45 protein-coding genes and 1 tRNA gene (1 of these 46 running past the window's edge) are annotated in these 57,671 nt (G+C 44.8%); 26 read left to right on the top strand and 20 right to left on the bottom strand.

Features of this window, described 5'->3' with window-relative positions:
• The 7 genes from ACTXGJ_RS08655 to ACTXGJ_RS08625 all read left to right on the top strand — a co-directional run.
• Positions 1–498: the 3' portion of a hypothetical protein gene (locus tag ACTXGJ_RS08655; protein ID WP_439243901.1), read on the top strand. It extends 246 nt beyond the left edge of the window; 498 of the gene's 744 nt are visible here — the last part of the coding sequence; the start codon falls outside the window, past its left edge; the stop codon is at positions 496–498.
• Between the two features lie 71 nt (positions 499–569).
• Entirely contained in the window at positions 570–3,824 is a 3,255-nt protein-coding gene (gene carB, locus ACTXGJ_RS08650; RefSeq protein WP_439243899.1) for a carbamoyl-phosphate synthase large subunit, read from the top strand.
• A 293-nt stretch (positions 3,825–4,117) separates the two neighbouring features.
• Positions 4,118–4,594 (top strand): transcription elongation factor GreA, encoded by a 477-nt coding sequence (greA, locus tag ACTXGJ_RS08645; RefSeq protein ID WP_439243898.1) that lies wholly within the window; start codon positions 4,118–4,120, stop codon positions 4,592–4,594.
• Positions 4,595–4,819: 225 nt separating this feature from the next.
• Entirely contained in the window at positions 4,820–5,677 is an 858-nt protein-coding gene (locus ACTXGJ_RS08640) for a hypothetical protein (RefSeq protein ID WP_439243896.1), read from the top strand.
• A gap of 178 nt (positions 5,678–5,855) precedes the next feature.
• Positions 5,856–7,124: a putative DNA modification/repair radical SAM protein gene (locus ACTXGJ_RS08635; RefSeq protein ID WP_439243894.1), complete on the top strand. Its 1,269-nt coding sequence runs from the start codon at positions 5,856–5,858 to the stop codon at positions 7,122–7,124.
• Between the two features lie 46 nt (positions 7,125–7,170).
• Positions 7,171–8,043 (top strand): TIGR03915 family putative DNA repair protein, encoded by an 873-nt coding sequence (locus ACTXGJ_RS08630; protein ID WP_439243892.1) that lies wholly within the window; start codon positions 7,171–7,173, stop codon positions 8,041–8,043.
• A 162-nt stretch (positions 8,044–8,205) separates the two neighbouring features.
• Positions 8,206–9,495 (top strand): glycosyltransferase, encoded by a 1,290-nt coding sequence (locus tag ACTXGJ_RS08625; RefSeq protein WP_439243890.1) that lies wholly within the window; start codon positions 8,206–8,208, stop codon positions 9,493–9,495.
• Positions 9,496–9,650: 155 nt separating this feature from the next.
• On the opposite strand, the gene ACTXGJ_RS08620 is transcribed toward ACTXGJ_RS08625, so the two are convergent.
• The 3 genes from ACTXGJ_RS08620 to ACTXGJ_RS08610 form a co-directional block, all read right to left on the bottom strand.
• Positions 9,651–11,114: an NAD-dependent succinate-semialdehyde dehydrogenase gene (locus tag ACTXGJ_RS08620; RefSeq protein ID WP_439243889.1), complete on the bottom strand. Its 1,464-nt coding sequence runs from the start codon at positions 11,112–11,114 to the stop codon at positions 9,651–9,653.
• A 236-nt stretch (positions 11,115–11,350) separates the two neighbouring features.
• Complete coding sequence (locus tag ACTXGJ_RS08615) at positions 11,351–12,568, bottom strand: CaiB/BaiF CoA transferase family protein (protein ID WP_439243888.1); 1,218 nt, start codon at positions 12,566–12,568, stop codon at positions 11,351–11,353.
• 155 nt (positions 12,569–12,723) lie between these two features.
• On the bottom strand, positions 12,724–13,926 hold the full coding sequence (locus tag ACTXGJ_RS08610) for an acyl-CoA dehydrogenase (RefSeq protein WP_439243887.1): 1,203 nt from the start codon (positions 13,924–13,926) through the stop codon (positions 12,724–12,726).
• Positions 13,927–14,243: 317 nt separating this feature from the next.
• Here ACTXGJ_RS08610 and ACTXGJ_RS08605 point away from each other — a divergent pair, with 317 nt between their 5' ends.
• Together ACTXGJ_RS08605 and ACTXGJ_RS08600 are read left to right on the top strand one after the other, a co-directional pair.
• The gene (locus ACTXGJ_RS08605) at positions 14,244–16,001 is read left to right on the top strand and encodes an FMN-binding glutamate synthase family protein (protein ID WP_439243885.1); all 1,758 of its coding nucleotides are present in this window, start codon (positions 14,244–14,246) and stop codon (positions 15,999–16,001) included.
• Between the two features lie 2 nt (positions 16,002–16,003).
• Entirely contained in the window at positions 16,004–16,831 is an 828-nt protein-coding gene (locus tag ACTXGJ_RS08600) for a phosphodiester glycosidase family protein (RefSeq protein ID WP_439243883.1), read from the top strand.
• 56 nt (positions 16,832–16,887) lie between these two features.
• On the opposite strand, the gene ACTXGJ_RS08595 is transcribed toward ACTXGJ_RS08600, so the two are convergent.
• The gene (locus tag ACTXGJ_RS08595; RefSeq protein WP_439243882.1) at positions 16,888–17,253 is read right to left on the bottom strand and encodes a DUF7079 family protein; all 366 of its coding nucleotides are present in this window, start codon (positions 17,251–17,253) and stop codon (positions 16,888–16,890) included.
• A gap of 161 nt (positions 17,254–17,414) precedes the next feature.
• On the opposite strand from ACTXGJ_RS08595, the gene ychF reads away from it, so the two are divergent.
• The 3 genes from ychF to ACTXGJ_RS08580 all read left to right on the top strand — a co-directional run bounded on the left by ychF (position 17,415) and on the right by ACTXGJ_RS08580 (position 20,997).
• Positions 17,415–18,506, top strand: a complete 1,092-nt coding sequence (gene ychF / locus ACTXGJ_RS08590; protein WP_439243880.1) for a redox-regulated ATPase YchF — start codon at positions 17,415–17,417, stop codon at positions 18,504–18,506.
• A 286-nt stretch (positions 18,507–18,792) separates the two neighbouring features.
• Positions 18,793–20,208 (top strand): deoxyguanosinetriphosphate triphosphohydrolase, encoded by a 1,416-nt coding sequence (locus tag ACTXGJ_RS08585; RefSeq protein WP_443565669.1) that lies wholly within the window; start codon positions 18,793–18,795, stop codon positions 20,206–20,208.
• A 108-nt stretch (positions 20,209–20,316) separates the two neighbouring features.
• Positions 20,317–20,997, top strand: coding sequence for a TetR family transcriptional regulator (locus tag ACTXGJ_RS08580; RefSeq protein ID WP_439243876.1), 681 nt, complete (start codon positions 20,317–20,319; stop codon positions 20,995–20,997).
• Between the two features lie 33 nt (positions 20,998–21,030).
• Here ACTXGJ_RS08580 and gspK read toward each other — a convergent pair whose 3' ends face one another.
• From gspK to ACTXGJ_RS08550, 6 genes are all read right to left on the bottom strand, one after another.
• Positions 21,031–22,053: a type II secretion system minor pseudopilin GspK gene (gene gspK, locus ACTXGJ_RS08575; RefSeq protein WP_439243874.1), complete on the bottom strand. Its 1,023-nt coding sequence runs from the start codon at positions 22,051–22,053 to the stop codon at positions 21,031–21,033.
• A gap of 15 nt (positions 22,054–22,068) precedes the next feature.
• A complete protein-coding gene (gene gspJ, locus ACTXGJ_RS08570) occupies positions 22,069–22,851 on the bottom strand; it encodes a type II secretion system minor pseudopilin GspJ (RefSeq protein WP_439243873.1) in 783 nt (260 codons plus the stop codon).
• Complete coding sequence (gene gspI, locus ACTXGJ_RS08565; protein WP_439243872.1) at positions 22,848–23,399, bottom strand: type II secretion system minor pseudopilin GspI; 552 nt, start codon at positions 23,397–23,399, stop codon at positions 22,848–22,850. Before gspI ends, gspJ begins: the two co-directional genes overlap by 4 nt.
• 3 nt (positions 23,400–23,402) lie before the next feature.
• Entirely contained in the window at positions 23,403–24,062 is a 660-nt protein-coding gene (locus ACTXGJ_RS08560; RefSeq protein ID WP_439243870.1) for a prepilin-type N-terminal cleavage/methylation domain-containing protein, read from the bottom strand.
• 66 nt (positions 24,063–24,128) lie between these two features.
• Positions 24,129–24,818, bottom strand: coding sequence for a TetR/AcrR family transcriptional regulator (locus tag ACTXGJ_RS08555; protein WP_439243869.1), 690 nt, complete (start codon positions 24,816–24,818; stop codon positions 24,129–24,131).
• Between the two features lie 313 nt (positions 24,819–25,131).
• On the bottom strand, positions 25,132–25,920 hold the full coding sequence (locus tag ACTXGJ_RS08550) for a TatD family hydrolase (protein WP_439243868.1): 789 nt from the start codon (positions 25,918–25,920) through the stop codon (positions 25,132–25,134).
• 255 nt (positions 25,921–26,175) lie between these two features.
• Here ACTXGJ_RS08550 and ACTXGJ_RS08545 point away from each other — a divergent pair, with 255 nt between their 5' ends.
• Entirely contained in the window at positions 26,176–26,856 is a 681-nt protein-coding gene (locus ACTXGJ_RS08545) for an acyltransferase (RefSeq protein WP_439243867.1), read from the top strand.
• 131 nt (positions 26,857–26,987) lie between these two features.
• Here the strand turns inward: ACTXGJ_RS08545 and ACTXGJ_RS08540 are convergent, their stop codons facing one another.
• Positions 26,988–28,766 carry a GspE/PulE family protein gene (locus ACTXGJ_RS08540; RefSeq protein ID WP_439243865.1) on the bottom strand — a complete coding sequence of 593 codons (1,779 nt, stop codon included), beginning with the start codon at positions 28,764–28,766 and terminating at the stop codon, positions 26,988–26,990.
• A 35-nt stretch (positions 28,767–28,801) separates the two neighbouring features.
• Entirely contained in the window at positions 28,802–29,626 is an 825-nt protein-coding gene (gene tsaA / locus ACTXGJ_RS08535) for a tRNA (N6-threonylcarbamoyladenosine(37)-N6)-methyltransferase TrmO (RefSeq protein WP_443565667.1), read from the bottom strand.
• A gap of 219 nt (positions 29,627–29,845) precedes the next feature.
• Here tsaA and ACTXGJ_RS08530 point away from each other — a divergent pair, with 219 nt between their 5' ends.
• A complete protein-coding gene (locus ACTXGJ_RS08530) occupies positions 29,846–30,619 on the top strand; it encodes a ferredoxin--NADP reductase (protein WP_443565666.1) in 774 nt (257 codons plus the stop codon).
• Positions 30,620–30,753: 134 nt separating this feature from the next.
• Positions 30,754–30,840: transfer RNA gene (locus tag ACTXGJ_RS08525), tRNA-Leu, on the top strand.
• Positions 30,841–30,935: 95 nt separating this feature from the next.
• On the opposite strand, the gene ACTXGJ_RS08520 is transcribed toward ACTXGJ_RS08525, so the two are convergent.
• On the bottom strand, positions 30,936–31,634 hold the full coding sequence (locus ACTXGJ_RS08520; protein WP_443565665.1) for a hypothetical protein: 699 nt from the start codon (positions 31,632–31,634) through the stop codon (positions 30,936–30,938).
• A gap of 375 nt (positions 31,635–32,009) precedes the next feature.
• Here ACTXGJ_RS08520 and ACTXGJ_RS08515 point away from each other — a divergent pair, with 375 nt between their 5' ends.
• Complete coding sequence (locus ACTXGJ_RS08515) at positions 32,010–33,929, top strand: MrcB family domain-containing protein (RefSeq protein ID WP_443565663.1); 1,920 nt, start codon at positions 32,010–32,012, stop codon at positions 33,927–33,929.
• 71 nt (positions 33,930–34,000) lie between these two features.
• Positions 34,001–36,601: a DUF2357 domain-containing protein gene (locus tag ACTXGJ_RS08510; RefSeq protein WP_443565661.1), complete on the top strand. Its 2,601-nt coding sequence runs from the start codon at positions 34,001–34,003 to the stop codon at positions 36,599–36,601.
• Positions 36,602–36,622: 21 nt separating this feature from the next.
• Here ACTXGJ_RS08510 and ACTXGJ_RS08505 read toward each other — a convergent pair whose 3' ends face one another.
• Positions 36,623–36,901: a hypothetical protein gene (locus tag ACTXGJ_RS08505; RefSeq protein ID WP_443565660.1), complete on the bottom strand. Its 279-nt coding sequence runs from the start codon at positions 36,899–36,901 to the stop codon at positions 36,623–36,625.
• Positions 36,902–37,212: 311 nt separating this feature from the next.
• On the opposite strand from ACTXGJ_RS08505, the gene dinB reads away from it, so the two are divergent.
• The 7 genes from dinB (at position 37,213) to infA (ending at position 46,313) form a co-directional block, all read left to right on the top strand.
• Positions 37,213–38,301, top strand: a complete 1,089-nt coding sequence (gene dinB, locus ACTXGJ_RS08500; protein WP_443565659.1) for a DNA polymerase IV — start codon at positions 37,213–37,215, stop codon at positions 38,299–38,301.
• Between the two features lie 195 nt (positions 38,302–38,496).
• A complete protein-coding gene (gene queA / locus ACTXGJ_RS08495) occupies positions 38,497–39,630 on the top strand; it encodes a tRNA preQ1(34) S-adenosylmethionine ribosyltransferase-isomerase QueA (protein WP_439244023.1) in 1,134 nt (377 codons plus the stop codon).
• Positions 39,631–39,862: 232 nt separating this feature from the next.
• On the top strand, positions 39,863–41,905 hold the full coding sequence (locus ACTXGJ_RS08490) for a FimV/HubP-related protein (RefSeq protein ID WP_443565658.1): 2,043 nt from the start codon (positions 39,863–39,865) through the stop codon (positions 41,903–41,905).
• Between the two features lie 69 nt (positions 41,906–41,974).
• The gene (locus ACTXGJ_RS08485) at positions 41,975–43,732 is read left to right on the top strand and encodes a FimV/HubP family polar landmark protein (RefSeq protein WP_443565657.1); all 1,758 of its coding nucleotides are present in this window, start codon (positions 41,975–41,977) and stop codon (positions 43,730–43,732) included.
• 163 nt (positions 43,733–43,895) lie between these two features.
• Positions 43,896–45,002: an asparaginase gene (locus ACTXGJ_RS08480; protein ID WP_443565655.1), complete on the top strand. Its 1,107-nt coding sequence runs from the start codon at positions 43,896–43,898 to the stop codon at positions 45,000–45,002.
• Positions 45,003–45,061: 59 nt separating this feature from the next.
• Positions 45,062–45,946 (top strand): tRNA pseudouridine(38-40) synthase TruA, encoded by an 885-nt coding sequence (gene truA, locus ACTXGJ_RS08475; protein ID WP_443565654.1) that lies wholly within the window; start codon positions 45,062–45,064, stop codon positions 45,944–45,946.
• A gap of 142 nt (positions 45,947–46,088) precedes the next feature.
• Positions 46,089–46,313, top strand: coding sequence for a translation initiation factor IF-1 (gene infA, locus ACTXGJ_RS08470; RefSeq protein WP_019671605.1), 225 nt, complete (start codon positions 46,089–46,091; stop codon positions 46,311–46,313).
• Positions 46,314–46,506: 193 nt separating this feature from the next.
• Here infA and ACTXGJ_RS08465 read toward each other — a convergent pair whose 3' ends face one another.
• From ACTXGJ_RS08465 to leuC, 5 genes are all read right to left on the bottom strand, one after another.
• Complete coding sequence (locus ACTXGJ_RS08465) at positions 46,507–47,601, bottom strand: L,D-transpeptidase family protein (protein WP_443565653.1); 1,095 nt, start codon at positions 47,599–47,601, stop codon at positions 46,507–46,509.
• Positions 47,602–47,888: 287 nt separating this feature from the next.
• On the bottom strand, positions 47,889–48,992 hold the full coding sequence (leuB, locus tag ACTXGJ_RS08460; protein ID WP_443565651.1) for a 3-isopropylmalate dehydrogenase: 1,104 nt from the start codon (positions 48,990–48,992) through the stop codon (positions 47,889–47,891).
• Between the two features lie 107 nt (positions 48,993–49,099).
• Positions 49,100–49,762, bottom strand: coding sequence for a hypothetical protein (locus ACTXGJ_RS08455; protein ID WP_439243843.1), 663 nt, complete (start codon positions 49,760–49,762; stop codon positions 49,100–49,102).
• Positions 49,763–49,959: 197 nt separating this feature from the next.
• Positions 49,960–50,610 (bottom strand): 3-isopropylmalate dehydratase small subunit, encoded by a 651-nt coding sequence (gene leuD, locus ACTXGJ_RS08450; RefSeq protein WP_439243842.1) that lies wholly within the window; start codon positions 50,608–50,610, stop codon positions 49,960–49,962.
• Between the two features lie 375 nt (positions 50,611–50,985).
• Complete coding sequence (gene leuC / locus ACTXGJ_RS08445; protein ID WP_439243840.1) at positions 50,986–52,404, bottom strand: 3-isopropylmalate dehydratase large subunit; 1,419 nt, start codon at positions 52,402–52,404, stop codon at positions 50,986–50,988.
• A 321-nt stretch (positions 52,405–52,725) separates the two neighbouring features.
• Here leuC and ACTXGJ_RS08440 point away from each other — a divergent pair, with 321 nt between their 5' ends.
• Both ACTXGJ_RS08440 and putP read left to right on the top strand, forming a co-directional pair.
• The gene (locus ACTXGJ_RS08440; RefSeq protein ID WP_439243838.1) at positions 52,726–53,598 is read left to right on the top strand and encodes a LysR family transcriptional regulator; all 873 of its coding nucleotides are present in this window, start codon (positions 52,726–52,728) and stop codon (positions 53,596–53,598) included.
• Between the two features lie 782 nt (positions 53,599–54,380).
• A complete protein-coding gene (gene putP / locus ACTXGJ_RS08435; protein WP_439243837.1) occupies positions 54,381–55,880 on the top strand; it encodes a sodium/proline symporter PutP in 1,500 nt (499 codons plus the stop codon).
• A 94-nt stretch (positions 55,881–55,974) separates the two neighbouring features.
• Here the strand turns inward: putP and ACTXGJ_RS08430 are convergent, their stop codons facing one another.
• A complete protein-coding gene (locus tag ACTXGJ_RS08430; RefSeq protein ID WP_443565650.1) occupies positions 55,975–57,519 on the bottom strand; it encodes a surface lipoprotein assembly modifier in 1,545 nt (514 codons plus the stop codon).
• Between the last annotated feature and the right edge of the window lie 152 nt (positions 57,520–57,671).

Below are 57,671 nucleotides of genomic sequence, written 5' to 3'. Positions count from 1 at the left end.
CAAATTGAAGAATTAGCAAAGACGCTAGTCTATATTTATAACGTTAAAGAATTTTTCGTTGATGTTTGGCAGAACCCAAAATCTCCGTATATTCGTATATTAGATTTTGATAAGAAAATTTGTATGAAGAATGAGTTTAATGAGCCTCAAACAATTCAATTATTTGAAGCTATTGCTAGAGATTATATTGAAAGTCAGCCTGCTGAGAAAAATCATAAAGATTTAAAATTACTAATTGATTCGGAGTTGAGCTATGAGCTACATAGCTTATCTCATGCTAGTTTAATAGGTGATGATGATTATCATTATATAATTCAGCTCCATAGTCTACAGAAACCTAAACTCGCAGTTGCTATAAGAGAAATTGTAAATAATCCTAACTATTCTGAGTTAGCAAAGCTCATCGCAGTAAATGTAAATTCGCAAAATACGGTCTTAGGACAAGTTTTAAACACTGCTGCTAACAAATGTGACTTTAAATTAAATAAGGTTGATTAAGTTAAATCTAGTAAATATACAAATATCTAAGAATATTAAAATCCCCACCCGCCAAAATAGGACAAATCTAAATGCCAAAACGTACCGACATAAAAAGCATTCTTATCATTGGCGCAGGCCCTATCGTTATCGGTCAAGCATGCGAGTTTGACTACTCTGGGGCGCAGGCGTGTAAAGCCTTACGCGAAGAAGGTTACCGCGTTATTTTAGTTAACTCTAACCCAGCCACTATCATGACTGATCCGGTCATGGCGGACGCCACTTACATCGAGCCGATCACTTGGCAAACCGTTGAGCAAATCATTGATAAAGAGCGGCCTGATGCGATTTTGCCTACAATGGGCGGGCAAACAGCATTGAACTGCGCGCTTGAGCTAGACCGAAATGGCGTATTAGAAAAATACGGCTGTGAGCTAATCGGCGCAACCAAAGATGCGATTGAGATGGCAGAAGACCGCGACTTATTTGACAAGGCGATGAAACGTATCGGTCTTGAATGTCCGCGCGCTGAAATCGCTGAAACTATGGAAGAGGCTTTTGCGACCCAAGAGAAAATGGGCTACCCGTGTATCATTCGTCCCTCTTACACTATGGGCGGATCCGGCGGCGGTATCGCTTATAACCGTGAAGAGTTTATCGAGATCTGCGAGCGCGGATTTGACTTATCCCCTACTCATCAGCTGCTTATCGATGAATCGCTAATCGGCTGGAAAGAGTACGAAACCGAAGTCGTGCGTGATAAAAACGACAACTGTATCATCATCTGTACCATTGAGAACTTCGATCCGATGGGTGTACATACCGGCGATTCTATCACTGTGGCGCCCGCGCAAACCTTGACTGATAAAGAATATCAAATTATGCGTAACGCCTCACTAGCAGTACTACGTGAGATTGGGGTTGAGACTGGCGGCTCTAACGTGCAGTTCGGTATCAACCCGAAAAATGGTCGCATGGTAGTGATTGAGATGAATCCTCGCGTCTCGCGTTCCTCGGCGCTAGCGTCGAAAGCCACGGGCTTCCCGATTGCCAAAATCGCTGCCAAACTAGCCGTAGGTTATACCCTTGATGAACTGCAAAACGATATCACTGGCGGCGCTACTCCTGCCAGCTTCGAGCCTACCCTTGATTATGTCGTCACTAAGATACCGCGCTTTAACTTTGAGAAGTTCCCGCAAGCGGACAACATTTTATCGACGCAGATGAAATCGGTCGGTGAAGTCATGGCTATCGGCCGTAACTTCCAAGAATCTATGCAAAAAGCACTGCGCGGATTAGAGACTGGCGCTGATGGTTTCGATGAGCAAATCGACTTAGCGGCAGTGAAACCAGAAAAAGCGCGTAGCGAGATTATTAATCGTCTAACAGTGCCTACTCCTGATCGTATCTTCTATATCGGCGATGCTTTTCGTATCGGCATGAGCGTAGAAGAAGTATTTAAATTTACCAACGTCGATCCTTGGTTCTTGGTACAAATCGAAGATATTATCAAAACTGAAGCTAGAGTCAAAGAGCTCGGGTTTGGCGATTTGAATGAGAAAAACCTGCGTAGCTTTAAGCGTAAAGGCTTATCTGATCTGCGTCTGGCTAAACTACTGGGTATCTCACAAAAGCAGCTACGCGCTAAACGTTGGGATTTGGGTATCCATCCGGTCTATAAGCGCGTCGATACCGCAGCGGCAGAGTTTGCAACCAGCACTGCCTATATGTACTCAAGCTATGATAGCGAATGTGAAGCTAATCCGACGGATAAGAAAAAAATCATGGTTATCGGCGGCGGCCCCAACCGTATCGGTCAAGGCATTGAGTTTGATTATTGCTGCGTCCATGCGGCCCTCGCTATGCGCGAAGACGGTTATGAGACCATCATGGTCAACTGTAACCCAGAAACGGTTTCAACCGATTATGACACCTCTGATCGCCTCTACTTTGAGTCCATCACTTTAGAGGACGTATTAGAGATTGTGCGGATTGAGCAGCCTGATGGCGTTATCGTGCAATTCGGTGGGCAAACGCCACTGAAACTAGCCCGCGCTTTAGAGCAAGCTGGCGTCAAGATCATCGGCACTAGCCCTGACGCTATCGACCGCGCTGAAGATCGTGAACGCTTCCAGCACATGATCCAGCAATTGAATCTAACTCAGCCCTCTAACGCGCTAGCCACTAGTCTTGAGGATGGCCTAATCAAAGCTAAAGACGTCGGCTATCCGCTAGTGGTACGCCCGTCTTACGTGCTCGGCGGACGCGCCATGGAGATCGTCTATAACGAAGATGAACTTAAACACTATCTGCGCACCGCTGTACAAGCATCTAATGAAGCGCCAGTACTACTCGATCGCTTCTTAGATGATGCGGTTGAGGTCGATGTCGACTGCGTTTGTGACGGCACCGATGTGGTCATCGGCGGTATCATGCAGCATATCGAACAAGCGGGCGTCCACTCTGGTGACTCGGCCTGCTCATTACCGCCTTATTCACTGTCAGATGAGCTGTGTGATGTGATGCGCGAGCAAACCATTGCCATGGCAAAAGAGCTTGGCGTCATTGGCTTGATGAACGTGCAGTTTGCAGTCAAAGGCGAGACAGTTTATATTCTTGAGGTCAATCCACGCGCCGCGCGTACCGTACCTTTTGTCTCAAAATGCATAGGTACCTCGCTTGCGCAAGTGGCCGCTCGTTGTATGGCGGGTACGTCACTGCAAGATCAAGGCTTTACCAAAGAGATCAAACCTGATTTCTATGCAGTAAAAGAGTCGGTCTTCCCTTTCGCTAAGTTCCCGGGCGTCGATCCTATCTTGAGTCCTGAGATGAAGTCGACAGGTGAAGTGATGGGTGTGGGCAAAACCTTTGGCGAAGCCTTTTATAAAGCGGTCATCGGTAGTAATGAGCGTCTGCCGGGTCTGCCTACTCAGGATGAAACCAAAACCGTCTTTATCTCAGTGCGTGATAGCGATAAAGAACAAATCGTCCCAGTCGCTCGTCAGCTACAAGACTATGGCTTTGAGATCGTAGCGACAACTGGCACACAAGCGGTATTGGCTGACAATGGCATCAACTGTAAGCAAATTAACAAAGTCACCGAAGGTCGCCCTCATATCGTTGACGCGGTCAAAAACGGCAAGATTGATTTGATCATCAATACCACTGAAGGCAAGCAAGCACAAGAGGACTCCTTCTCTATTCGCCGTAGTGCGCTACTAGGTAAGGTCTTCTATGTCACCACCTTAGGCGCCGCTGAAGCCGTTTGTAAATCTTACGCTATCGACTTGCCTTTCGATGTTTATAAACTGCAAGACTTGCATGCAAAAGCTAAGCCTGTTGCTTAATAGCGCTTGCAGCCTGTATTTATATACTATTGACTTGACAGCTTAAATTCAGTAGATTAGATACTATCGTAAAGCGTATTTTAAAAGTTTAACCGTTTTAAAAAAGCATAGTGGCATCACTGTTACTATGCTTTTTATTATGCTTTGATCAAGTGAGATCGGGACGTATTGAACTTTTGTTACCTAGCTTTTATTAACTCGCTTTATCCCCATATTATATTTCACACTCATTGCAACAACATAGCACCATCTCCTGACGAGATGGTGTGCTGTTATTGGTTTAAGGAAAAAACATGCAACGTTACCCTATGACTCCGCAAGGTCACGCCGCCTTAGAAAGCGAGCTCAAACAATTAAAAACCATTGATCGTCCACGCATTACCGCCGCTATCGCTGACGCCCGTGAGCACGGTGATCTAAAAGAAAACGCTGAATATCATGCTGCCCGTGAGCAACAAGGGTTTTGTGAAGCGCGTATCCGTGATATTGAAGCTAAGCTTGGCGGCGCTCAAGTCATCGATCCGGCAACCTTGAATAAAGAAGGCCGAGTGGTGTTTGGTGTCACCGTCGTTATCGAAAACGTCGATACTGAAGAAGAAAAGCAGTACCAGATCGTCGGCGATGACGAAGCGGACTTCAAAGCAGGTAAAATCTCGGTCAACTCGCCTATCGCGCGCGGCTTGATTGGTAAATTTGAAGGCGATGAAGCCCGTATTGAGACGCCAAAAGGCGTGGTTGAATACGAAGTGATGAAAGTCATTTATAGCTAATTTAGCTCAGCCTTAGCTTCTTCAAAACACCTCAACTGATTAAATCTTACTTAATCTTTTGAGGTGTTTTTATGCGCGTTATTATATTTTTAGAGCAGTAGATGCCCATTGATTTACTTTTGGCAAATTACACAATACTACTATTTAATCCGCTTATATTTAGCAGATAATCAGTTAACTTTTGAGCCAATAACGGTTTGTTTACTTTACTTTAAGGATTTTATAATGACCACGGACAGTATCATTAATAAAACGGTTTTCGCGGCTACGATGACAAGCTTAATGCTGTTACCTCTTAGCGCCAATGCCGCTGCTGAGATTACTATCAATCAACCCGCGACAGGCAGCACCACTGTCGTTGAGCAATACTCTGATGGCAATACGGCGACTATTACCGCCACCCCCAATGGCATCTCCATGCAAAATGGCATGCCTTATTCAGTGACGCAAGTGACTAACGTGCCGCGTTATACCGTCAGTCAAGGCTCATCGACTATCATTACCAAAGGTCCTACTACTCGCCAAGTCACCCAACAAATTGGCAATACGCCAGTGACGACAGTGACTACTCCCATCAATACTGCTGCCCAAGTGATGACGCCGGTGACAACAGCTTCTGTCGTTAATAATCAAATCGTGACCAACCCAGTCGTTACCAGTCAGACAGTAACCACTTTGGATACCCTACAACTGAACCCCACTTTCAACACCCCTGGTGTCGTTAATGCTCATACTAAGGTGATGAAAATCCTAAAAGACAGTAGCGGCCGAGATGTCGCGGTTCCTGCTAATAGTATCAAGCCTGGTGATATCATCGAATATCACACCACTTATGTTAATAATAGCAATCAGCCTATCAATGATGTGAATGCTATGGTTGCTCTGCCGAATGGCGTCAGAGTAGTGTCGCTAAACAGTTCACTGCCAACCCTAGCGACTACTGGCGGCGATAACTATCAGACTATTCAGCAAGTCGGTAATACTGTGACCGTGCAAGAAAATTATTCAGCTCTCAAGTGGAACTTGGCTAACCTGCCTGCTAACACGCCGCAAACGGTCGTGATACGCGCTAAAGTGCAATAAAATTTAGCTTGTAACACTTAAATTATGAATTTAAAGGTCTTAATTTTTAAGGCCTTTTTTTATGGATTATTATACGACAACAGTTGTCGTATACCTTTGCCAATTCTTCAATAATTACAGTGAGTTATCAACCGATTTGCTAAAATAGTTACCTATTAACGAATGGGTACTATAACTTATGGCAACCATCAATTATGACAGGCTTCAAGGTAAGCTCAATATCTTAGCGGATGCGGCTAAGTATGATGTCTCTTGCTCATCTTCCGCTGGCACCCGTAAAAACCAAGGCGGCGGCCTCGGTGACGCCTCAGCAACTGGTATCTGTCACAGCTATACCGAAGATGGTCGCTGCGTCAGTTTGTTAAAAATCCTCTTAACCAATCATTGCATATACGACTGCGCGTACTGCACCTCACGTAAAAGCAATGACACGCCGCGCGCCGCTTTTAGTGTCGAAGAAGTGGTTGATTTAACCATGCAGTTTTATCGCCGCAACTATATCGAAGGATTGTTTCTAAGCTCAGGCATCTTTAAAAGTGGCGACTACACCATGGAGCGTTTGGTTGAAGTGGCAAAGATACTGCGCACTCGTGAGCGTTTCAATGGCTATATTCATCTAAAAACCATTCCTGGTGCTTCAAAAGAGTTGCTATTAGAAGCCGGACTATACGCAGACCGTCTGAGCGTAAATATCGAGATTCCAACTAAGTCAGGATTGGCACTGCTCGCGCCAGAAAAATCACACGATGAGCTAAAAGCACCGATGGAGACGGTTAAAGAAGAGATCATCACTATCCGTGAAAGCCGTAAAACCCATAAAAAAGCGCCAAAGTTCACGCCCGCAGGTCAGACTAGTCAGATGATAGTCGGTGCTAGCAATGAGACTGATTTGCAAGTGATTCAGCTATCGAGCCACTTTTATCAGACTTATGATCTCAAGCGTGTCTACTACTCAGGGTATGTGCCGATGCTTGCTGACAACCGTTTGCCAGCGATTGGTACGCCGGTGCCTATGGTGCGCGAGAACCGTCTGTATCAAGCGGATTGGTTAATGCGTTTTTATGGTTTTGGCGCGCATGAAATCGTAGAGCCTGACTCGCCGTTTTTGGACTTGGACTGCGACCCTAAGCTTGCTTGGGCGATTCGTCACCGTGAGCACTTCCCTGTCAATATTCAGACGGCAAGCTACGAGATGATCGTGCGCATCCCTGGTGTCGGTACCAGAACCGCACGAAAGATTGTCAAAGCGCGCAAGTTTAATCAGATTACTTTAGAGCACTTAAAGAAAATGGGCGCGGCGGTTAATCGTGCCAAATACTTCATTGCAACCACCGGTAAGAACGAGCACTTAGCGCACTTGACCCGCGATAACTTCCGCCAATACGTGCTGGCACAGACGCAAACCAAGTATAAGGATCAGCGTAGTGGTCAGATGGCGTTATTCTAAAATAAGTATGTGCTGATTACTTCTAAAACTACTCTAAAGGATAACTATGTCGCAGCTTGCTTTAAAAGATAGCTTTGCCGTCGGTCAAATAACACCGAGTACACTGCTTTATGAGCCAAGCTTTGAGGGTTGGCTTAGCGCTGTGTATCAGGTTTATGAGCGTAAGCTGCAACATGACGAGGCTCTGCAGCTTATCGCTGAGGATCAATACATACCGTCGTTAATTAGTACCACCGCACACGTCACGACGGATGATGAGCAAGCTCAGCGCGTGCTTGTTAAGCTTAATAAGCGGCTTGGCCGCTCAGGGATGCGTCAAATCCTATGGGGTTTTTTATCGGAAAAGCCAAACATCGGCACCACCCTATTTCATATCGTTAAATATGCTATCGATCATCCCAAACGCAACGTTTTGGAGGACTTAGGGCATTTGGAGGTATTGGAGCTGGCGCAAACGGTAAAATCGGTACACCGAGAAAAGCACCGTATGGAAGCTTTTGTACGCTTTGAACATACCACTGATGATATTTACTTTGCCCGTGTTGAGCCTGACTTTAACGTACTGCCTATTATTGGTGAGCATTTTCGTCAGCGCTATCAAGACCAGCACTGGGCGATATACGACTTAGCGCGTGGTTATGGCATTTATTATGATATGAGCCAAAGCACGCCATCGCGTCCTGCTGAATTGCAAACCATTACTGATCTAGATGAGGCGGTGCTGCGTAATCCTGCTAGCATTCATAGCCCTAACGAGCAGCGTTATCAGCGGTTTTGGCAAGGCTATTTTACTAACGTCAATATCAAAGAGCGTAAAAACACGCGTTTACATAGACAACACATGCCGCAGCGCTACTGGAAATACTTGAGCGAAAAGCAAATACTGCCCAATGCCGACTATCTTGAGAAAAAAAGATAGCAAATGCGCTAGTGATTCTCAGCGCCTGTTTTTAATACTCGAATACCTTTTATCCTCAGCAATCTTTTTATAAGGTTGAGTTTTACTCTTTTTTAACTGACAATAGCAGCTTATCTTTTTGATACTGTCGACATTTTAACTTAAAGAGTTCTTGCTGCTATTATGATCGTTATGCGCTTATTATCTTCTTTAAAACACGATGAGTCCGAACGCGGAATCTTTCATCTTGGGCGCGCTTTGGTCAAAAACGACCACACCTCTATCATTGTTTCTAGCGCTAATGAAGATAACGAGCTGGTCAAGCGCCTAGAGCGCGATGGTAACTTATACCATCAGCTGCACATGAATAAAAAATCTTGGTTATCCTTGTTACAAGTTGCGCCGCTACGTCATCTGATTGAAAAGTATAATCCCGATATTATCCATGTGCACTCAAGAACACCGGCTTGGATACTACATTTAGCCCTCAAACGCGCCAAAGTCGAGCGCCGCCCAAAGCTTGTGTCTACGATGTATGGGTTTTACCCTATCAATAAGTACTCGCAAGCGCTACTAGATGTCGATACTATCATCACCGTCTCTGACAGCGTGACTAATTATTTAATCAAAGGTATTCGCCGTGAGCAGCTCGGACCTAAGCACATTAAGCGTATTTATCGCGGAGTAGATACGCGTCGTTACCCTTATCGGCATAACCCTTCTGTCTACTGGCTACGTCGCACCTTCGCCGAATACCCTGAGCTTGAGCACAAAAAGTGGCTGGTATTTCCCACCGTCATCGGTAACGAGTATGGTCAAGAGTGGCTTATCGATATCTTAGGTAATCTACAAGAGCAATTCCCTAACATTCATGCCATCATTATGGATGAAGATTACCGAGAAGGCGATGTGGCGCATGAGGATTTCCGTCAGCGCAGCAATACTTTAGGGCTGTCTGAGCGTATTACTTATGTGGGCAATAAGCGAAATGATATGCGTGAGTGGCTATCGGCAGCAAATATTGTCATGGCGCTTGCCAATCAGCCCGAATCTATCGGTATCAACGCCCTACAAGCCATTCATTTAGGCACGCCGGTCATCGGTTGGGATCAAGCCGCCTTTAGTGAGATTTTGCAGCCGCTCTATCCGCAAGGCTTAGTCAAAAAATATAACGCTAAAGCGCTTTGTAAAGTGGTGAGAAGCCAACTTGAAAGCGTTACCCGTCCTGAGATGACCAACAAATTTACCATGCGCGAGATGATTACAGAGACTCTTGGTATTTATCAGATGTTGCATGAAGATTCGTTAACAGAAGAGCAAGCAAAAATAAGTAAGCAATCTGATAAAAAACTAACCAAAACACTTAAGTCAGCAGCGCAATCTCTTAATAAACCCTCCGACCATCTCACTGAACAACAGCCGGTAAAAAAACGCGCTGAAAAAGGCTCCATATCTCTAACGAAGAAGAGTTAAAACCCTAAGATAACAGACTTTTTTTGTCATCATCATAAAAAAGAGCTTAACCTTATAAGGTGACGCTCTTTTTATTTCAAACGTATCAGTCCTGAATACGCTCATCGTCTTGTAAAAACACAGTGAATTTAAGTTATTCACTGGTTTAAATAGTACTAGCTAACAGCACTGCACCAGTATTTTATTGAGACGTATTCTTCAATACCGTATTTTGATCCTTCACGACCAAAGCCCGATTGTTTAACGCCGCCAAAAGGCGCTACTTCAGTAGATATCAGGCCAGTATTATGACCAACGATACCGTAGTCAAGCGCTTCGGTAACGCGCCATGAGCGCGCGTAATCGCTACTATAAAAGTAAGCCGCTAGACCAAAGATGGTGTCATTGGCTTTTTGAATGGCTTCGGCTTCCTCTTTAAAAGTAAAGATGGTGGCGACAGGGCCAAAGATCTCTTCAGAGGCAATTTCCATATCGGATGTGACATTGGTCACTACGGTTGGGTTGAAGCTTAGCTTTGAGGCTTCGTTGGTATCGCCACCGGTAACGAGCTTAGCGCCTTTATCGAGCGCATCTTGTAGTAAATTTTGCACCTTCTCTAAACCATCTTCATTGATGAGCGGGCCGATATCGACGCCTTTATTCATACCATTACCGACTTTGAGCGCTTCTACTTTTTTGGTAAAGATATCTAAAAACTTATCCTTAATGCTCTCTTGTACATAGATTCGGTTGGCACAGACACAAGTCTGGCCCGCGTTACGGAATTTTGAGGCGATTAGGCCATCGGCTGCGGCTTCTAAATCGGCATCATCGAAGACGATAAACGGCGCGTTACCGCCAAGCTCTAGCGATAGTTTTTTGATCGTTGGCGCACACTGGGCCATAAGCGTTCGACCTACTTCGGTAGAACCAGTAAAAGAAAGCTTTTTCACTCGCTTGTCACTCGTCAAAATCTCACCAATCATCGAGGATTTACCCGTGACTATCTGAATCACTCCTGCTGGAATGCCAGCCTGCTCGGCTAACACGCCAAGGGCTAATGCTGAAAAAGGAGTTTCAGTAGCCGGTTTAATAACCACTGTACAACCCGCAGCTAAAGCAGGACCGATTTTACGAGTAATCATCGCCGCTGGGAAGTTCCAAGGCGTAATAATAGCGCACACACCTACCGGCTGCTTGATAATCACATGACGCAATGAAGCTTTAGTCGCAGGTATAACGTCGCCATATACGCGTTTGCCTTCCTCGGCAAACCAGCGGATGAAGCTATTGGCATAAGCCATCTCACCGCGTGATTCTGTCAGCGGCTTGCCTTGCTCAGCGGTCATAAGTACAGCCAGATCTTCTTGGTTTTCATCAATCAGATCTGCCCACTTTTGTAACAGCTCACCACGCTCTTGTGCGGTTTTGGCGGCCCAAGAGTCTTGGGCTTTATCTGCACTATCCACCGCTTTGATAACGTCTTGTTCCGTGAGACTAGGGATAGTCCCTATAGCTTGCCCATTGAAAGGGTTGGTGACCTCAATAGTCGCCCCATCGCTCGAATCTTGCCAGCTATCTTTGATTAAGCATTGTTGTTTGAGCAGCTTTGGGTTAGAAAGGGTTAAATTATCTGACATTATGATTTTCCTTATTATTGCTTATAGTTGATATGTCGATAGCCGCACGCCGATGTGTTTTTATTTATAGATGACTATTTTATATACCAGAGTAACTGATTGTATTTGCATCAATGTCATTTAAAAGCGTATGACTTTGCTATTGTGAACGATCTAACTCATTATAAGAATATGAGGATAATGTTTACAACTGCCGCTAACACTTCTATTACCAATCATCCTGTCAGGTATAAAACTTATACAATGCCATCGGCTCGAAGCTTCGCAATCATCTCACTATCATAACCAAGAGCGCTCAACGTCTCATCAGTATGCTCGCTTAAACGTGGCGGCGGCGTGCGATAGCTGACTGGTGACTCTGAGAATTTAATCGGATTACCCAAGGCTCGAACTGGGCTACCTTGCTCGCTGAAATCAACCACCATCTCCCGCGCCTTAACTTGCGGCATCGCCAAAGCTTCGCTAATGTTATGAATCGGACCACAAGGTATACCCGCGTGACTGAGCGCTTTTAACCAATAATCGCGCGGCTGCTGAGCAAACTCTGCTGCCAGATGCTCACATAAAGCTTGACGGTTTTTGACTCGTTCAGGATTGCTCTTGAAGCGGTCGTCTTGCTGCCAGTCTTTCTCTAGCAGCTCAGATAATTTGGCAAACTGACCGTCGTTACCGCAAGCTAAAATAAAGTGCTGCTCCCCTGCGCCTGCAAACACTTGATAAGGCACGATATTAGGGTGTTGGTTGCCCAGTCTTGGTGGCACGTCGCCTGAAGCTAGATGATTCATCCCGACGTTTGCCAACATGGCAAGAGCACTATCTAATAGTGCTACATCAACATGCTGACCAAGACCGGTACGCTGCCGGGCCAGTAGCGCCGCTTGGATCCCAATGGTCAGCTGCAACCCTGCAAACAGATCCACCACTGCCACCCCGACTTTATGTGGCTCGCCATCACTTGGGCCTGTGATACTCATCAAGCCTGATAGCCCTTGAATGATGTAGTCATAGCCCGGACGCTTAGCATAAGGGCCTGTCTGTCCAAACCCCGTCAAAGATGCATATATAAGCTTTGGATTGTTGCGCTTGAGACTGTCATAATCTAGACCGTATTTTTTTAGACCGCCGACTTTGAAATTCTCCACCAAAATATCGCTACCAGCGATCAGCTGTTTGATAATCTCTTGACCCGCTTTGGTTGTGATATCAACGGTGAGTGATTTTTTATTACGATTAATGGTGGCATAGTAGGCTGATGTGTCGTCACTGAACTTAGGCGGCGCCCAGTGCCGTGTCTCATCGCCAACACTAGGACGCTCAACCTTAATGACTTCAGCACCCAGATCCGCTAGTACCTGCGTACAAGAAGGGCCTGCCAATACTCTAGATAAATCGAGCACTTTTATTCCTTGCATAGCACCTAACGAGTTATTATCTTTATCGTCCATATCTTTCATAGCATTCTCAGTATTTATTTTCACTTTTTATTCTAATTTTTAAACTCCAAAAATTAAAAAACGTACGCTAGTTTCAAGCCTGCCTATAACAGCCAAACCCTAACATACGTCAATCAAAATTTACTCTAAGCTTTCTATTTAACCGAGATAGCAAATTAGAAGAACGCTTGAATACCTGTTTGCGCACGGCCCAGAATTAGCGCATGAATATCGTGTGTGCCTTCATAGGTATTGACCGCCTCTAGGTTCATCATATGACGAATGATATGGAACTCATCAGAGATACCATTGCCGCCATGCATATCACGAGCCACTCGCGCGATATCGAGCGCTTTGCCGCAGTTATTACGCTTAATCAGTGAAATCATCTCAGGGGCAGCGTTGTCCTCATCCATTAGGCGACCTACTCGCAGTGCCGCTTGTAAGCCAAGAGCAATCTCAGTTTGCATATTGGCAAGCTTTAACTGTACCAGCTGCGTGGCGGCTAGCGGACGACCGAACTGCTTACGATCTAGTGTGTACTGACGTGCCGCTTTCCAGCAAAACTCAGCTGCACCCATTGAGCCCCAGGCGATGCCATAGCGAGCTTTGTTTAAGCAGCCAAAGGGCCCTTTTAGGCCGCGGATATCTGGGAATGCATTGGCTTCTGGCACGAATACCTTGTCCATCACAATCTCGCCAGTGATAGAGGCGCGTAGTGAAAACTTACCCTCAATCTTCGGTGCTGATAGACCTTTCATCTCTTTATCTAAAATAAAGCCGCGAATATCGCCTGCATCGTCTTTCGCCCAAACGACAAACACATCGGCAATGGGACTGTTGGTGATCCACATTTTATTGCCTGTCAGCTCATAACCGCCATCGACAGCACGCGCACGCGTTGACATAGAGGCAGGATCGGACCCTGAATCAGGTTCGGTCAAACCAAAGCAACCGACATACTCGCCTGAAGCTAGTTTCGGTAGATACTTCTCTCTTTGTTCTTCTGTACCGTACTCATGGATTGGATGCATCACTAGGCTAGATTGCACGCTCATTGCTGAGCGGTAGCCTGAGTCCACCGCTTCTACTTCCTTAGCGATCAGACCGTAAGCGACACTAGACAGACCTGCACAGCCATAACCTTCGATAGTCACGCCAAGCAAGCCCATCTCGCCCATTTGACGCATGATATTACGGTCAAAACTCTCATTGCGATTGGCCTTTAAAATGCCAGGCATCAGCTCTTTTTGGAAAAACTGGCGGGCACTTTCTGTAACCATCCGCTCTTCATCAGTCAGCTGATTACGTAATAAAAAAGGATCTTCCCAATCAAAGCTTGGGTTAGACTGCGTACGTACATTGGTAGGTGCTTGCATATTGCTTTCCTTGGCTTGATTGCACAATTTGTGAAGGGTTAACGTATAATATATGGAATAAACGACAAATCATAACAGTTAGTTTAATTTTAGTAGATAACAACCGTTAATTAAAAGCTATGTTTAAAAGATGGCAAAACTCTCGTAATCACGTTATTTATAGATATTCGCTTATACCCTCTTTGCTACCCCTTGAGATCTAGTGCTTGAAGTAGCACACCGTTACTTAACACTCATTTAGCCGTGGTAATATAGACGTATAATATTTTCACACCTGCTTTTGAGCAGTTATTTATTGTCATACTGTTGAGTCGCCCATGCCCCAATCTCGTACCAACCTAAACGCTGAACCGAAAGGGAGCTTTCCCTACCTTATTGGTCTATTGCTACGCTATAGTACTTTTGCCGCTGCTGCCTTATTATTTTTGGCAGGATTACTGCTGACCAATTGGTGGTTGATCATTATCGGTGGTCTACTAGTGGCTTTGGGTATCTATGATGTCATGCAATCCAAGCACGCTATCTTAACCAACTATCCGGTCGCTGGTCACGTCCGCTACGTCTTAGAGGATTTTCGGCCTGAAATCCGCCAGTATTTATTAGAAGATGATAAGGAGCAAGTGCCTTTTTCGCGGCAGCAGCGGGCACTGGTTTATCAACGCGCTAAAAATGTTAGCGATACCAATGCTTTTGGTACTTTAGATAATTTATATGCTCAAGGCAAAGAGTGGTTTTTGCAATCTGCCCTCAGTCATCCGCTAGAAAAACAAGACTTTCGCATTACGGTCGGCGGCGAGCGTTGTCAGCAGCCGCATGATATGTCGGTATTCAATATCTCAGCGATGAGCTTTGGTAGCCTCTCTGCCAACGCGATTATGGCGCTTAATCAAGGAGCCAAGATTGGCGGCTTTACGCACGATACCGGTGAAGGAGCGATCAGTCCTTATCATCGCAAATTCGGTGGTGATTTGATTTGGGAGCTTGGCACTGGCTACTTTGGCTGCCGTACTGCTGAAGGCAATTTTGATGCGCAGTCTTTTGCCGAAAAGGCAGTCGATCCGCAAGTGAAGATGATCGAAATTAAGCTATCTCAAGGCGCCAAACCTGGCAAAGGCGGCGTACTGCCAAGCGAAAAAATCACACAAGAGATTGCCGATACCCGGCAAGTACTTACAGGGCAAGATTGTGTTTCGCCCTCTTCGCATAGCGCTTTTAGTACGCCGCGAGAGCTAGTCGCGTTTTGGCAACAACTGCGCGACTTATCAGGCGGAAAACCTGTCGGGTTTAAGCTGTGCATCGGTCAGCCATGGCAGTTTATGGCGATTGTCAAAGCAATGATGGAAACCGACAATTATCCTGATTTTATTGTCATCGATGGCGCTGAGGGCGGTACGGGAGCAGCTCCCGTTGAGTTTATGGATAGTGTGGGGATGCCGCTTATCGATGGCTTCTTGTTCGTGCACAACACCTTAGTTGGTGCCGGTATCCGTGAGAAAATCAAGCTTGGCGTCAGTGGTAAGATTGTCTCTGGTTTCGACATTGCTCGTATGCTAGCGTTAGGTGCAGACTGGTGTAACTCCGCGCGCGGCTTTATGTTTGCCGTGGGCTGTATCCAGTCGCGCTCTTGCCACACCAATACTTGTCCGACTGGAGTAGCGACTCAAGACCCTTATCGCCAGAAAGCCTTAGATGTGCCTAGCAAAGCGGAGCGCGTTGCCAGCTTTCATAAAAACACTCTGAAGTCCTTGTCGAGTATCGTCGGTGCTGTAGGGCTTGAGCATCCCAGCCAGTTGCAGCCGTATCATATTGCCCGCCGCCTAGATGATGGGCAGATCAAGCTCTTATCAAAGTTCTTTTACTTCGCGGATGAAGGCGCGCTGCTCGATCATAGCGCCCGCGCCGATGTCTTCAATCAGATGTGGGTGATGGCTGATGCCGATACTTTCTTACCAGATAATGATGCGCTCATTGCTTATAATAAAGACTCGCGTGACAAGGGTAAGCAAAAAAAGCTAAAGCCTGAAAAAACGCTCGAAGATGTGACCGAAAATATCAACACCAATCTGAAAGAATAGTTATGTCTCTTAGCCTATCGACTACTCTTAACAGCCAAATACTCCTGCTTAGCGCTGCTTTATTATCAGCGACAGTGTTGAGCGCTTGTCAGCCTTTTGATGCAGATAAGTCTGATAAAATGGCGCAGGTTTGGACGTGTGCGACTGAGCAAACTCCCTTTAATTATAGTGCTTGTCGCATCGACAGCCAAGCACTAACTGGCGATCATTATCAGCTAAAATTATTTTGGCAAGATGCTAATAAACAGACGCTACTCACTTTTGACAAACTCATCGACACCTTACCCAGCACACAGTCCCTGACCTTTGCGATGAATGCGGGAATGTATAACGACAGTTATGCACCTATTGGTTATACGGTAATCGAAGGTCAAGAGATACGGGCGCTAAATCTCAAAGAAGGCGGCGGTAATTTTCATCTGCTGCCGAATGGCGTGCTGTGGTGGGATGAAACAGGTAAGCTACAAATCACTGAGAGTCAGGCTTTAGATGCCTTAATAAAAAATGACAAAGCTCAGCCTTGGTATGCTACACAATCAGGGCCGATGCTCGTAATCGATAATAAGATTCATCCTAAATTCAATGCTGATAGCCAGTCCTTAAAGTTTCGCAATGGCGTAGGCGTCTGTAGCGATGACAGCGTACAAATGGTCAATAGTGAAGAGCCAGTAAGTTTTTATCAGTTTGCTGAGCTATTTAAAGAAGAGCTGCGTTGCCCTAATGCTTTATTTTTGGATGGTGGTATCGCCTCAGCGCTTTATGCACCTAGCATCGACAAGCACGATAAAAAACAGATGGGCGTAATGATTGGCGTGGTTGATACTCAGTAAATACGTCAGATCTGAGTTATGAGCTAGATATAAGACCTTACCTATTAGCTTAACCGTTAGCTTTTTTGTACTTGGCACATCTTGGATACCAATTTATGCCAATCTTGCTTTAAGCAGAATTTATAAAATCTAATTTTTAGCGCGGTTTTTCTGCGATATAAGCGGCTGTTTTGCCATTTAAGCAAATGTTGTTCAATATTAGAGACAATATACGCTTCGCTAAAGCCTTTGTAATTGCTCGGATTAAGCACCAACAGATTACTCATACACACAGGCGCGACTTCGTAAAACAAAATGCGCTCTACCTCGTTAATAGGCAGATGAGCCACTTGTTTGGCGATATACTCATAGCTTATTTCATTATCGATAAATAAATCGGATAATGCCATCCATGCCACTTTTTTATCGCTAACTTCGCTCATAGGACCCCTTTACTATCGCATGATTCGTCAATGCCTTAGTTTAAAATTAGCACATCTATCCGCCCCTTAGTAGCTAAATTTTGCTACAATAGCGCCAATTTTTATGCTAAATAGCAGCAACTAGCAAATTACTGATTTTATTAATGTATTGAGAGACCATTATGGGTTTTAACTGCGGTATCGTCGGCCTACCAAACGTAGGCAAATCCACTTTATTTAATGCCTTGACCAAAGCGGGAATCGCCGCTGAGAACTTCCCTTTTTGTACCAAAGATCCCAACACAGGTATCGTGCCGGTACCTGATCCGCGCCTCAAAAAGCTCGCCGATATCGTCAACCCTGAGCGCGTATTGCCTACCACTATGGAGTTTGTCGATATCGCAGGCTTAGTGGCGGGTGCGTCAAAAGGCGAAGGCATGGGCAACCAGTTCTTAGCCAATATTCGTGAGACCGATGCTATCGCGCACGTGGTACGCTGCTTCGATGATGATAATGTGGTGCATGTCGACGGCCGAGTCAGCCCAATCGACGATATCGAAACCATCAATACCGAATTGGCTCTAGCCGATCTTGAAGCCGTTGAGCGAGCAATATTGAACCTCTCCAAAAAAGCTAAAGGTGGCGACAAAGACGCGCAGGCCATGTTAGAGGTGTTCAAAAAAATTGAGCCACTACTGGCAGAAGGTAAAGCGGCACGTGCAGCGAGCTTAGACGCAGACGAGAAAAAACTGATTAGAAGCTATGGTCTCATTACCCTTAAGCCTACTATGTATATCGCTAACGTTTCTGAGGATGGTTTTGAGAACAACCCTTATCTCGATGCTGTCCGCGACTACGCTACGGGTGAGGATTCCATCGTTATCGCTCTTTGCAATCAGATTGAAGCTGAAATCGCCCAGCTTGATGAAGACGATAAAAAAGACTTTTTGGCTGAGATGGATATGGAAGAAGCGGGTCTCGATCAAGTGATTCGAGGCGGCTATGATTTGCTTGACATGCAGACTTACTTCACAGCTGGAGTCAAAGAAGTTCGCGCTTGGACCGTTGCTATTGGGGCGACAGCGCCGCAGGCAGCTGGGGTCATTCATACGGACTTTGAGCGCGGCTTTATCCGTGCTGAGGTCATCGCTTATGATGATTTTATCGAGTATAACGGTGAAAAAGGCGCCGCCGCTGCCGGTAAGTCGCGCTTAGAAGGCAAGACTTACATCGTGCAAGATGGTGATGTCATGCATTTTAGATTTAACGTCTAAGCTTATATAGTCAGTTCAAAATAAAGTTGTTATAAATTTGAACGCGCTACTGGTATAAACTTTACTTGCGTGCTGTTATCACAGAGGCTGCGTAAAATTCATCCCAGCAGCGCTATGACATTTTTAGAGTGAATCGACTATATTTCAACTTCCTTTATAGCTTAGAATTAAAAGTCAGCCTTAGCGCTGGCTTTTTTTATGCCTATACACTTTACGAATACTACAAATCCCATTGAGAATTAAGTACTATAACTATCACTATAAAAATAATAACGGACGATAAATAATGAGTAATTATGCCAAACAACCGAAAAACGCTACCGAGCACTGGGCAAGACTATTCAACGCGCAGCGTTTGGGCAGTGATAAACAAGCACCAGTGCAAGACAGCGCCCGTAGCTCTTTTCATAAAGATTATGATCGCTTGGTATTCTCGCACTCTTTTCGTCAGTTAAATCAAAAAACGCAGGTGCATCCTCTAACCAACCAATTAGGCATCCACACGCGCTTGACGCACTCGCTAGAGGTCTCTTGTATTGGGCGCTCTCTTGGCATGATGTCTGCCGAAAAGCTCCATGATAAGCTCGCTGACGGCCTACCTATAGGGGTCTCGCCAGCCGACGTTGGAGTGATAGTGCAAGCGGCTTGTCTGGCTCATGATATTGGCAATCCGCCTTTTGGTCATGCCGGAGAGTACGCCATACGTGATTGGTTTATGCATCCTGAGCGCCGCTCGATATTAAAGCACTTAAGCGCTAAAGAGCGTTTGGATGTCTTAGCTTATGAAGGTAACGCGCAAGGGTTTCGGCTACTCGTGCGTAATGAGCATCACCCCGATCAAGGCGGTATGCGCTTAACTTGCGCCACGCTCGGTGCGTTTATGAAGTATCCTTGGCTAGCTAGCCATAGCAATATCATAGATAGTGATAATAATTATTCTATTGATAGGGTACAAAAATTCGGCAGCTTTGTCAGTGAGGCTCAGCAGTTAGAGGAGCTCGCGGCTTGTTTGCAGCTGCCTCGCTCGCGGCTGCACGATGGCTTTGCGCGGCACCCGCTCGCTTACTTGCTGGAGGCCGCTGATGATATTTGCTACGCCTTGATAGACTTAGAAGATGGCATTCAGCTCAACATGCTAAATTTCACCGAAGTCGCAGAGATATTTTATCAGCTCATTGGTGAGCGGCCTACTGCTATCACTTTACCGGCGCGGTTATCAGTCAGTCAACAGCTGGCCTCTCTGCGAGCGCGCGCTATGATGCGGCTTGTCAATACGGTGACTGATGCCTTTGTGTTCAATCGCGCGGCGATGCTAGCCGGAGAGCTGGCTGGGAGTCTATTCGCCCATTGTGATGCTGATGTACAAAGCGGTATTACTCAGGCTAAACTACTAGCCCGCGAGCGTATCTTTAATCACCCAAGCAAGGTGCGTATGGAGCTGATGGCCAATCAATGCTTGCAGCGCTTGCTCGACGCTTTTATGCCGCTCGCTTGGACAACGCTCAACCATAGCCCTAAGCCATTTGAGCAGCAGCGTCTGCTTAGCCTACTACAGCCGCATCTAGATGAGCACAAGCGCCAGTTGTCCGGTAATATTTATCATAATATCCTGATTATCTTAGACTTTATCACGGGTATGAATGATCATGAAGCTTATCGGCTGGCGCAAGAACTACGAGGTCACTGGGGCACGATGGTTTGAGATATTTTTACGCTGCAGTAAAAACCTAGTACAAGTGTTCTGATTTTATTCGTATTTTCATCTTTAAATCGGTATGATAAACAATAACTCAGCCACAATAGATATCTTATGAGCAGCCGCGAACAAAAAAAACTTCAAACAAGACGGGCTTTTTTTAATGCCGTTTTAGATCTTTGCATGACAGGGCAATCTTTTAGCTCTATCAGCCTACGCCAAATCACCCGTGAAGTGGGCGTAGTGCCCACGGCATTCTACCGGCATTTCGATGATATGGAGTCGCTCGGTCAAGCTTTAGTAATTGAGGAGCTTGGCGGTACGATGGCCACTTTGAGTGAGGGTCTACATATTGGCAAGACTCGCAGCTTCGAGCGTCAGATCGCCAAGAGTATTCAGCTGTTCTTGCAGATGGTTAGCGAGCAGCCCTACTATTGGCAGTTCTTAGTTAGTGAGCGCTTTGGCGGCTCAGAGGCGGTTCGCAACACTATCAATAAACTATTAAAGCTACATATACAGAGCTTATCAGAAGATTTAGCGCTACAGCCGGCTTTTAGTCATATTAACGACTATGACCGTCTTCTGCTAGCTGATGCTGGGATCAATATGTTCTTTTCTTGGATTATTGATTGGTTAGAGCTGACTTATTCTGAGGATCATGACGATGAAGCCGATTTGGATGAGATTGAGCGCAAAAAGCAACAGATGCAGCACAACTGTACGCGTCAAGCACAGATGCTCTTTTATGGCGCTTATAATTGGAAATCTACCGAAGAAACTTTGCTTGATGAATAGCGTCTGTATGTTTTACAAGCTAAAGCTAGCTTATTAAAAAGTGGGTTCGAAGGCCCATAGACGCTGAGACACTACATTAACGACTTTAGCGGGTTTCTTATTAGAACCATCATTATTAGTCTCAGTATTATTACCATTAGAAGTATTGATTTTACTAATCAGTACGGTGGCAAATCTTTGGCGCGGCGCGCCTAAGTTGGCACTGTCGGTGGCAGTAATAAGCGCTGAAAAAGCTTGACTATCGACTGCTAATAATGGAGTTAAAAGCTGACGCTGCTCGGTGCTGACCGCATTTAGAGGCGGCTGTTGCCAAATACTATCAACTGAATCCATTACTTGTTGCTTTTGCAAATCCTCTAACCCTTGTATCTGCTGCGCGCTGATACCGTCTACCAAAGCTGCCAGCAGCTCAGGGCTAGCGGTATTGACATTGATCGGTAAATAATAGGGCACAGCGGTGAGATAAGGCCGTAAAGTCGCTAAGCCTTCGACGCTCATATTAGGCAAATCTTGCAGCTGATCGACACTGACAAACGGCTGATTGGGTAAAGTTGCCGTTAAGCTAGCGCTTTGCTGAGCATAGACTACGCCCTCATCTCCGCCATCTTTATAGACTTCCCTATCCCTATCTTGCCAGTCCAAAGCGGCGATAGCTATCTGCGGATCTAGATTGAGCTGGGTCAATAGCCGCTGAAAAACACTCAAAGCAACAACGTCTACTGCTCCATCATGATAAAGATTATTGATATTAAAGCGAGCTGCCTCATCGCGCAGCTCCATAGTCACCGTATGCGATCCTAAAGGATAAGGCGGCAGCGGCTGCGCCCATATGTCTTGGAGGCTATCGGTATCATTGAGCATGCTGTCAGCTCGAATCAAAGTAACCGTCAGTTGCTGCGCGGCGTCGATGTCTTGTAGTAATTGATTCTGATTGAATAATAAACCGCTGCGGCGAATGACAATTTTCTGACTAGCGAGCATGGCTCCTGCCACGACAGTGATACTGACCACCAATAAGAGGATAGTCAATAAAGCCACGCCGCGTTGAGATCTCATTGCTATCGTCATAAGTTAGTTACTATTGCCACTATTATCGTTATTGCTATTGTTATTATTACTATTCTTTAGCGGATTATTAGTCATAGGTAGAGGCTGCGGCGCTAACGCCCATTGCCAATGGATCGGTATGTCTTGATAAGTAAAGCTGATTGCGACGCCTTGCGGCAGCAAACTAACTGAGTTTGACTGCGCTACGCCGTTAACCTTGTTATTGAGATTGCTGCTATTGGTACTATCCTTATTGTCATTGGGAAAAACATTAGCAGGCTCAGGCAGTAACGCTTGCCAGCTTGCAGCCGTTACGCCTTCTAGTAAAACGCTATCTAAGCTCACATCTTGGCTATTACTATTCCTATCATTTTGAATACGAGTATACTGACGACGAATCAACCGCTGATCGGCAAAAATATAGTCTATATGCTGCAAACTTGGGCTGCTTTGATAGCGGGGATCCGGATCGGCGAAACGTACAAAGCTTACCTGTTCGCCATCTAAGCGCATAAATGGCTCAGGCGCTAGTGGCGCAGCATCACCAGCATTATTGCTAGCATCGTTATTATTAATCTCATTAGCAGCTTGAGCGCTAGGCGCTTGGTAAGCAATAATCTGCCCCATATCTTGCTGCAGCTGCAAATAAGCGTACTGCAATGCCGCCAAATGATCTGCCTGCAGCTGCGCTCTATCGCGCGCGCGATTGACACTATCGAATACCTGCCAGCCTGCCACTGCAAGCATCGCAAATATCGCCATAGCGACCATCAGCTCCAGTAGAGTAAAGCCGCGCTGCGCACTCATGGCTGTCCTCCATTGTCGCCACTATCCAAACCAAAGGAGGCAGCACTACTAGCTGTTTCAGGATTACTGACTATCACCGTAATGTCCGTTACTACCGAACGCGGTTCACCGTCGAGGATCGGCGCTACCTCGATAGTCACCTCTTTTAATGCTGGGCTCAAAGTGTTGGCTACGCTCATCTGCACTTGCCAATCACGCCCTTGCTCATTGACCGTTTGGCTGCGATTGGCAGTCAGCCAAGTCTGCTGAATACGTAAGTCGGCCGCAGCATTTTGAGCAACGAAATGCGCTAAGGTTCGCGTTTTTAAGACATCGACTGAAGACAGGTAAGCGCTACTAGCACGGCTAGCGGCGACGGCGACGACGGCTAAGATAGCGAGCGCCACCATTACCTCAATCAAGGTAAAACCGCGCTCTGATCGGCGAGTGTTTATAGCTGCATTCAGCTCAAAGGATTGGTAGGGTTTACATGACGTATAACGCACCTTTGCAGAAGACGGTTTATCTGTTTTTCGTTTCAAGCGCGTAGGTTTTTCGACGAGGTTCATGCGCTATAACCCTTGCCCAATCGTCATACTGCCATCCGGCATAACGGTAATCACATCACCCACTAGCCGCGACTGATGGCGCACTTCTATGGTGACAGGACTGGCCTGCCCTGTTCCGAACCAGAGGACTTGCGGCACCGCTTGCTCGGTGAACCACGGCTGTAGCGCCTGCACTTTCATGCCGTCATTGCTCGCGCCCATATTGCTAGACTCCAAACTCTGAATCGCTAAGCTGACACCTGCAGGCAGCTGCGGCAAGGTGATCTCTGGCTCTAGCTCCCAGCTCGGAGTTGCTACGCTGTTTTTTGGATCCGCGGACATGGCGGAGAGCTCCATAGCGTTTTTGGGGGTGTTATCGATAGCGCCATTAGTGCCAAGGTTGTCGGCGGTTTGATAGGCTATGTAAGGATTGGATAGACTGACAATCGTAGGGGTGATCTGACCTTGTTTATCAGCTTGTAGGCTTAGCCCCATCGGCTGCATACGCTCTGCGGATAATAAGCGAACGTAGCTGAGTGAATCCGTCAGATGCTCATAAAAAGCTAAGTGTTTACGCGATTCACTGCTACCAACAGACAAGCTGATCATACCGGCAAAGATGGATAAAATGACCACTACCACTATGATTTCTACTAAAGTAAAACCAGTCTGCGCGTGTTTCATGATAGAAGGCAAACCTTAATCATTGATCATTAGCAATAAACAGCATTGCCCGCTGATTATTAGCCATTAATACTGAGTATTGCGATGCTCTGCTGATTCTGTCTCGATTTGCTCGACTAGATCCTGCATATCCTCATCATTGAGACTCTCATCAGCAGTATGCGCCAGATAGTGTCCAGGAAGATCTAGCATCTGCTGAACAAGCGCATAACGTAGCGTATCGCGGCGACCCAAATAGCGCTGATAAAAGCTAGAATTAAGTAGTCCGGCACCGCCTTGCCCCATCGCCCAAATAGTACACAGATAGTCACGAGTGGTCATGCTACTATGCTGCTCTTTGAGATAAGCGCTAACGATATCGATCAGACGCTTCATACGCTGACGACGGATATCATAAAGCTCGGCAAATAAGCGATTAAGACCAGTCACTGAAGCGGCCAGACGCTCTTCAATCTGGTTTAGGAGCATCGCTTTTTGCGGATTGAGCAGCTGCTGAAGGATCATCCGTGCCACCCCAGCAGAAGCACAATCATCAACGCGGTTAATCTCAAATAGCTGCTCTTCGTAGCGAATAATAATACGCAAATATAGCTCATCTTTACTAGAAAAATGCTTGTATAGGGTACCCTTAGCTAAATCAAGCTGATCGGCTAGGCTATCTAAAGTAATATCACCATCGCCTGACTCAAGTAGCAATTGCTCAGCCATCGCTAAGATATTCTCTTCTCTTACTTTGAACTGGTGCTGACGACTCATAACTTCTCCTAAACTTGGTGAAATTAAGCATACAGTTATAGTACGACGAATCATTCGATTAACAACTCAGCTATAAAGAGTCGCTGATAACGAGGGGCAACTATAACAAGTAGCTATGCTTAGTGTCAGTCATTGAATATCTTCGTCTCATAGCAGCTGCTGGGCAAGGCTGTTTATTGCCAAGTGCTAAAGGCAAATGCTTTTATTAATAGAGATAAGAGAACGCTAATGCTATAAAAAACAGGATTTGGATGCTCAAAGTTGAGCCATAAGCCTTATTTATAAATGACTGACTGGTCATAGCATAACGACTTTAATGATATTGTGCTAGTAAATTTTCAAAGTTTTTTGCAGTTAACTTACCTACCTCTTCACTACTGCACTCATACATATCAGCGATAAAACTAGCGACATAAGGCACATAAGCTGGCTCATTAGGGCGTCCTCGTTTGGGTACGGGCGCCAAATAAGGGCTATCGGTTTCGATCAGTATCCTATCTCGCGGCATATTTTTAGCCGCTTCTTGGATACTTTTAGCGCTCTTAAAGCTGACAATCCCCGAGAAAGAAATGTAAAAGCCCAAATCTAACGCGCGCTTAGCAGTATCCCAATCTTCAGTGAAGCAGTGGATAATACCGTGCTCTGCGCCCTCAGACTTTAAGATATCGATAGTATCGTCTTTTGCGTCGCGCATATGTACCACTAACGGTTTTTTTAGCTGCTGACTAGCATGAATATGGCGCGCCAAACTGTCCTGCTGCGCAAGCTTATTTTCAGTAGACCAATAGTAGTCCAGTCCCGTCTCCCCTATGGCCCAAACATGATCTTCTTTAGCCGTTTCAAGCAAGCGCTCTACGCTCGCCGATTGTAAGACGCTGATGTCTTCGCAAGGATGAATACCCACGCTCATACCTAAACGCAGATCATCATCGCTGTAGCGGCTTACGATATCAGCAATTTCATCATATTCAGCAAAATCGCACATAATCGCCATTGCTCTAGTGACATTGGCCTCTTTCATCGCGGCAATGGCGCCTGCAAGCTCGCCATCGTATTTAGTAAGATCGAGACGGTTGAGATGGCAATGGGTGTCAGTAAACATAAATACTCTCTTTATCGTTATCGTTTTTGATTAAAATTTTATCGTGAATAGCTTTGTCATAATTTGTCATCAACAGTTTTGTCGCCTATAAATAAAAGCCAAAAAGGCTAAGTGCTAGATATTGCTGCAATAAATGCTTTTTTCAAGGTGAGTACTATAGTCGATCCATTATCAGTCAGATGAAAATCAGGCATTAATAATGCTAGAATCGATAGTCCTTTCCTCCTTTTAGCTAACTTAATAAGCCCCTGTCTTATGACTGATCACAAAACCTTTGCCCTGCCAAAAGCGCTCAATAACAAAGCGCTGACTCGCTTAGTGCCAAAATACCTATATCGGCAGCGTTTTTTATTGCAGGATAACGGGGATGACAATCAATTTGATATTGCCAAAAACGCTCGCATCGTTGGCGATTCTACGATTACTATCCGCAAGGGGGATGACAATCAAATCTCTATCGGCAATAATACTAAATTCAATACTCTAAAAATCGATATCAACGGCAGCAACAATCAAGTCGTTATAGAAGATGACGTGAAGTTCTCTGGGCAATTATTAATCGTGGGTAATAACTTGCGTATTCATATTGGCGCGCAAACCACCGCCGTTGGCTGTTATATTTTAGCTAGAGACAAAAGCGTCATCATTGGCAACGCTTGCATGATATCGCGCGGTATCGAGATTCGAGCGACAGACGTGCATAAAGTCTATGACATAGCCTCTAATAGCCGTTTAAATACCGCGCATCGCGATGTGGTCATTGGTAATCATATCTGGATTGCTGCTAATGTGACTATCTCTAAAAACGTCTCTATTGCCGATGGTTGTATTATCGCCGCCGGCGCTTTTGTCAACAAACCTATCAATACCCCTAATAGCTTAGTGGCTGGCGTACCGGCCAAAGTCATCCGTCAAGGTGTACGTTGGGAGCGCTAAGCTAAGCATGCTTACCATTCAAGCTAGCATGGAACATAAATCGTTGAAATCCAGTATATTCACTAACTGCTGACGTGTTGCAAAATCAACCATCGGCTTGTTGCTAAAAGGCTTAGTTTCTACTCTACAAACTATAACGGCACCACCCGCATCACCTCCTCTATCGTGGTCACACCTTCAGAGATACGTTTGGCACCAGATAGCCTTAGCGGCTGCACGCCTTCGCGATACGCTTGTTGCTTGAGGGTCTCTAGATTGGCATCAGCCGCAACTAGCTTTTTGAGCTCATTAGATAGTGGCATAATCTCATAGAGGCCAATACGTCCTTGATAGCCGGTATGGCGACAGTGTTCACAGCCTTTGGCGCTATAAATTTGTGTTGGTAATGAAGCACGCCACGGTTGCACTAGCTCTTGCCACTGCAGCGCCATCTCACTATCGGCATTAAGTTCCTGCGCCTGTTTGCAATGCGGACACAGCGTCCGTATCAATCGCTGCGCCATTACTCCTAGTATAGTGGCTGAGGTCAGAAATGGCTGCACGCCTAAATCATGCAAGCGCGGCAACGAGCTTGGTGCATCGTTAGTGTGCAAAGTCGAGAGCACTAAATGCCCAGTGAGTGAAGCTTGTACCGCCATATTAGCAGTCTCAGAATCGCGTATCTCCCCGACCATAACGATATCAGGATCTTGACGCATCAAAGAGCGGATCCCATCGGCAAAGTGTAGATCTATCGCTGGATTAACTTGCATCTGATTGAAGGCAGGCTCAATCATCTCGATAGGATCTTCGATGGTGCAGACATTGACTTGCTCAGTGGCGAGCTGTTTGAGCGTACTATATAAGGTAGTGGTCTTACCTGAGCCGGTCGGCCCAGTGACTAAAATGATACCGTTTGGATGACTAGTCAGCTCATGCCACATCTCAAGCTGCTTACCTGAGAGACCCAACTGTGCAAACGAGCGCACTAAAACTTCTGGGTCAAAAACACGCATGACTAGCTTTTCCCCAAAAGCCGTTGGCAAAGTCGACAAACGTAGCTCGGTCTCTAAGCCTTTATGAGTACGGGTCTTGAGCCGACCATCTTGCGGTTTGCGCTTTTCGGCGACATTGAGTCGGCCCAAGATTTTAATCCGCGCGGTGACTGCCATTAAAATCGCAATCGGCATCTCATAGACGGTATGCAGGACACCATCAATACGAAAGCGCACTTTGCCAGTTTCGCGGCGCGGCTCTAGATGGATATCACTAGCGCGCTGCTCAAAAGCATACAGCAGTAGCCAATCGACGACTTTGACGATATGCTGATCATTAGCATCGGGGTTGGCATTATCGCCTAACTGTAGCAAGGCCTCGACATTAGTAACGTCAGCGGCGGCACGTTTATGCACGCTATTAGCGCCTGCGATCGCTTGGGTGACTTGATAGAACTCTTGGCGATAGCGGTTGATCTGGTCGGGACTGATATAGACCGTACGGTAGCTCTTATTACCGATGATTTTTTCGATATTACTGTGCCAATCGCTATAAAAAGGCTGATCGGTACCGATGACGATCTCATCAGCTGCCACCTCGATAGGCAAAATATGCTGCGAGCGCGCATACTCAAACGACATCAGCTGCGTCACTGCTGGTACGTCCGTCTTAAGCGGGTCGATACGCACTAAAGGTAGGTTTGCTTTAGCAGCTAACCACTGATTGAGCCAAGTCAGTGTCAGCTTATTGTCACCCTCATTATCATGACCGTTAATCAAGCCAAACTCGCTAACTGTAATCAGAGGATGCTGAGACTTATCACGGCGACTGGTCATCACTAGATTATAACCGCGCTGATCGATCACCCTATCTGCTAGCAGCTCATCGAGACACCAGCGCAAATCTACTATTAAAGAATAATCCGGAATCGACATAGTTATCTTCTTTTATTATTCATTATTTAATGCTATTAAACTACTTCAACCACTGACATAATCTGCAACTTCCCCTTCTCCATTTGGCAAAAGCGGACATCGACCGACTTATAGCGCATGGTAAAGCTCGTATTTATCTCATCACGGCGGTAAGCTGGCCGAGGATCCTGCGCAATCAAAGCTGTTATTAACGGCAAATCTGCCGCCACTAAATGCTGCTGTATCTCATCAATCACAGATTTTCTGTTTATAGGTGCTCGGCACTGTATGTCATTATGGAACAAAACTGCGAACTGCTTCTGAGCATTAGCAGTCATCGTAACGGCTGACGGAATCGGCGCTGTTGGTGCAAATCCGCTCGCAGCATGCTCAATACTATCACTATAAGCAACGTAAGGCTTAATATCGATAATAGGCGTAGCATCAATCATATCAGCGCCACTGATAATCAGTATCACTCGACCTTCAACCACCTCGATTCGCTCAAGCTTCACTACTGACAGACCCAGCTGTGCGGGCCGATACATACTGCGACTGGCAAAAACGCCTATCTTTTGATTACCGCCTAGTCTTGGCGGTCTGACTTGCGCACGAAAGCCACTAGCTGTTGGTGTGCCTTGCTGAGTGCTAGTCTGCTGATTATGCAGATCTCTATTATGATGAAACTGCCAACTGAGCCAAAGATGACTAAAAGCTTCCAAGCCGACAAAGGCCGCCGGCGTATCAAAAGGCGCGATCATCTCGATAGCGCTAAGCAAGCCTACTAGATTGGGCTGCCTTGGTGCCCCAAACTTCTGCGATAATGGCGCACGATGATAGCCAATGATAGGCGCTACATGGGTCTGTATTTGCTTGCTCATGCGTTATTCCAAAGCCAAAAAAATGCTTTATAGTAAGATAAAACTTACCAAACATACAAAAATACTCACTAACGATATTCCATTTTATCATGGTCAGTACGCATATCATGGCGGATTTTTATTTTGAAATTTGTTATGATGTGCCCCATTGTATATTGAGAATAACTTGCATCTGGCGGCTCGCCATTCGATGCGTTTATCGATTAATTAGAGGGCTTTATGTCAAAACTCCGCACAGAAACGGTCACAGACGTTCACCACTGGAATGATTCGCTCTTCACTATCAAGACCACTCGCGACGATGGCCTACGCTTTCGCAATGGCGAGTTTGCGATGATTGGTATCTTAGTTGACGGCAAACCCCTACTGCGAGCTTACTCGATTGCTAGTCCTAATTATGAAGACCATTTAGAGTTCTTTTCGATTAAAGTCCCTGATGGGCCACTGACTTCACGCTTGCAGCATATCAAAGTTGGCGATGAGCTACTAGTCAGTAAAAAGCCGACTGGCACGCTAGTATTAGACGATTTACTGCCCGGTAAGAACCTATATATGCTCTCTACAGGTACTGGACTTGCGCCTTTCTTGGCCTTGTCACGTGATCCTGAGGTTTATGAGCGTTTCGAAAAGATTATCTTGGTCCATGGCGTACGTAACGCCGAAGATTTAGCGTATCGCGATATGTTCGAAAACGAGCTGCCAAACGATGAGATCTTCGGTGAGTGGTATAAAGAAAAGTTCATTTATTACCCGACCACCACGCGTGAAGAGTTCAGAAATATGGGCCGTATTACCGATTTGATGGAGTCAGGCAAGCTGTTTGAAGATGTCGGCCTCCCACAAATGAATAAAGACGATGACCGCGTATTGATCTGCGGTAGCATGCCATTTAACGCCGATATCTCCAGAATATTAGATGGTTTTGGTCTAACCGTTTCGCCTCGCATGGGCGTACAAGCGGATTATGTGATTGAGCGTGCCTTTGTAGGGTAGAAGATGTAGGGTAGAAAACTGCTTAATCAACATAAATAATTCTTGACGGTGACAATTAGGCTGTTATAATACGCAGCCTATACAGCACAACCTGTAGCCCGATTCAATAAAGCTCATTGCTTTATACCTAACACGCCGGTGTGATGGAATTGGTAGACATGACGGATTCAAAATCCGTTGCCTTTAAAAGCGTGTCGGTTCGAGTCCGACCACCGGTACCAATTGTAAAAGCTATAAAAGAAAATACCGCTAACGATTAAGTTGAGCGGTATTTTTTTGTCTATTGTTTTTATAAGCCAACTTGCTCTAAAAAACCCTACTCCGCCTCGTCTATCTTTTCATTGAGCACATCTGCCATGGCATCATCGATAATGTGATCTTCGATATAATCGACGACAGCATGAATAGTAGTCAGGTCCATCTCTCTGACGCCCAATTTGACTAGCTCAGCGTTAATAGACTCTAAGCTGATGACATCGTCAGGGTTGCCTAATAGATGCTCGTCAAAACCATCATGGACGAACCAATAGAGCTTCTCAAGCACGCTGTTCTTTTCGGTCAAAGTCGAATAGCCATCGCCTTGGATAAATAAGTTAAAGTGATAAGGTATCTGGATATCATTGATATAAAAGGTGCGCAGACAGTCGATGGTGAAGGCTTGGGCATCGCCGCTTTCATTATTAGCCTGATCTCCTGCTTCATCCGAAACGCTCTCTTTGACCAGCTCGCCTAATAGCTGATAGTCCCCTACTTTGATTTTATGATTATAAATGATAGCGGCATCGCCAATGGCGTCAAAAATAACGGCGCTAATATCTAAGGTATTATCATCGATGTCGTAAAACGCTTTTAGGGCGGGCAAAAACTCGGTAAGCTGATCGTCAGGTACTTCGGTCAAAAACTGCTGCTCATGGATGGTGATCATGTCATCAGGGGCATAGAGATTGACGTTATCTGCGTCGTTTCTGCCGGTGGGTGTCAGCGGAATAAGGTTAAAGGGATTATTATTAGTCATGCAGAGTGGCCTTGTACTAGAGATTTGCGGTATTGATGTCTGTGGCTATAATATTAGCGCGTAACACCGATTACGGCGTCACAGAATCTATGACGGGTATTATCGCTTATTTAGGCTTTTTTTGATATACGCTCTACTCTCGCAAAACTCTGGTTATAAAAGTAGCAAGTATAAAGTGGTGCGTAGGCTGTGGCTTTAGCCCAGCAAAAGGGTTGTAAGATATTGGACCTATAGCTACTTAGACTATTTATGGTAAAAAAACTGCGCACGATAGCTTTTAATTTTTCAGATACGATATCTATTACCTTATCTAGCCTAATTTATAGCTATTGTGTACACTAAACGAAAAACTTAAGCGAAATTTTGGATAAATTGATGGCTGATATGGATCTCGCAGAAAAATTAAAACAATTTACGTCAAGTTGGGTGCAAGCGACAAAAGAGCCTTTTACCAATCATCCTACAGCTAACTTTTTGAGGAATGATCTAAAAACCCAAATTGCTGCTATTGTTAAAGATTTTGACGATAGCTATCTAATAAACGCTAGTGCTGGAGCAGGAAACTGGGCTAATGTTCCTTGGCTTTCTATACTTAATCCTGAAATTACAACTAGAACTCAATACGGTATTTATCCTGTTTATCTTTTCAGAGCAGATGGGCTAGGTTTTTATTTATCCTTGAATCAAGGAACAGCTGAACCAAAAAAGAGATTAGGTAAAGTTGAAGCTGACAAAAGAGCGCAGTTAATAAAAAAATACTTACTTTCGAAGTTTCCTGAACTAAAAGATTGGGGCGAGCAGACAATAGATTTAAATGCAGATACTTCATTAGGTAAATCTTATGAGACTGTCAGCATAACTGCTAAATATTATAGTATAGACACAGAACTAGACAGTGAGTCTATAAAGCAGGATTTGCTAGAATTACTAACTATATATAAAAAGATAGTCGTATTGGATATAGATAAAGAATTGCAGCAATTTACAGGAATTAATACGTCTAAAAATATCAAACCTATTAATAGCAAAAAACCTCTCCCTGCAAACCTTACCCCACTATCCAAACCCTTTTTACTACTAGCCGGCATCTCCGGCACAGGGAAAACTCGTTTTGTCCGTGAGCAAGCCAAAATGACAGGTAGTCTCAGCGATAACTACTGTCTAACCTCAGTACGTCCCGACTGGCATGAGCCTAGCGACATCTTAGGCCATATCTCACGTTTGGGTAGTCAGGGTGCTGAGTATGTCACCACCGAAGTGTTGCAATTTATGGCCAAAGCTTGGCGTGCCATTATCGATGCAGATTTAGAGCTTCAAATTATCGATGACAGACTCATGGTCAGTGGCGACCAAGCGCAGTTAAATAATGTCTTGCCCTATTGGCTCTGCTTAGATGAGATGAATCTTGCGCCAGTTGAGCAGTATTTTGCCGATTATCTATCCGTGTTAGAAACTCGCGAATGGTGCTGGGATGCAGAGCAGTTTTATTATTGTTGTGATCCTTTATTGAAGTCAGCCACTATTGCGCAGTTGTCTGATCAAGCAAAAACCAGTCTCAGAAAAACGCTAGGTTTTGAGGCTGAAGGCTATGATAACGCATGGGATTTATTTTGTACGCATGGTCTAAGTCTGCCTTTTAACTTAGTCGTTGCCGGCACCGTCAATATGGATGAGACGACTCATGGCTTCTCTCGTAAAGTGATCGATCGCGCCTTAAGTTTCGATTTTGGCGAGTTTTTCCCCAATGACTTTGCGCATTTTTTTGCGCCGACAGTACAGCATAAAGCCCTAAGCTATCCTTTATATTCGCAAGCAAGTCTCAATAATTTACCTGCTATAGATAGCACAGGCGAGCGCAGTATTGGCTTTTTACAGTCGATAAATAGCGTACTAGATAACAGCCCTTTCAAACTGGCTTTTAGAGCGCTAAATGAATTATTACTAACGGTGATAACTAGTCAGCCTAGCGATGCAATACAGCTGCAAGCCGTATGGGATGACTTCCTAATGCACAAGGTCTTGCCACGCATTGATGGCGATTACGACAAGTTAGCAGCTATCGATAGAGCCGATAGCAGTAATGAGCAATCGCTACTCACCGAGTTAGCGATAGTCTTAGAACAACAGCTTGCTGATATTTGGCCTAATGAGAACACTACAGACAAGCTGCGCCCTGACCTATATCGTGAAAACTTGGATGGCAGTACTTTATATGTCACTTGTCGCAGCAAGACTAAATTAGCTTGGATGCAAGAGCGTTTACAGCGCTCAGGTTTTACTAGCTTTTGGCCTTAATTTAGCCCATGTTTAATGCGATTTAGAGCGATTTAGGGTGATAATGACATGACTGAGCTGTTGGAGCGATAATGCCAGAGTTATTAAGGATACAAACGCCTCAGTTTGAGCTGTCCATCTACTGCAGCGATATCAGTAAGCGCCAAGCGACTTATCGGCAGACTTTGGCAAATCGTAAGGAAATCAGTAGTCAGGCTATAGCTGAAACTGGCAATGGCAATAGCAATGGCACTGAACAAGCTAGAATTCGATTTTCTCCCCCTATCGAGATCGTATCGGCTGAGTTTATGGGTGAGCCAATCGCTCAAGCAGACTACTTCAGCCAAACTGGCTTAATAGAAGTGCTCGAAGTAAAGGACTTTATCTTTTTTGAGAATATAAATTATCAATTTGAATGGCTATTTTTTGATGCTGTTCAGCAAGCCCACCTCGCTCATCGTAGCTATTTGATCAATGATAGCTTCCACTTTAGCCAAGCTCGACATCGCATGCCGGCGCATCTAACAGGCGCTATCAATACCGCTAATGATGTCGGTTGGCTGCGTCTGCCTTTAGAATATAAAACACCTCTGCAAACTCATCACAGCACTATCGCCTTTGAAGTACTGCCGACCAAGATGAGTCTGCATGACGACTTGCCAGCGATGTATCAAGCGATTGATAGCGTATTTCCGCTATGGCGCTTTAGTCTGGTTGAAAAGACCGAACAGGATGCTGCGCAAAGTAGGCAGCAGAATCAGTTTCCCCTGCTTTGGCTCGCCAATTTTAGCCATCTGCGCACTCGGCTTGAGCAAGCGCTAAAGGTCATCAACCAAGCACCGCATAGTCGCTTGCAAGCGCATACCTCCTATAATAAAGCGGCTCATTTAAAGGGCAAGCTCCCCGCCCGTCTGGGCGCGAAGATTAAAGAAGATTTCGCCAATGGTAATTATAACCACCGCTACCCAGTCACCAAAAAACAGCTGAGCGTGGATACGCCAGAGAATAGATTTATCAAGATGGTGGTTTCTACCAGTAAAAAACGCTTGGCAAACTTTGAGCATAAGCTACGACAAAGTAATGATAAGCGTGATAAACAGCGACTCTCTGAAGCATTTTTAGCAGAGCTGCATCAGTGGCAGCAGCCTTTACAAAAAAGCTTGCAACAAGGCTTTATGACAGAGGTCGGTCGCTATAATGGTCGTAGCCGTGAGTCGCTAGTCCTGCAACAAAAAGTCGGTTATAGCGCGGTCTATAGAATTTGGCAGGAGCTGAAATTTTATTTAGAAATCTTTGATAATCAGTCTAGCCTCTCTATGAAGTCGGTTGCCGAGACTTACGAGGTGTGGTGTTTTTTGACTTTGAGAAATATCTTGATAGACGAGCTAGGGTTTGAAGAAGTGGTAGCGAAAAAACAAACGTTAAGGCTAAATGACTTTTTTGAATATCAGCTAAAAGACGGCTTTGCTGGCGCTTTTGAGTTTGAGCGCAGTGATGGAGTTAAAGCTAAGCTTGCACACGAACCGCTCTTTACCAATTCAGGGGTAAAAGTTCGCTCTTATCTGACCAGTCAAAAGCCTGATATTGTACTGGAGGTGACCTTACCTGCGCCTAGCCATAAGCACTTTATTTGGCTATTCGATGCTAAGTATCGTATTAAGACGGTGAAAAGTCGCTACGATGATGATAATGTCGATATCGATGCTAGCGACTATGTGCCCGATGATGCGATTAATCAGATGCATCGTTACCGCGACGCGCTAATCCGCTTAGATCAAGATAGCAATAACACTAGTCAAGAGGACGTCAAAGCTAAAAAAAGCCGTCCCGTCTTTGGCGCTTTTGCCTTATATCCGGGTTATTTTGATCAGCGAAATGTTAGCAACCCTTATCTAAACGCTATTAGTGAAGTCAGCATCGGTGCCTTTGCTCTACTTCCTAGCGCCATAGAGGGTCATGCAAAAAATCAAAGTGGTCAGTTCTGGCTACTTGATTTCTTACGCGAGCAGCTTGGTAGTCGACCAGTTCATAATTTAACTACTAGCCAAGTTAATAGCCCTGTCGTAGCTTATCAAGCCAACCCCTACCAGATAGATAAAACCATTCAGCCTACTCAAACTCAGCGTACCCACATTCAACGTATCAACCAGCTTGAAGAGCATCTGTATTTGCAAGAAGCAGCTCGTATTCCCCATTCAGGTATGCAGCAAGTCCTCTATCCTAATCTGATTATGACCATAGCGTTAGCAGGGGAATCCGGTCGAAATTCTGAGTACTTTAACCAGTTCAAAAATGGCTTGGCAAAATGGTATCATCTGCCACAGCAGACATTTATCAAAAAATATAAGCAGCATATCGTTAACGAAATTCGCTATCTTGCTTTAGCAATAACAGATGCAAACAATACGGGCAGTAAGCAAATAACTAAGCTATGGCCTATAAAAAGCATGACTCTAAAGCCAAGGAGTGCGCTTACTGAGCAACAAGCTGGCAAGACATCAAATACTGATAAGCCCTACTATTTATTTGAGCTTGGCAAGCCTTTAACGCTTAAAGATAGCATTGACAACGTCCCCCACACCCCTATTATTAACACCATGCGCTTAACGACTTTAAATCAGCTACAACAAGCAACCAAGTTTTGCGAGCTAGAGTCAGTCTATGACGATGCACTAGTGAAGAGACTCCTCTAAACGAACTACAAACATCCCAAACTACCCCATCATCCCAACCGGATTGGATTCATCCTCCATAGGACTTTGTTCGACTGCGATTATCTTTATGGGTACCGCAAAAGCCCAGGCTCTACCATGATTGCAATAAAACTGGCCATCGTAAAACGAGACAATATAAGCGGTGAAATCATTGCCAAAGTGATCCATCATCGCATCCTCATCACAATCATCGCTGATAGCGCACCAGACCTCTTTATATCCGCTCATTAGCATAGAGCGGGTCAAATCGCTACCTACCATCTTAGTATTCATCATCATCGGCTCCTTCGTCGTTCAACATTTAGGGCGTACTGAATTTTCGATAAGTATTTAGAATTTTATTTCTATTAAGTTCTAACCCCAAGCTGAATAATTATTGACTGTTGCTTAATAGTTTTCATATTAATTATAACGAATAAAATGTCACTTTATAATAGTACAAATATACTAATATAAAGAGAGATTTAGACTAAAAGGTATTAAAACGAGGACGAACGGTAGTCGAAATAAAGCCCGTCCTTAAATAAAAAGTGATTTTATTTAAAAGATTGAACCGCAAAACATTCTTAGATTGAGGTAAAATAGCTATTATGACTGCTTCAATCCAACCCACTTCGCGCAAAATCATTCATCTAGACATGGATGCTTTTTATGCCAGTGTCGAGCAGCGTGATTTTCCAGAGCTACGAGGTAAGCCTTTAGTGGTCGGCGGCGACCCTAATGGCCGAGGAGTGGTCGCGGCGGCTAGCTATGAGGTGCGCAAGTTTGGGGTGCGCTCAGCGATGTCTTGTTATGAGGCGCGCAAACGCTGCCCTGAGGTACTGTTTGTCAGGCCACGGTTCGATGTTTATCGCGCCGTTAGTGCCGATATTCGCAAAATCATGCATCGCTTAACCCCGCTCGTAGAGCCGCTGTCTTTAGACGAAGCTTATCTTGACGTCACAGGCCTGACTGCTCATAAAGGCTCAGCAACCTTAATGGCTAACTGGTTACGCGCGCAAATACTCGAGCACACTGGGCTTAATGCCTCTGCTGGCGTTTCTTTCAATAAGATGCTGGCAAAAATCGCCTCGGATATTAATAAGCCCAACGGTATCGCCGTGATCACCCCAACTGATGCTGAGGCTTTTATTAGTAGCTTACCGATTGAGCGTTTTCATGGAATTGGCAAAGCAACCGCTAAGCGTATGCATGCGCTAGGCATAAGTAATGGCGCAGATTTGCGCCGCACTGAGGCGGCGCTGCTGGTTAGTGAATTTGGCAAACGCGGGCAGTTTTATTACGATATCGCTCATGGCTGCGATAATCGTCTGGTAAAGTCACAGCGTCAGCACAAGTCGGTAGGATCAGAGACGACTTTTCGTGATAATTTGAGCGCGGATGCGCCTTTGCTGCAGCAGATTTATGAGCAAAATGCCGACGCCTTTAGTCAATTACAAAAAAAACAGCTTATCGCCTATACCATCACCCTAAAAGTGAAGTATGCCGACTTTACCCAAATCACGCGCTCGCACACGCTATCCACCGCTTTCACCTCCGCAGAGTCCGCTCATTACTGGCTCGATAAACTGTTTGCTGATATTACCCGAACGCTGCCGATCAGGCTCGTCGGCGTCACTTATTCTTCTTTAGCGCCGGCTAGTCAAAGCTTGCCGCAACTGAATTTATTTGATTTTTAGTCTTAGCTGATATTCCTTTTGCCCTATTACTAATAGCCATAAAACAACGGCTAGCAAACGATTTAGAAGTTATCCCCTCAAGCCTAGCTTTCTGCTACAATTGTGCCAAATTTATCTCTCATAAATGATCGAATCATGACCAATATGCATTCTCCTACTTTGACCGAACCTGTCTCTATTTCTAGCGAACCAGTTATGGACACTCCTGAAAACTACCTAAGCGTCAACGACTATGATTATGAGCTGCCTGATCATCTCATCGCTCGTTATCCGCTCGCTGAGCGCTCAGCATCTAGGTTGCTTTACCTGCCGACTAGCGCTGATGAGGCTTCAGTTGCACCGATAGATCATTTATTTACCGACTTGCCAGCGCTATTAAATGCTGGTGATTTAATTGTTTTTAACGATACCAAAGTCATGAAAGCGCGCCTGTTCGGTCAAAAAGATACCGGCGGCAAAATTGAGGTGTTAATAGAGCGGCTACTTGAGCGCGCAGATACCGATAGTGAGACGATCAACATAGCAAAAAAGGCATCAACCACTCATACGCATCTAGCGCTTTGCCATATCAAAGCCAGTAAAGCGCCAAAGCTTGGTCAACAGCTATTATTAGCTGATGGTCATATCGAAGCCATCATGGTCGGCCGTGAAGAAAACCTTTTTATTTTAGCTTTTGCCGCGCCTATTTTGCCCAACTTAGAGCGCTATGGCGAGCTGCCAATACCGCCTTATTTTGAGCGTCATGCCGATGCAACCGACAACACCCGTTATCAAACAGTCTTTCATGACCCTGCCAAGCTTGCCAGCGTCGCTGCGCCTACTGCTAGCCTGCATTTCGATGAAAAAGTGCTGACGATGCTCAAGGATAAAGGAATCAATAGCGCTTTTGTCACTCTGCATGTCGGCGCCGGGACTTTTGCCCCTGTCAAAGCTGATAATCTCCTCAATCACACTATGCATAGCGAATACGCGCACCTGCCGCAAGCGACTGCCGATCTGATCAATCAGACTCACGCTAATGGCAAACAAGTCATCGCTATTGGTACTACCGTCACTCGGGTGCTAGAGAGCGCTTATCAGCAAACTGCAATGAATGGACAGCCGCTAGCCAGTTGGTCTGGTGATACTGACATCTTTATTTATCCAGGTTTCAAGTTCGGGGTAATAGACCGGCTACTTACCAATTTCCATCTGCCAAAATCGACCTTATTGATGCTAGTAGCAGCCTTCTCTGGTAAATCGGCTATCGAACATGCTTATGAGCACGCTATCAAGCAGCAGTACCGCTTCTTTAGTTATGGTGATGCGATGCTTTTGGATAAAGCCTAAGACTGCCTATAAATAACCTGCTAGAATAAATATGCTTAGTGTAGTAGCGTAAGATTTACCATCACTTAGTAAAGAGTATTTATCGTAGTCGAAAATACTCTAGAATTTTGCTGCGTTTTAATGTTGCTTAACGTTATAATTCAGTTAATATGTTTAGGGTATGTTGGTATCTGTTTAACAGCTTGTAAATTCCAACTTGCTATACTCTTAATGGCTACTTAAAGGGCAGCGCATGGCTTGGCAATTACCTTATCGACCGACTCGTCTTCATTGTGCAGTGTCTGCAGCGCTGTTATGTTCACTCGGTAGCGCCATGTTGCTACCAGTAGCAATGGCAGCTACTATCGGTAAGACGACAATTACCTCAGCACAGCATGAGCCGCTAGTCGCTATCATTAGCGTCTCTGACATCGAATCCTCAGACTTCTCAGCCAATTTGGCCAACCCTAATGTCTATAAACAGCTAGGATTGACCTCGACTGACGCTATGTCAGTAAGCTTTATCCCTACTTCTGCTAGCAGCGGACAGCTGATGATAAGCACCTCTCAGCCAGTTTCAAAACCTTTTGCCGATGTGGTACTAGCGATCAACGACAACGGTCAGCGCAATACAGTGCCAAAGACCCTGCTGATGCCTTTAGACTCTACTCAGCCAGCGAAACGCTCAGAGCGTGCAAAACCTGCAAAAACTATAGTAGCTAGCGCTCCTAAACCCAACTTACCCGTGATTTCAGCGCCAGTAGTAACATCGACAGTAATCAAAGCGCCAATCGTCGCTACTAGCAGCACTAAGCCCTTAGCGGTCAAACGTGGCGCTCCGCCGCCCTTGTTTGTTCAGTCCAGCTCAGCACCTAATTCAGACTTAGGTAATACCTCAAATCTCAAAGATAGTAGTGCTTTACCTATCGTGAGCGTAGCAGCTGCTCCTAATCTACCGCTTGCACCATCGGCACTCTCGCCCACCGCCCCAGCCACGCGCTCTAACCTCGACATGACTGCTAATACTGCTCCATTGTTAGGCAAGACGAAAACGCTCGATATGGAAAATAACCGCCGCGTAAGTAGCCGTCCTATTCGGCCTAGCCGTGTTAATAGTACTGATATCGGTACTCAGGTTGCTAGCGCTAAACCTTTGCAGCCAACCTCTAACCGTGATGAGGCGATTGAAAATGTTGAAAGCTTAGCAAAAACATTAAGCTCGGTAACGCCTGCTAGCGCAGCGACTAACGCACAACAAACCTTGTTGGCGCAAACGCAAGCTAACAAGCGTGCTCAAAACGATCAACCTTCTTTAGAAAACAAAACTGCAGAAATCAACAGTGCAAAAAACAATACTCTAAATATAGAAGTCTCTCGGCAGATTACCGTGCGTAATAGCCCTCTTAACAAGGTCGATAGTACGGACAGTCCTACTCTAGCGCTGAATTTTACAGAAAACATGGCTGCAAAAAATGCTGGTCGTACTAGTCCAGACAATCAAAACACTGAAAGAGTAAGCGCTGAGCAAGCCGAAAATCTCACACAATTAGCCGAAAGTGCTTCTGTCAGCACTATCAGCGCAAGTCGCGAGGCCGTAGCAACTGATACCTTACCAGTTGATAATGAACAAATAATTAGCTATACCGTACAGCGTAACGACAACTTGTGGCTTATCTCCAAACAAATCGCTGAACAGAATAATCTTGATATATCAGCCGTGATGAGTCAGATCAAAACTCAAAACCCCAATGCTTTTATCAACCAAGACGCCGATCAGCTTAAAGCCAATGCCGAGCTACGCTTACCAAGCTATGAGGTTATACCCTCACAAAGCAGTATTCAAGCTGCTATTACGGCACAGCGAAGACGCTATCTACAAGCAAATAACAAGGCCGCTAAGCAGTCTAGCGAAAAGCTAACAGCGAACGAGCAAACAAGGGCAGCAGGATCAACGGCTCTGCCGATATCCAAAGCAGAGTCAGAGTCCCCTAAACCAGCTGATACCGCAGCAAAAACAACGACTCAGAAGCTACCGCAAGCGCGTTTTTCAGTAGTGGCACCGGGGCGTAAAGGTCAAGCTGATGGCACCCAAACCAAGTCTGCTACGGACACAGGGAATGGGCTAAGTACCGAAATACTCGCTTCACTAAAGTCTTCTCGGCAGCGCACTGCTACGCAAGCTCAGCGCACAAAATTGGTGAATAATAGCCTTGGTAGTTATACGCAAAAATTACAATTACAAAATCAAAAACTGGCTGAGCTTGAGGCTCGACTAAAAAAATTACGCAATCAATAACCGCTTAGCTGATTAGCAATACTGGCTCTTGGCTTGCTATACTCAGCACGAATAGTCGTAGGAATTATTATGGATAATATGCTATATATCGTTGCAGGACTAATCATTGTTTTACTGATAGCTGTGTTGATTATGCGTAGGCAAAAAGCGCAGCCAACCGCTAGATATATCGATGACGCTCAGTCCAAAACTAAGCGCGCGCCTACCGACTATGATACGGCTCGTACCAGTATGGCAGCGGGCGCGACTAAGTTCGATAGCTTGACTGTAGCTGAGCGTTTTATCGATCAGCAGCGTTACGACAAAGCAATCGAGGTACTAGAGCGCGGTCTGACCCAAAAGCCCCATGATGCTAAGCTGTCACTAAAGCTTCTCAATATCTACGCCCTTACTACGCAGACTGAGAGCTTTTATAGGACTTTTGACGCTATCAATGCTCATGGCGATGCGGTTACTATCGCTCAAGCTAAAGAGCTAAGAGCACTATTTGACCAAGAGCATAGTCAGACGCCTTTACAAGCACGTACCGATATTAATAGTAGCGATGCTGGGCACACAGTGAAATCAGATTATGAAAGTCTGGATTTCGATATCGCAAGCGTACCGAATGAAACGCAGACGCTTCAAGAAAATAGAAATAACAGTTTTCAAGAGACTGCTGCGAATGCTGATGCGAACTTCACTGACTCAGACCTTGTATCTTCCACTCCATTAGCAGGCTCTTTTGATGATGCGAGTAGCAATAACAATGTCGACGCTATCTTTGATCTGACCTTAGATGATCTAGAAAATGATAGCTTTGATGAAGCTGCTGATAATACAGCTAACAATTTATCTGTTAATAATACTGGCTTAGATAGCCATGCTTTGAGCTTAGATGAGCATTCTGAGAACGAGAGCGCTACTGCACCTACGCACTCTGACACTAGCCTCGAGAGCATCGATAGCGTCAACCCCATCAGCGAAGATCGTAGCCCTAATGAAGATTTTAGCCTTGATTTTGATGCGCCGTCAGCGACTGAATCTTTGAGCACTGATACGGTGGGAATTAAGCAAACCGAGAGTCAAAATGCTAATTTGCAGGAGGATTTCGTACTAGATTTTGATGATTTAGCGCCAGATAGTCCCTCGAATAGTGATACTGTCATAAGTACGGATACAAGTACTGATACAAGTAACGATACTTTTGGCGACTCTGAACTTTCTATTTCTGAGCTTCCTGTTGCAGAAGAGACAGTGAACGCTTCTAGTTTTGATTTTGATTTAAGTTTAGACGATGAGAGTTCAAGTGATCTGCAACCAGACGCTTTATCACTAGATAGTTTAGAGCAAGCAGACGCCCAAGATACAGTAAATGACATCAATGCGTTTGCAGTAGAAGAAACCCTATCATCCGCGTCGCCAGCAGACGCTAGCAAGACCACAACTACCGATTTAGAGAGTTTTGACTTTGATTTAACGGACTCGCAGCCTATTGAGGATAAGCCAAGCGCAACTGAGACGATCCCTCCCTTGATGTTCGATGACGAGACACCATTTGAGGATAATTTTAGTCTTGATGACTCTATCTTAGAAGACGCTGCCACTACAGTTAGCCCAGTAGTCACAGAGGACAAAACAGATAATACAGATTTTGCTGCTCAGTTCGCCGCTGATTTTGACTTTGTTAATGATTTAGATAATCAACAAATCACTCTAGATTTAGCGGCTAAATATTTGGAGCTAGGTGAGTATGACAGCGCCAAACGTTTACTCAGCGAAGTTATCGCTCAAGGTAGTAGTGATCAACAAGCCCAAGCACAAGCGCTATTAGAGCGCACAGTATAAACTACGGCTATTAAATACAAAACAGCCACGCGTAACTAGTATATGTCATCGCTTTGAAAGAAAGAGAGTTTATTAGGGCTAGAGCATAAATGTCCTAGCCTATATTACGCTTGTGAACACAACCCATTACTCACACTATTTATCAGTAGTTTGCGACCTTATTATGACCTCACGTTCCACGTTATCATCCCCCAACTCACAGTCTATACAGCTGATTTATGCGGGCGGCACCTTTGGTAGTTATGGGCGACCCTTAGCGCCACTTGCCGCCGAAGTGTTCTTGCCAGCCTTGCAGCAGCTTGTCTTTGACCACGATGACGCAGCTTTTTTACCGGCGTTTTCTTGGTTAGATAACTCGCTTATCAAAGACAGTAGCCAATTAACGCCTAGCGACTTCGTACACTTTTACACCCTTTTACTTTCGGCTTATGCCATGGGTACGCGCCAGTTTGTGCTGATCACAGGTACTGACACTTTAAGCTATTTAGGGGCATTTTTAGCAGAAGCTTTTGCCGGTTCTGACATCAGTATCATCCTCACGGGCAGCATGCGGCCGCTACTAGATAGCGAAGAGCTGCACGCTTATGAAATCGACAGCCATAGCGATGCTTGGGATAATTTTCGTGAGGCTCTACGCTTAGCGGCAGCAGGGCAGTCAGGAGTCAAGATATGTTTTGGCGGTGAATCTTGGCCTGCACAAACCGTTCAAAAAATTCACAGTCATGACTTTATGGCTTTTACAGGTCATCATCGCGCCGCCTACCCTGATAATAGTTATATAGATAAACTAGCAGACACTCGCCGTCAGCATTGGCTTGATGATCAGCAAGAGGTTTTGACAGCGGTGCAAGATCAGCCGCTGCAGGCTTACGTCCATGCTCTCTACTGCTTGCCTAATGATCCAAGCGTGCTCAGCGAGCAGCTACAATCACTCCTCGCTAAACCACCATGCGCTATTATCTTATTAGGGTTTGGCAGCGGTAACGTTCCTTATTCGCCGCAGCTTGCCGAGGCGCTACAAGCCGCTTATAAACAAGGCCATATGGTCGTCTGCGCTAGTCAATGTCCGTTTGGCGGTGTCAGTGCCAGTTACGCCGCTGGCAGTTGGCAATATGATTATCACGTCATCGCTGGTGGACGGCTAACCCTCCCTGCTATCTACGCGCGTTTACTGTGGTTACTACTGCGTTATGACACCCCTGCCCGCAGACGTAAGCGCTGGACTTATAGCGTCAACCAGGCAGGAACTTCTACGAGTCGTCAGCGCTAAAACCAATCTTAAACCTATACAATCTATACAACCTATACAACCTAAGCACCTCACCTATTATGACCGACTCTTTAGCAGATAACGCTCAGCGGATAGTTAAACAAGATGAGCCTAGCCAAAACACACTCGATGAAGGCACCTCTACTTACACCTTGGCGATAGCTATCGAGTTTTTGGGGACTCACTATTATGGTTGGCAACGGCAAAAAGAGGTCATAGGCGTCCAGCAAGTCCTAGAAACTGCCATTAGCAAAGTCGCCAATGAGACAGTAGAAGTCGTCGCTGCAGGGCGTACAGATTCAGGGGTGCACGCGAGCAATATGGTCGCTCATTTCGTCACTCGCGCCTACCGGCCAACTCGTAATTGGCTGCGCGGCGTCAATAGCCTACTGCCCGATGATATTGCCCTGCGCTGGATCCAGCCTATGCCCGCTGATTTTCATGCGCGCTTTAAAGCCATTGCTCGGCGTTATCGTTATGTTACCCTTAATCAAGACACGCGTCCGGCTATCTTAAACCATCAAGTGACTCACATTCATGAGCCATTAGATCTAGCCTCAATGCAGCTAGCCGCTAAGTCTATAGTCGGCACGCATGACTTCACAAGCTTTCGCGCTGCAGCCTGTCAGTCCAATAAGCCGGTGCGTACCGTCAGCCATGCCAAGCTATTTGCTCATGGTGCCTTTATTGTTTTTGATATTCAAGCTGATGGCTTTTTGCATCATATGGTACGTAATTTAATGGGTACGCTGTACGCTATCGGTCGTCATGAGCTGCAGCCGGAGGACTTCTTAGCTATTTTAGCGAAAAAAGATCGCACTATCGCCCCGCCTACCGCTGCCGGTGATGGACTTTATTTTGTAAAAGCTTACTACCCTGAGGAATACCAGTCGCTTTTCCCTAAAGAGCCGCTGACCCCGGCTTGGCTTAATCTGCCAAATTAACTCTTATCTAAATATTAAAGCTCAATTATAATTTGACATACATAACCACTAAACGCTGTCAAGCAAAAACCCGCTGCCATATTGCTTTAATCGCCAAACTTACGTATAATATTGGCTTATTTTTCATTGATTGATATAAATTATGGCTAAAAAAGACGATATTATCGAGTTTGAAGGCGAAGTTATCGATACCTTGCCAAACACTCTGTTTAAGGTTCGTTTAGAAAACGGACACGAAATCATTGCGCATATCTCTGGTAAAATGCGTAAGCATTACATTCGTATTTTGACTGGTGATAAAGTCAAAGTCGAGATGACCCCTTATGACTTGACTAAAGGTCGTATTACTTACCGTGGTAAAAATTAATCCTTTGGGGCTCTGACGCTAACTGATTGATTCTATTATTTTTATCTCCTCTAAACTTAGATCTAGCCTAGAGTATTAAGTCTGTTTAAACCCCTGCTATTATAAAAAATACCGCTAATACGATTATTAGCGGTATTTTTTTGTTCAAAATTTTAGCTCAAGAATTTAATTAACTTCATGTTTTACCGTAAAATCACTTAAACTCTACCGTAGCATCATCATTGATAACTCCTAACAAAGCTAGCGCGTCCCAATTAGTTAAGCGCACACAGCCTGCTGAGGCTTGGCGACTGATGCGATCAGGATCTGGCGAACCATGAATACCATAGGAGGGCTTTGTCAGGCCAATCCAAACTTTTCCAACTGGATTATTAGGGCCTGGTGGAATGATAAACTTCTCTCCGTTATCGCCCGTATAAGTGTAGTTCGGTCCGTTAACTTTCACTTGTACTTCATGGGTACCCGTCGGTGAAGGCGTTGCGGTGCTGCCTACCGTAGTAGGATAGCTGGCAACGAGATTGCCTTGATCGTCATAGGCATATAGAGTTTCGGTAGTTTTATCCGCAACCACGCGGCTCACAGGCGTAGTATTAGGATTACCTGGGTTATAGACGGTAATGGTCTCGCCAGCCTCAAAGCTCGCTTGCGGGTTTAAGGACTTGAGGTAACTGTCACTCATATGAAACTTCTCTGCTAATGCTTCAAGTACGCTTTCATAATACATACCTTCAAGCTTAGACTTCGCTTCTGCTCCGGCTGGAATAGTGGTCGTTTTGATGTTCACATCATCGGGAGTCAGCTCGTAACGGACTAGCACCGGTTGCCGGGCTAGCGTTTCGCTCGCCATCAGCGCATCCCAAGTCTCGGCACTGAGCTTGTCAGTGATATTCAAGCCATTGGCTTTTTGAAAAGCTTGCATAGCTTTACGAGTATTTTTACCCCAGTAACCATCCACTGAACCGACGCCGCTATGGTTCCAATTCAATAGCGCTTGCAAGCGGGTGCCGACTTCGCGATCTATCTTTGCTCCCTCTTTCCAATTGACGGTATTTATCTTTTTTGCAGACTTAGATAAGCCCTCTGTCGTATAGTTAATGGTTGGTAATAGCTCATTGAGAGATTCAGCTGTCGCCTTGCTAGCTGCTTTATTGGTGTCAATATTTTGACTGATACCATTAGTGACGGGGCTAGTATCGTTGCTAGTAGCGGCTAGCGCTGGACTCATAAATAATACAGTAGATAAGCCGCTAGCTAGCATAGCGCTAGTAATTTTGGTTAGTTGAGACATAGGTTTCCTCTAATATTCAATAAAATCTTATAATGATTTTTTATTATTGTGAAAGTATTTATCAAAATAAACACCTCAATAATAATGCCACAACCCTATGTCAGCATATAAGCCCATTGTGTTAATAACGGTCTACTCATACAGTATCTATGTAAATCACAGCTTATTAAGTAAGCCTTTATAAGTGATTTATTTTGGCCAAAAAAAACCTATAAACCGTGAAACGATTTATAGGCTAAAAGAGCTGTAATCATCTTCAAATATAGGCTATCACTCTAACAAAACAGCTATACCAATTTGGCCAATACGGCCTCACCCATTTGACGACAACCCACTTGCGTCAGGCCACTTTCGTTTTTATCCAAGATATCAACCGTACGCAGTCCATCATCTAATACATCGCTTACCGCTTGCTCTATGGCTTGTGCGGCTGTCTCTTGCTTAAAGGTGTAACGTAGCATCATCGCCACAGATAGAATTGTCGCGAGCGGATTGGCTTTATCTTGTCCCGCGATATCAGGAGCTGAACCATGGCAAGGCTCATACATGCCTTTACCCTCTTCATCAAGGCTCGCTGATGGCAGCATACCGATAGAGCCTGTGAGCATAGCGGCTTCGTCGGATAGAATATCACCGAACATGTTGCCGGTGACCATCACATCGAACTGCTTAGGGTCATTTATGAGCTGCATACAAGCGTTGTCAGCGTACATATGCGATAACTCGACATCGCTATAGTCTGCTTTTTGCATCTTGATCATCGTCTGCTTCCACAGCTCAGTCACCTCTAACACATTGGCTTTATCGACTGAGCAGATTTTAGCGCGTTTACCGCTGGTTTGGGCGCGGGTCTGCGCCATCTCAAATGCTACTTTGCCTATACGCTCAATTTCGCTGGTGCTATAGACCATAGTGTTATAGCCTTGCTGCTCACCATTATCTAAAGTACGGATGCCGCGTGGCTCACCAAAATAGATACCGCCGGTCAGCTCACGGACGATCAATAAGTCTAGCCCCGAGATAATGTCAGCTTTGATACTCGAAGCATTCACCAGCTGCGGATAAAGCTTAGCGACACGCAAATTAGCAAACAAGCCAAGCTCGCTACGAATCTTTAGCAGGCCACGCTCAGGACGTTTGCTGCGCTCGATACTGTCCCACTTAGGGCCACCAACCGCGCCTAGCAGCACTGCATCAGCCGCGAGAGCCTGTCTTAAAGTCTCTTCTGGTAACGGTTCACCAGTCGCATCAATTGCCGCACCACCAAGGAGCCCTGACTCAAGGGTCAAGCCCAAATCGAATTTATCATTGGTCGCTTTAAGGATATCGATAGCTTGAGTCATAATCTCAGGACCGATGCCATCGCCTGCTAGTGTCAAGATAGTGGCCATACTTTTCCTTGTTTGTGAATATTCTTATAAAACTAGAGTTTATAAAACTTAATTATTTATGTGAATCGGAGCTTTTAATAAAACGTTATAGACTGGCTAACTCGTGATTAACTCGTAGCCGTGTCATCAAATAAGCCTGTTTCTACAAACTCGCCCTGGCGCTCGGTATCGGCTTGCTTACAGAAACGACGCTCGATATTGCCGTCTTGGATCAGCTCGATGCACAGAGGGTTTGGTGAAGCGCTAGATAATAAGCTGCTATCTTTTTGCTCAGGCTGTAACTTATAAGCACGCAGCTGATAAGTACCCGCAACGAACTCATGAATAACGGTAAAGCGCTCAACATAACTTAAATTATCTTCAGGATAAAAGTTCACTTGTACTTCGCGTTTAATAGGCTTTACACGGGCATAATAATTAGTGAGCCCAGAGATGCCAGACGCCGATAACGGTACTAGCTTGACCGACTTATTATCGACTAATGACGTCTTGTCTTTATCAGGTCTTACTATCACTATATTACCATCAACGGGCTGATGCGTTTCTGCTGAAATAATGGGCGTCTGGTCGATGCGGGTAATCTCGCAATGATAAGTACCCAAGCAAGCAATGTTGGTCTCACCTGCCACCGGATAAATCGTTCCTGACCAATTATCTGCACTATCGGCTTCTTCTATCTGCTGATAACCGGTAAAAAGCTGACAACTTGATAACAGTGCACTCATAGCAAGAGTGGCACTAACATAAGCAACAAAACGTGTTTTTTTCATAATGACGGCTACTTTTTGTGAATTATAAAGTTGCTTTTATAATAGCTATCTCACCGCTATAACTCAACACAGTATTGCTTACTGTATAACTATTATTAATACTTGTATTAATAATAGTAGCTACTCTCGGTACTACTTATCAATATAGGTTATCAGCATGGGTCATAATCACTGATTAGTGATACTGAGAATTTAGGTTAAGCGTGTACCTGATTGAATATCCAAGGCGTTTTTTGCATCATTTTATGCTCATAGTCTTTGATAGCATCGCTTTGCTGCAAGGTTAGACCGATATCGTCCAAACCGTTTAACAAACAATGTTTGCGAAACTCATCGACCTCAAACGAGTACTCTTCGCCTGTTGGGGTGATTACCACTTGGCGCTCAAGGTCAGCGGTTAGCTCATAGCCTTCATTAGCTTGCGTAGTAGTCATTAGTTTATCGACGATAGTTTCATCCAAAATAATCGGCAACATACCGTTCTTAAAGCAGTTGTTATAAAAGATATCGGCAAAGCTTGGCGCGATCACGGTACGAAAGCCGTATTCTGAGAGTGCCCAAGGCGCATGCTCGCGACTAGAACCGCAGCCAAAGTTTTTACGCGCCAGCAAGATAGTTGCGCCCTGATAGCGCGGTTGATTTAAGACAAAATCAGGATTTATTGGGCGTTTACTATTATCTTGCCCCGGAAACCCTTCATCAAGGTAGCGCCAATCATCAAATAAATTCACCCCAAAACCGGTACGCTTAATAGATTTTAAGAATTGTTTAGGGATAATCTGATCGGTATCGACATTTGAGCGATCTAAAGGGCAAACGATGCCCGTTTGAATGTTATAAGCTTGCATAGTATTTCCTGTTCTATTTCTTGTGAGATTAACCCGAATCGTTACACTAGATAAAATTTAATAGGTGTACTTAAAATGAACTTGGTTTGTTAGAGAAAACTCGACCACACTATCCTCTACAAAATTGATTTTTCTAACTAATTCCTCGGTCACCATAATAGTAGCCACATGAATCCTGTTTATTCTGCATATCCAGTAGACTATAGGAGTTGCAACACTGGCTAACTGATATTTATTTAAAATTATGATTATCAATTCTTTTAAAGGTAGTGTGGGATCTAGGTTGAACTCAGCGCTATGAGGCGCGTCAACATCATCACCCATACAAACCGAATCTCTAGTTACCTTAAATTTAACCATTATTTTTGACGCACCTTAAAAAGTACGTACATCGACAAAGTGACCGGCCAATGCTGCCGCTGTCGCCATCGCCGGACTGACTAGATGCGTGCGCCCGCCATTACCTTGACGCCCTTCAAAGTTACGGTTAGAAGTCGAGGCGCAGTGCTCCCCAGGCTCAAGCTTATCGGCATTCATGGCCAGGCACATCGAGCAACCCGGCTCACGCCATTCAAAGCCCGCGTCAGTAAATAACGTATCTAAGCCTTCTGCCTCGGCCTGCAATTTGACTTGGCCAGAGCCAGCAACGACGATCGCCTCTTTAACCGTGTCAGCGACTTTACGGCCTTTAATCACCGCCGCAGCATCGCGCAAATCTTCGATACGCGAGTTGGTACAAGAGCCAATAAAGATACGATCAAGCTGAATATCAGTGATCGGCTGACCTGCCTCAAGACCCATATAAGTATAAGCGCGCATCCAGCCTTCTTCTTGAGTGGCATCTGCCGCTTGCTCTGGCGTCGGAATGGATTGAGTGATATCAACGACCATCTCAGGGGAGGTGCCCCAAGAGACTTGCGGAGCAATCTGGCTACCATCAATCTCAACAACGGTATCGAACACCGCATCAGCATCTGAATATAAAGTACGCCAGTAGCTTTCTGCTTGCTGCCACTGCTCATCAGTTGGCGCATAAGGACGACCTTTGACATAATCAATAGTGGTGTCATCGACCGCCACCATACCGACGCGCGCTCCTGCCTCAATCGCCATGTTACAGACTGTCATCCGGCCCTCCATGCTCATCTCTTCAAAGACTTGACCGGCAAATTCGATGGCATGACCATTGCCGCCGGCGGTACCGATCTTAGCGATAATCGCTAACACGACATCTTTAGAAGTGACCCCTGCTCCAAGCTCGCCGGTGACACGTATCTGCATGTTTTTCATTTTTTTGGTGATCAAGCATTGCGTGGCTAAGACATGCTCAACTTCAGAGGTGCCGATACCATGTGCTAGGCAGCCAAGCGCACCATGAGTAGCCGTATGTGAATCCCCACATACCACTGTCATACCCGGCAAAACGAGACCTTGCTCAGGACCCACCACATGTAAGATACCTTGACGCGCATCATTGATAGTGAATTCAGCAATATTGAACTTAGCGCAGTTATCATCAAGCGTGACCACTTGCAAGCGCGATACTTTATCCTTAATTCCTTCTACGCCTTCTAAACGCTCTTTGGTCACAGTCGGGACGTTATGGTCTGGGCTAGCGATATTAGCAGACAGACGCCACGGCGCTCTATTGGCAAGCTCTAAACCCTCAAAAGCTTGCGGGCTAGTCACTTCATGCAGTAGATGACGGTCGATATAAATAAGGCTAGAACCATCATCACGCTTGCTGACTTCGTGAGCATTCCAAAGTTTGTCGTATAATGTTTGAGCGGCCATGTAGCTATCCTTTTTCGGTTGCTAAGCTTTAATTAGTAAGCGTCTATACTGAACGCTAATATCTTAATTATACCTTATAAGCTAAATTGTTAACGGCTTAGTCTTTTCAATTAATAACTATTTATTTGCTAAACTTAATAATTAACAAAAATAACAAAGTAAAAGTGTTAAAAAGCGGGTTCATCTCTTGTGATTATAACAGCCTAATCCTATAATAATAATTGATGATTTTTATCTATTCCCAAACTTATATTTCTAATAAATTATGATTGGGTTAGCCAACTTTTAATTATAGCTCTACATATAGCTAAGGATACCGGTTTGAACACCACCAATTTGACAACGTTTGTCACCGTTATGCAAACAGGCAGTATCTCTGGAGCAGCAGAAAAGCTGTTCATCACTCAGCCTGCCGTAAGCAAACGTATCAAAAACTTAGAAGATGAATTCAATATCACTCTATTTGATACGGTTGGACGAGGTATCGTACCCACACAAGCCGCGAATGAGATGCTGCCCCATGCTAGACGTTGGCTAGATGATTACGATAACTTTAAAATCAATCTACAGCACTCAGAACAAGTCGTCTCAGGCAAACTGGTGATTGGTACTAGCCATCATATTGGCCTACATCACTTGGCGCCGGTGCTCAAGCATTTTATTCAAAGTTATCCGGCAGTCCAGTTAGAAGTGCATTTTGTCGATTCTGAGGAGGCGCACAAAGCCGTTCTCGATGGTAATTTGTCACTGGCCTTCTTAACCCTACCGCCTGTCTACGATAAGCGCCTAACTTATCATACGCTATGGTCAGATCCGCTGTACTTCATGACCGGCACTTTATCGCCTTTAGCTAAAAAGACCAACGTCACTTTAGAGCAGCTAGCGCATTATCCGGCTATTTTACCTTCTGCCAATACCTTTACTAGTCAAATTACTTTGGCTGAATTTGCTAAACATAACCTCAAGCCTTATGCCACTATGAGCACTAATCCGCTCGAGTCTATTCGTATGCTCGTTTCTGTAGGATTAGGCTGGTCGGTACTGCCGCAGACCCTGATAAGCCAAGACTTAGAGCGTATCAATATGGCGGACAATATCGAGCTACAACGCTATCTAGGTGTGGTTATTAACCCCAAACTGACGCGCTCTAGTAGTGTCGAGGCGCTATTAGAGCTACTTGCACCTATTGATTAATTCATGATAACGTTAGCAATATAGACGTAACAAATGCGATAAACGTGATCCAAAAGGTCACGTTTTTTTTATAGTTATTTTATGGTTGGAAGTAATTCGAACGGCTTACGTAAAGCTAATGGCATAAAATCTATGATTAGTAATTGATATTGCGATACGTTATAATTATTTCGTATGAACTTTTAACATACAGTTACTTCAGTGATAATTACGCAATCTTAATTAATGCTACAGCATTACTCGCGTAAGGTTTTGAACTGATCTATTTTATAGCTACTGTCAATTGATTTAGCGATTAACACTAAAGTTAGAAGTAACTGACAATATCATTAATTTGAAGTGCTATTGATTCAAGGTACGCTTAAGTATTAAGAGCGATAATTGAAAACAGCAGTATTAGCAGTCAGTTTCATTTATGTTTTTGAGTGAGATAACTCATACAACTGAAAGTGAAAGCTAATTATCTGCTTTTAAAGTTATATCGATAAACGTATGGTAAAACTGACGGTTTTAAACGATTGATATCCTTCACTGGAATAAATTAAAAGCTACTCATTTTTCATCTATTGATGTGAGCTTGTAGCTGACTGTGATTATATCAATCCTGTAAAGTCAAAAGTAATCACTTATTGATAAATACAAAGTTAATAAGTGCAAAGCCATTACGAGATATCTAATGGCTTTTATTGTTTTTAGATATCACTTTTTGTACCGAGTTTCTATTTTGTATCTCGATAGTGAAATATAATAACAGCCAACACTGTTGGTTAAGGACTGTTTATATGAATGGAGTTTCGAGTGGCGTCCTCATCTCGCTTGGCGCCTATTTTTTAGTAATGATCGGTATCGGTATTTATGCTTACTTTAAGCAAGCCAATGACACCGAAGGTTATATGTTGGGCGGCCGTAGTTTAGGCCCTGCCGTAACAGCATTGTCCGCTGGTGCCTCCGATATGTCTGGTTGGTTGCTCTTAGGTCTGCCCGGTTACATGTATGCTGACGGGGTGGTGAGTGTTTGGATTGCGCTAGGTCTGACTTTAGGCGCTTTACTGAACTATATTATCGTCGCACCGCGGCTGCGGGTCTATACCGAGGTTGCCGGTAACGCTATTACCCTTCCTGATTATTTTGCCAACCGTTTTGAGGACAAGTCGCACCTATTGCGGGTTTTCTCAGCGATTGTCATCATTCTGTTCTTTACCGTATACACCGCAGCCAGCTTAGTGGGCGGCGGTAAACTGTTTGAGAGCTCACTGAACCTATCTTATAGCACTGGCCTGTGGGTTACTGCCGGCGTCGTTGTCGCTTATACCCTATTCGGTGGTTTTTTAGCGGTATCGATGACTGACTTTGTGCAAGGGGTGATTATGCTCTTTGCTATGGTTATTGTGCCTATTGTTGCCTTTACCGATTTGGGCGGGGTTTCTAATGCCTCACAAATTGTAGGCAACATTGATCCTAGCCTACTGAATGTGTTTAGCGGCATGACTTTCCTTGGTATCATCTCTTTACTAGCATGGGGCTTAGGCTATTTCGGTCAGCCACATATCATCGTCCGCTTTATGGCGATACGCTCGGTCAAAGATGTACCAACGGCGCGTAACATCGGTATGAGCTGGATGGTGATTAGTTTGATTGGTTCTTTGATGACTGGTTTTGCCGGTCGTGCTTATGTACAAAGAACGGCAATGACCTTAGATGATCCTGAGACTATCTTTTTGGTCTTTACCCAGTTTCTATTTACCCCGTTAGTGTCCGGCTTCTTATTAGCAGCTATTTTGGCCGCTATTATGAGTACCATCTCCTCGCAGCTGTTAGTGGTATCAAGCTCGTTGACTAAGGATGTTTATAAGCTGTTCTTAGATAAAAAAGCGCCAGAGTCGCGCCAAGTGTTAGTCGGTCGTCTCTCTGTGATAGCCGTTGCTGTCGTTTCTATTATGTTAGCATCAGATCCTGATAGCTCAGTACTTAACCTAGTGTCTAACGCTTGGGCAGGCTTCGGAGCAGCCTTTGGACCTCTAGTTATCTTCAGCTTAATCTGGCGCGGTATGAACCGTAACGGCGCTGTCGCTGGTATGGTCGTTGGTGCCTTAACGGTAATACTATGGATCTACGGTCCATTTGAGATGAATGGCATGGCGCTTAATAGCTGGTTATACGCTATTGTTCCAGGCTTTGTGTTAAGCACTATCGCCATCTTTGTGGTCAGTATGATGACTGGCGGTCCTAAGCCTTCGGTTAGCGCTACCTTCAAAGAGATGGAGCTTAATCTGCATAAATAACCGTAACGCTTAGTCATTATTTTAGTATAAAAATAACCCTCGCTATTTAATAATAGCGAGGGTTTTGTTTGGTTAGTAATGAGCTTTAAAAGATCTAAAAAGTCTTGGTTAATAGTATCGTTGCCGTTTTCTCATCACGATCATCATAATAGTCAAAATTACTTGATGTTTTATCATAATCAAACACTAGTCTTGGCGTCAGGCCATACAGAGTGAAGTCGCGTTTCCATACTTGTAAGCCTAACGAAGTGGTTTTATCTTTTCTATCTGTGCCATACTTACCACCGACCGCAGTATAATAAAAACTACCTGGTGCGTAGTCACCTGTGATGTCGTCATATTCTTTCACCGCATATCCGGCAGTGGCTAGCGTTGAGATACCTTGTTTCCATTCACGGCCCCAACCTACATTTACTGAATTTCGATCATAGCTGAGAACATTCGATTTTGGCGCATCGTTGCGGTAATTGCCTAGGCCACCATAAAAATACTCTTTTGCATCCTTGATATAAAATGCATTTAAACCGAGAAACCGACCATCTACCTCTCTTTTATCATCAATATCATCATCAATGGTTTCATTAGAGAAGATAGTGGTGGCTGATAGTTTAAGTTTAGGCTTGACCCAGCGAGAACCATTGACAGTGATCCCTTTACGCCAACTATAAGGTTCCTCACTATAAAATCTTTTAGTCACAAAAGGCGTGATTGAAATATCATTCTTTGCATCGTCATAACCAATACCTGTCGAAGCGGTAATTAGATAATCGTTATATTGGCTTTCATCCCAATACCCTTTAAGAGATGCATTGCCGCCAAGCGTTGCATAAAAATTATCAGGTAAGTTGTAGCGTTTATTGGCGCTAGCGGAGATTTGTAGCCCATTAGCAGTTATTGGCTTTACGGAGTTACCAAATTGCGTTTGAATATTATTGGTAGGTGCATCGTTGACATTGTCATCTCTAATATAACTAGCAGAAGCATTAAATTGCCATTCTTCAAGATTTTCTATACTTGCTAATGCTCTTTTTATTGTTGCCATTACTGGTGCTGGCAGTTCCACAGCTTGCAGCTTAGTCAGTTGTTCTTTCGCAGCGGCGTATTGTTTGTCCGCTTGTAGTGCTATTGCCATATTCAAGCGCACCGGATGAAAGTCCGGATCCGCTGCTAACATTTCTTTATAAATAGCAATCGCCTGCTTGTTTTTGGCTTCGCTACGATATACCAGAGCATCAGCAAACTTAATTAGCATCGGGTCGTTTTGTTCAAGTGCCTTGTAGTGAGGTAGTAGCTCTTTTACCGTTTTCATGTCTTGCGCAGCTAAGGCGGTATTCAAAAACTGACTGAACATCACAGGGTTTGCTTTAAGAGTTTCTAAATTATAAGCCTGGGCTGCAGCAAGTCGCTGACGACTGTTTATTGCCTTTTCAGCTTCTTCACTTGAGACTACTGTAGAAGGCGCTGTTGGGTCCGATAGCGCTGTTTGATTTTCTCTTTTTAGAAGTTCAGCCACTTGGTCGATTTCAGGTTCTATAATATTATCAATCTCTGGATCTGCTGCTAGTGCTGGCAAAGACAAACTCATCATCGCAAGTGAGACAGACAGTGTTATTGGTTTCAGTGTATATCGGATAGTCATAGTTGTCCTTAACAAAATACAATCATTAATCTGTTGAGCTCAATCATCGTAAGGGATTTTGGTAAATTAAGCGAGAAAAAAGCGCCCTAGAGCGCTTTTTTCTTTGCTTTATATAGTCATATTACTTTATTGCTTTGTAGCCCCAAAGGTAC

This window comes from Psychrobacter sp. 1Y11 (assembly GCF_052259045.1).
Classification (GTDB): Bacteria; Pseudomonadota; Gammaproteobacteria; order Pseudomonadales; family Moraxellaceae; genus Psychrobacter.
The sequence above is the reverse complement of the archived record's forward strand: the minus strand, read 5'-3'. Positions and strand labels throughout refer to the sequence as shown.

Excerpts from the sequence above, each read along its gene's own strand:
- ACTXGJ_RS08515 (WP_443565663.1), top strand. The coding sequence starts at position 32,010 with ATGGCTGATATGGATCTCGCAGAAAAATTAAAACAATTTACGTCAAGT.
- leuC (WP_439243840.1), bottom strand. The coding sequence starts at position 52,404 with ATGGCCGCTCAAACATTATACGACAAACTTTGGAATGCTCACGAAGTC.
- infA (WP_019671605.1), top strand. The coding sequence starts at position 46,089 with ATGGCTAAAAAAGACGATATTATCGAGTTTGAAGGCGAAGTTATCGAT.
- ACTXGJ_RS08530 (WP_443565666.1), top strand. The coding sequence starts at position 29,846 with ATGTCAAAACTCCGCACAGAAACGGTCACAGACGTTCACCACTGGAAT.
- ACTXGJ_RS08605 (WP_439243885.1), top strand. The coding sequence starts at position 14,244 with ATGCCCCAATCTCGTACCAACCTAAACGCTGAACCGAAAGGGAGCTTT.
- ACTXGJ_RS08550 (WP_439243868.1), bottom strand. The coding sequence starts at position 25,920 with ATGTTTACTGACACCCATTGCCATCTCAACCGTCTCGATCTTACTAAA.
- ACTXGJ_RS08560 (WP_439243870.1), bottom strand. The coding sequence starts at position 24,062 with ATGAAACACGCGCAGACTGGTTTTACTTTAGTAGAAATCATAGTGGTA.
- ACTXGJ_RS08485 (WP_443565657.1), top strand. The coding sequence starts at position 41,975 with ATGGATAATATGCTATATATCGTTGCAGGACTAATCATTGTTTTACTG.
- ychF (WP_439243880.1), top strand. The coding sequence starts at position 17,415 with ATGGGTTTTAACTGCGGTATCGTCGGCCTACCAAACGTAGGCAAATCC.
- ACTXGJ_RS08635 (WP_439243894.1), top strand. The coding sequence starts at position 5,856 with ATGGCAACCATCAATTATGACAGGCTTCAAGGTAAGCTCAATATCTTA.
- ACTXGJ_RS08640 (WP_439243896.1), top strand. The coding sequence starts at position 4,820 with ATGACCACGGACAGTATCATTAATAAAACGGTTTTCGCGGCTACGATG.
- ACTXGJ_RS08430 (WP_443565650.1), bottom strand. The coding sequence starts at position 57,519 with ATGACTATCCGATATACACTGAAACCAATAACACTGTCTGTCTCACTT.
- ACTXGJ_RS08630 (WP_439243892.1), top strand. The coding sequence starts at position 7,171 with ATGTCGCAGCTTGCTTTAAAAGATAGCTTTGCCGTCGGTCAAATAACA.
- putP (WP_439243837.1), top strand. The coding sequence starts at position 54,381 with ATGAATGGAGTTTCGAGTGGCGTCCTCATCTCGCTTGGCGCCTATTTT.
- greA (WP_439243898.1), top strand. The coding sequence starts at position 4,118 with ATGCAACGTTACCCTATGACTCCGCAAGGTCACGCCGCCTTAGAAAGC.
- ACTXGJ_RS08580 (WP_439243876.1), top strand. The coding sequence starts at position 20,317 with ATGAGCAGCCGCGAACAAAAAAAACTTCAAACAAGACGGGCTTTTTTT.
- leuB (WP_443565651.1), bottom strand. The coding sequence starts at position 48,992 with ATGGCCACTATCTTGACACTAGCAGGCGATGGCATCGGTCCTGAGATT.
- gspJ (WP_439243873.1), bottom strand. The coding sequence starts at position 22,851 with ATGAGTGCGCAGCGCGGCTTTACTCTACTGGAGCTGATGGTCGCTATG.
- leuD (WP_439243842.1), bottom strand. The coding sequence starts at position 50,610 with ATGCAAGCTTATAACATTCAAACGGGCATCGTTTGCCCTTTAGATCGC.
- ACTXGJ_RS08610 (WP_439243887.1), bottom strand. The coding sequence starts at position 13,926 with ATGCAAGCACCTACCAATGTACGTACGCAGTCTAACCCAAGCTTTGAT.
- ACTXGJ_RS08555 (WP_439243869.1), bottom strand. The coding sequence starts at position 24,818 with ATGAGTCGTCAGCACCAGTTCAAAGTAAGAGAAGAGAATATCTTAGCG.
- tsaA (WP_443565667.1), bottom strand. The coding sequence starts at position 29,626 with ATGAGCAAGCAAATACAGACCCATGTAGCGCCTATCATTGGCTATCAT.
- gspK (WP_439243874.1), bottom strand. The coding sequence starts at position 22,053 with ATGAGATCTCAACGCGGCGTGGCTTTATTGACTATCCTCTTATTGGTG.
- ACTXGJ_RS08540 (WP_439243865.1), bottom strand. The coding sequence starts at position 28,766 with ATGTCGATTCCGGATTATTCTTTAATAGTAGATTTGCGCTGGTGTCTC.
- ACTXGJ_RS08625 (WP_439243890.1), top strand. The coding sequence starts at position 8,206 with ATGATCGTTATGCGCTTATTATCTTCTTTAAAACACGATGAGTCCGAA.
- ACTXGJ_RS08480 (WP_443565655.1), top strand. The coding sequence starts at position 43,896 with ATGACCTCACGTTCCACGTTATCATCCCCCAACTCACAGTCTATACAG.
- ACTXGJ_RS08520 (WP_443565665.1), bottom strand. The coding sequence starts at position 31,634 with ATGACTAATAATAATCCCTTTAACCTTATTCCGCTGACACCCACCGGC.
- ACTXGJ_RS08465 (WP_443565653.1), bottom strand. The coding sequence starts at position 47,601 with ATGTCTCAACTAACCAAAATTACTAGCGCTATGCTAGCTAGCGGCTTA.
- ACTXGJ_RS08595 (WP_439243882.1), bottom strand. The coding sequence starts at position 17,253 with ATGAGCGAAGTTAGCGATAAAAAAGTGGCATGGATGGCATTATCCGAT.
- ACTXGJ_RS08620 (WP_439243889.1), bottom strand. The coding sequence starts at position 11,114 with ATGTCAGATAATTTAACCCTTTCTAACCCAAAGCTGCTCAAACAACAA.
- ACTXGJ_RS08505 (WP_443565660.1), bottom strand. The coding sequence starts at position 36,901 with ATGATGATGAATACTAAGATGGTAGGTAGCGATTTGACCCGCTCTATG.
- truA (WP_443565654.1), top strand. The coding sequence starts at position 45,062 with ATGACCGACTCTTTAGCAGATAACGCTCAGCGGATAGTTAAACAAGAT.
- dinB (WP_443565659.1), top strand. The coding sequence starts at position 37,213 with ATGACTGCTTCAATCCAACCCACTTCGCGCAAAATCATTCATCTAGAC.
- ACTXGJ_RS08585 (WP_443565669.1), top strand. The coding sequence starts at position 18,793 with ATGAGTAATTATGCCAAACAACCGAAAAACGCTACCGAGCACTGGGCA.
- queA (WP_439244023.1), top strand. The coding sequence starts at position 38,497 with ATGGACACTCCTGAAAACTACCTAAGCGTCAACGACTATGATTATGAG.
- ACTXGJ_RS08490 (WP_443565658.1), top strand. The coding sequence starts at position 39,863 with ATGGCTTGGCAATTACCTTATCGACCGACTCGTCTTCATTGTGCAGTG.
- ACTXGJ_RS08510 (WP_443565661.1), top strand. The coding sequence starts at position 34,001 with ATGCCAGAGTTATTAAGGATACAAACGCCTCAGTTTGAGCTGTCCATC.
- ACTXGJ_RS08600 (WP_439243883.1), top strand. The coding sequence starts at position 16,004 with ATGTCTCTTAGCCTATCGACTACTCTTAACAGCCAAATACTCCTGCTT.
- ACTXGJ_RS08615 (WP_439243888.1), bottom strand. The coding sequence starts at position 12,568 with ATGAAAGATATGGACGATAAAGATAATAACTCGTTAGGTGCTATGCAA.
- ACTXGJ_RS08455 (WP_439243843.1), bottom strand. The coding sequence starts at position 49,762 with ATGAAAAAAACACGTTTTGTTGCTTATGTTAGTGCCACTCTTGCTATG.
- ACTXGJ_RS08545 (WP_439243867.1), top strand. The coding sequence starts at position 26,176 with ATGACTGATCACAAAACCTTTGCCCTGCCAAAAGCGCTCAATAACAAA.
- gspI (WP_439243872.1), bottom strand. The coding sequence starts at position 23,399 with ATGAACCTCGTCGAAAAACCTACGCGCTTGAAACGAAAAACAGATAAA.
- carB (WP_439243899.1), top strand. The coding sequence starts at position 570 with ATGCCAAAACGTACCGACATAAAAAGCATTCTTATCATTGGCGCAGGC.